Below are 56,407 nucleotides of genomic sequence, written 5' to 3' on the forward strand. Positions count from 1 at the left end.
TCAGCTTCCCGGTCCCGCCGACGTCCGGAAAACGGCAACATCTGCAACGTTGATTTGTCCGGCCCACATAACAAGCAGTCCTGTTGTCTTATTAAAATTGGATCGAAGTCGATGGTTAACTCGTGCGCTTGACGTGGGGGTCCCAGAGGGTGGCTGCGACGGGTCATGAGCCGCAATACTATGATCGAGCGCAAGATTTCTGCTTAAACCCTGAAAGGCCGACATGCCGGTCAATTCACGCGGGTCAACGGATTTGGTAAGTCGATTGCCTTCGCGCGCTCGGTGGCCAGCGTCACTTGCAGCGCTGACAACGCGCGCTCAAGCTTGGCGACCTGCGAATGCAGTTCGCGCGTGGCGCTGAAGCTCTTGCCATCAGAAGTCGGGAAAACCATACAACCCGAATGCGGGACGATATACGGGACGAACAACACGCCGGTACCGGGGACCATAATAGCCGCCATATCCGCCGCCGTAATATGCGGGAGCATAGCCGTAGCTTTGATACGCCGGAGCGTACCCGCCGTAATAAGCAGGGCCATATCCGCCGCCATAGTACCCGTACCCCGGCCCGCCATAGTAACCGTAACCGGGGCCGTACGCGTAGGCGCTCGACGCTATGCCACCGATCACCGCGCCAGCAATGAGTCCGCCAGCGAGACCGGGACCCCAGCCTCCCCAACCCCCTCGCCACGCATGGGCTGGCGATGGAGCCAAGGCCGCGACACCGATAGTTGCAGCGGTCGTGAACGCCATGACTGCTTTTTTCATGTCCGGGGCCTCCTCTTGCTGAACTCAGAAACTCACAGGGACGGCAAGGGTTTCGCGAGCACCGTCTGCGGAAAGGCCTTCCGTACAATTTAATCAAAAAGTAAGAACTTATCTACGCACTAGGTGTGCTCCCCAGGCGGGGTTTGCCATGCCGATGGCACGGGCCGGGGTGCATTCGGGGCCACGAACTACGTCGTGCATAAGGCCGGTGCTGGCCAGGGGTTCCGAAGATTAACAGCAAGCGGCGCTAATGACTGGTCAGGGTCAAAAGCGGGCGTCAGCCTATCCGTGGGGCGGCGTCCGGCTTCCCTCAGACAGCAGACGTCGCGACGGCTCTCGTGGTGTTCACCTTGGGGCCAAGGGGAGACATTTCGAGGCGACCCATTGCCTGCTATAATTCTGGCTTCATACGGCACCGTGACCACGAGTAGTCCCATAGGGGTGCTAACCCTTTTAGGAGACAACAATGGACGATTCGAATTCGGTGATCGTCCGCAAGGCCTACGAAGACTTTGCGGTAGGAAACATTCCTTCGGTATTCGCGGCTTTCGAAGCGGGCATCACGTGGCACGTTCCCGGTCATAGTCCGCTATCAGGCGACTATATCGGCCATGACCAGGTTGGAGGCTTCTTTCGACGCACGATGGAGCTTTCGGGAGGCGCATTCAGCATCGATGTGCACAATGTGCTAGCTGAAGACGATCTCGTTGTGGCCTTGGTTACCGTGAAGGCAGAACGAAACGGGCTGTCCGCTTCGTTTCCGGAGATCCACGTCTGGCGGATGAAGAACGGAAAGGCGACCGACTTTCGCGAGTATCAAGGCGATGAGCAGCGGGAGGATCGATTCTGGTCTTGATCGCTCGCGCTTAAGAACTCGCTTCAATATTGATCGACGCCGTAGACGCGGCAAGCGCGGAGCCGCAGCCGGATTGAAGCGAGCACTACAATCCCGGCGATCTCGCCGCCCAGGCCTTGGTGGCCTGGCAGCTTTCCATCGCTCGGGCGTAGGCAGGCTGTGCCGTCGTGCGGGCGAGATAGTCCCGCTCGGTCGAACCGGGGACGTAGTTGCCAGTTCGCAGGCCGAGCAGGAGGGCGTAGCTGACCGAGATATCGGCAGCAGTGAATCGGTCACCGGCGAGATAGGGGCAATCCGCGAGGCGGCGGATAACCAACCCCAGCCGGCTCTCGAAGGTCTCGAATGCCCAGCAGGTAACCCGGGCATTTCGCTCGGCTTCGGGCGCCAGTTGGCGACCGACAAGGACGGCGTTCATCGGCCCGGCGAGCCCGGCCTCGCCCAAGTGGAGAAATTGCAGATAGGAAGCGAAGGCGGGATCGTCCGGGGCGACGGCAAGCGAAGCTGAGCCGTGGCGGGCGAGCAGGTACTGGAGAATCGCGATCGATTCGACCATGATCGTCTCGCCGTCCCGCAGTGCGGGAATGAAGCCGGCGGGGTTGATCGCAAGGAAATCGCGATCAATCTCGGCTGCCAGCAGGTCGACCGGGCGCAGCCGATAAGCCAACCCCAGTTCCTCGAGCAGCCAGACGACACGGAAGCCACGACCTTCGCCATAGACGGTGAGCATGGTTGAGCGTTCCTGGATTTGGGCTAGACATGGCAGCGCAATAACGGACTTCGCCGGACGCCTCGAACGTCAATCCAATGGAACGTTCAGGCTGGTGCCTTTGGTGATAATGCCACCACGGTTGCCGATCTCGATCGAACCATAGCGCTGCTTGAAGCAATCGGGCAGCGGGCGGTCGCCTTCCATGCTGAGCCAAAGGCGCAACAGATGACGCTTCTGGCTTGCATCGGGCCAATCGCGGAACCCGGTCCGATCGTGCAACAAGGCATGATTGTAGACAAACTGCATGTCACCCGGCTGAAGCCGCATGCCAAAATGCAGCGCGGGGTCATTTGCGAGTGCATCGAACAGATCGAGCGCCTCGACGTGAGCTGGCGTCAGTCTTGGCGCGTCGGGAAAGCGCTGCGCACTATCGATGTACTGGCGCTGATAGAAGCCGGTCAGGAACCCTGCATGCCAATTCAGCACCGGGATTTCGAGATATGGCTTTTCGTTCTCCGGCACCTCGCCGCGCCGGTCCGTCGCGATGGGATCGAACAAGAGGGCGGCGAGGTCGGGACGCCTGTCGAACATCTCGTTGTAGATGGTCGACGTACTGACAAGGAGAGAGTCTCCTCCCTCCATCGCCTCGCGAATGCATAACAGGCCAACAACGTCGGACGAGTCCGTGTGGAATGTTTGTCGTTCCGACGTTTGATAGATGCGGGTATTCGGGTCCCTCGCATCGGCGCCGATGTCACGGACGTGACCGAGAATGTGACCTGCTGCATTCTGCGACCGCGCCGATCCGAGATGCGCGCCTACCCCGCAAAAGATCGTCGCGGCAAACGCCTGGCTGTATTTTGCCACAGGCAAGCCGCGGATGACTTCGAAACCCAGGCCAGCCAGCAGCTTCGTCTTGAGCTGTTCCAGGTGCGCACCGAAGCGGGGAAGCGGAAAGCTCTCCTTGGTGATGTCGGCGATTTTCGTGGTCCGGCCAAGATAGGATTCAGCCGCGCTCTCGAGCTCCGCGATCTCGCTGGCGCCAAGCGATATCAACCATCGATCAGGATTGGCCTCCATCGCGGCGCCGAGCCAGGCCGACGGGATGTCGATCTTCCCCGGAGGGCGATTGATCCCGCTGGGCATCGAGACCACATTCATGTCGTTGGCTCCTGGGAAGATTGGCCGTCAGAAAAGACGTCGGACCATCGACCGTAGTGTGCCGACCGCTTGCTGGCAACTTGGCCAGGCCAAATGCACTGCCTCGCGACGCGCACTCTCGTGGAGAGACGATATTTTGTCGGCGGTTGAACTGGATCGTACCGCGATCCGGGTCAGATTGAAAAGCGACAGCCAACTGGACGTTTTTTCCGTCTACCCGCCATCAGCTGACATGATGGCCCTGGTCCGGCAGCTCATTTCGGAGCCCTCGGCCAGATGCAGCTTGTCGCTTTCGAGGCTCCGGGCGCGGTATCGGCCTCGAGAGCCTGATGCTAGATTTCCTGGGTTAGACCGGACAGGAGGACGACATGCCCGATAGCGTCTACAAAGTCATAGAACTGGTCGGTACCAGCAGCGACTCGTGGGAGAAGGCGGCCGCCAATGCGGTCGAGCAAGCTGCAAAATCGCTCCGAGACCTTCGCGTCGCGGAGGTCGTCAAGCTCGATATGCAACTGGATGAGAAGGGAAAAGTTGAGGCCTATCGCGCCAAGCTCAACGTATCGTTCAAATTCGAGGGCACCTGAGCCTGAAGCACCTCGCCCCGCTTGCGGGGCGAGGATGGCTCATCGGAACGAGGCGCGCGCTGCGCGGTCCGCCGAACAGCGCGGTGTGAGCCATCTCGGAAGTAGGCCCTAGTCTGACCGCGACCGATATGCTTTGATGCGTGGGGGCGTGTAACGCGTGGTGACCTCATGTACATGGTCATTCGCAAGTACACCAAGGTCCGTTCGGTGGCGGACGCTGCCCGCCGCGCCAAGAGCGGCGTCGGCGAGATCCTGAGGCAATCGCCCGGATTCAGATCTTACCATGTGGTGGATGCGGGCGACGGCGTGGGTATCGCCGTGATGATCCTTGAGGACCGCGAAAGCGCCAACGCAGCGAACGCCAAGATACTGGCGTTTGTTCAAGCAAGTCTACCTGACCTCGACCTTGGAGTTCCCGAAATCTTCGCCGGCGAGGTTTTGGTGAACATGGAGCCTGACGGGTCCTCGGGCACAAGGTAGCCACGTCACCAGTTGCCTGGCGGGTGCCTCCGCTGCCGATGCGGCCAACCGGACCCCCGTCGCGTTTGCGGCGATCGCGCCGCCCCTGAGCATCTGCATGTCGTCAACCAGGAACGCGCGACTGCGCGTTCCTTTCGAGGAGTAGCAACAACATGAAGCAACACACCACCGAAGCCCTTTGCACCTCAGCGATCGGCTGGACATCGCTCGTGCTTATGGGCACCGCGATGCCGCCAAGAGATCCCGACGAAGACGACGAGGACGAAGACGAAGACGACGAAGAGGAAGATGACTCTGACGAACCGGCGGTCGTGCGCGAGCCGGACGAAGACTAGACTAGCGCATGTTCGCCGGTTGGCTTTATAATGTCTCCCATGGGCTGGGACGCGAAAGACATAGCGCTTCTCAAGAGGCTCTGGTCCGCAGGACACAGCGCGGCGGAGATTGCGCGCCGTCTCGGGTGCAGTCGTAACGCGGTCTGCGGCATGCTGACCCGTCATGGCCTGAAGCGCGGCCGCAAGCCGCCTACAGCAAGGCCCAAGATAAGGCCGCCCCCGAAGCTGATGTCATCGGCAGCCTGCACCAATCGAGTCGCAAAGAAGGTGTCGCGGAACACAGCCGACCGGCGGGAGCCCAAGGAATTCAGCAAGCAGCAGCTTTACGCCATTCTAGCTGAGGCGGTCAGAAACACTGGCTAGGAGCTGGCCACGACCGTCGTCGCGCTCCCTTAAGGTGCCGGGCCCAGCTACGTCCAAGCGTCCTGCTTCGTCTCTTCGTCCCGCTCCCCGCATGAAACGCAACCTTGCCCGTCAGCCTGGCGGGGCCATGCTGTCAGGTGCGAAATCCGTCGGCAGGCCGTCGATGCTCTTCATATTCTTCAGACGCCAGTATTTTCGCAAATTGTCGAGGCCCTGCGCCGTCCAATAGCGCACGAGGCTGCCGCGCTCCTGCTTGTAGTCGAACAGTGGCACGCCCATGCCGCACGAGGTCTGCACGAGGTCGACCGAGAGACGCACGATCTGGCGGGCGCCGGCAACTTCCTCGAAGTTCGGAACGAGATCGGCGTACTCCGGCGTGCCGCGCATCAGCGATCGGCCCTGGCCATAGAGCCGCAGGATCATCGGAGGCCCCTCGAAGGCGCAAAACATGATGGTGAGCCGCTTGTCATCCGAGGCCATCAGATGCGCGCGGGTCTCGCTGCCGCTGCCGGTGCAATCGAGGTAGGCGACGTCGGTCGCTCCAAGCACCCGGAATGAGGACAGGCCCTTGGGCGAGACGTTGATGCGTCCTTTCGGCGGGGCGCTGGCGACGAAGAAGATTTTTTGTCGCTCGATGAAAGCCCTGTGCTCCGGCTCGATCCCAGCGAATTGCTTGCCCATGCCCGGTCATCCTTTGCGCAGTGAAGAAGTCGAGACAAAAATAGCTCGTCCTGGGTACCGGTTTAAGAACACATGTTATACTGGTATAAAGACCACCATGAAACGACAAGACCCCATCGCTCCAGCGCTCTCGCTCAGCGCGTTCCTGCGGGCGCTGCGGGAGCGCCAGTCTCCGGCGGAATTCGGTCTCGCCACAGGACCACGACGGCGGACGCCGGGCCTGCGGCGCGAGGAGGTCGCCCAGCTCTGCGGATTGAGCGCCACCTGGTACACCTGGATCGAGCAGGGGCGCGACGTGTCGGTCTCTGCCTCGACACTCGCGCGCCTCGCCCGCGGATTGCGCCTGTCGCGCGCCGAACGCAGCTACCTGTTCGAAGTTGCCGGCAAGCGCGATCCCGAGCGGCCGGACAGCAGGGATGATCCGCCCGAGGACGTGCTGGCCTGCGTCGATGCGATCGATGGTCCCGCCTACATCCTCGATCGCAGCTGGGGCGCGCGGCGCTGGAACGCGAAAGCCTCCCGCCTGTTCGCGGGCTGGCTCGATGCCGACGGCGAGAAGAACCTGCTGCGCTACATCTTCCTCAGGCCCGAGGCCCGGACTCTCATCCTCGACTGGACCTCGCGCGTGCATCGCGTCGTCGCAGAATTCCGCGCAGCAGTGACGGGCTACTCCGACGATCCGGAGATCCGCCGGCTCGTCGACGAACTGAGAATTGCAAGCTCCGACTTCGCACAATGCTGGGAGACCCAGGGCGTTTTGGCGCGCGAAGGCGGCGAACGTGCGTTCGATCATCCGACCATGGGGCTGCTGCACTATCAGCAGGTGTCGCTGTCGCTCGCGGGCTGGCCCGATTATCGGCTGACGATGCTGCTCGCTACACCGGCTATGCGCGAGCGGTGACGGATCATCCGAACCCGCCGCTGTTGGAACGAGGGGGTGAAGCGGTCGCTCAATGTCACACGCCGTCCCGCGGGGAATAGCCGCGACGCGTCAGCTCTGGGCCAATTGGTGGCTGTCGCAGCAAGGGCGCTTCGATCACCCCCCGCGAGCAAAATTCATTCGGGCAATCCCGCTTTCCGAAGGCCCTCAATCAACAGCTTCGCATGTGACTGCCCGCCCCGCGCGATCCACGTCGATATCGTGAAGGCGGGATCGGTTTCGAGAACACGCGCGGCCGCGTCACGGGCTTCGGTCTTGCGTCCGACATGAGCGAAAGCGGACGCAAGACAGCGGTAGGCCGACGAATAGGACGGGTTTTGACGCCGGGCTTTATTGCCCGCCGCGATGGCCTCGTCAAAGCGGCCAAGCTCGATCAACGCCATTCCTATCCCCGCGAGAATGACGTGTCGCGCCGGATCCAACGGGTTCATGCGCATGGCATGTTCAAAGCTCCGGATCGCCTCCTCGGGCCGGCCCGCAAATCGACAGACATGGCCCTTGCAGCTCAGCGTATGGAATGAATAGGGGTTGAGCGCGACCGCACGATTCGCCATCTCGATTTCATTCTCACTGACGCCATCCACGAATGACGAGATCACGGCAGCCCATGCCAACGTATTGGGGTCGTTGTCATCAACGCTCAGCGCCAAGCGAACAAGTCGAACCGCTTCCTTGCGCTCGAACAGAGGGTCGGCAGCAAAGCCCCAAGCGACTCTGATCAGGTAGCAGTCGGCCGCAAGTGCCGCAGCAAGGCCGAAGCTAGGATCGAGTTGCAAAGCATGACCTGCAAGCGTTATGGCTTCGAGTAGCCCCTCGCGGGTCATCGAGCGGAAGTGCTGGACGGCCCGGAGATAGAGATCATAGGCGGTCAGATTTTCCGGTCTCTGCCGCGTTGCCAATACAATCCTCGCTTGAAACAATTTGGGCTGAATGGCCGAAACGACGGCGGCGGTTACCTCATCCTGGAGCGCGAAAACGTCCGTCAGATCACGCTCGAAACTGTCCGCCCAGATGTGCGCGCCCGTCACAGCGTCAACCAATTGGCTCGTGATGCGAACTTTCCCGAGCGCTTTGCGTACGGAGCCCTCAAGGACGTAGTGCACGCCGAGCCTCCGTCCGACCTCTTTGATATCGACAGCCTTCCCTTTGAAGGTGAAGCTCGAATTGCGTGCGATGACGAACAGCGATCTGAATCGTGAGAGCGCCGTGGTGATCTCCTCGACCATTCCGTCCGCGAAATACTCCTGCTCGGGATCGTCACTCATGTTCAGGAACGGCAATACGGCGATAGAAGGCTTGTCCGGGAGCGCGGGAGCGCCCGCGGACGCATCGCCCGCGTCTCGACCGTCGGCTTCTCGCGCCTCACGCACTTGTCCGACGAAACGGAATCCCTTGCGCGGCAACGTCCTGATCAGGCGCTGTTCCTCGCCGGAATCGCGGATTGCGCTTCGGGCGGCATTCAGCCGGGTTGTCAGTGCTGCATCCGAAACGCTGCGCCCATTCCAAATATGATTGATGAGGTCGTCCTTGCTGACGACGCGCTCCCTGTTGCGGATCAGATAGTCGAGCAGATCGAAAACCTGCGGCGTGACGGCAACGACGTCTTCCCCGCGATGCAGCTCGCGCCGGTCGGTGTCGAACACGTACTCCTCAAAGAGATAGCGCAAGATGCGAATCCCGTCGGATGAGAACGCCCATGATCGGGGAACGCCTGGGCTTCGCCGGACCCCGCAAGATTAAGCTAGCGGTAAGGAAAATGTAAGCGGCCGGTCAAGAGTGCCTGCCGATCTTACGGCACTCTCCTGCAGGTGGAAAAACCCTCTCCTGGGAGAGATCGCGATGACCGCAGAGCTCGGCACCACGTGGCTGGAACGGACATCCGTATCGAGCCGGCATGTCTTCAGCTTCATCTGGAGATGTTGGAACGCCCTTCAGGAAGGCCGCCAACGGCGAAAATTGACCGCCGCCTTGTCCGACCTGAGCGACGGAGAACTGATGGATATTGGCATGACGCGCGGCGAGATCGACTACGTCGCCTCGCACCGGGATACCGACCCGCGAGGCATCCGGTCCGGCGAATGGCTGCGACAGCTGCCGACGGTGGACGGCCAGATTGGACCTGCCAGCGTCTACGCCGGGTCATAGACGCCTGAGGGCGACTTCCGGCTTGTGCCCGGGTCGACGTCTACCATTCAGGCCGGGGCTACGCGACGAGCTGCCGCGCCGCCGCCGAGATCATCACCAGCCCGCCGGTGATCACGGCGACGTCGAGGATCGCGGCGTGGATGTGCACCGGCATCCGCTCGACGAAGGCCTTTGCCAGGAACGCGCCGGGGATCGCGATGCCGCCGATCAGCAGCGCGAAGGCGAGCACCTGCGCCGTCACCGCGCCGGCAAGGCCGAACACGGCGATCTTGATGAGGCCGGTGCCGAGCGAGATCATCGCGTCGGTCGCGATCACGGCGGCGCCTTCGAGGCCGGCGGCCATCAGGAGCGAGAGCAGGATTACGCCAGAGCCGGAGGTGCCGCCGACCAGCACGCCGTAGCCGACCGAGCCGGCGGCAAGGCCGGTGTCGCCGATCCTGACCTCGCGGCGACGGAGCATGCGACGCAGCGGCACGCTCAGCATCAGCATGGCGCCGATCACGATCGCAGCGCCGGCATTGGTGAGGCGCGTGTAGCCGTAGGCGCCGAGCGCGGTCGTCAGCGCGGCGCAGGCGAGCACGATCAGCGCGCGGCGGCGATCGGCATGGCGGACATAGGCAACAGCGCGGCTCGCATTGGTCAGGATCGCGGAGATCGCGATGATCGGCACCACCGGCTCGGCGCCGACCAGCGGCACCAGCACCAGCGGCATTAGGGCGCCGGTGCCGTAGCCGGCGAGACCACCGATGATCGAAGCAAACAACGCCATCAACGCGACCAGCAAGAGCTGTGGGATCGAGATGTCGGCGAAGCCTGAGACGATGGTCAATTTTTCTCATCGCGGCTGACGCGTGCCGCAGCTTGATCGGCGATGGAAGCGAGTACGGCCTCCTCTAGTGGAAAATCGGCCGCAAGCCAAGCGTCCTCGGCGAGTGTCAACACATGTCCGACTTCACATTTTCTCAAGCAGGCGGCCGCCGGATGGAGCAGAGCGATCGGTCGCTCCGAGTGCGTCAAAACCGGAAGTTCATCCCCATACGAACGATGTCGTAAGCGTTGCTGAACTTGACATTGACGAAGCCATTGCCGGTCGCCGGGCTCTGCACTGTCAGCTTCACGTTCTGGTGGCCGAGGTCGATGTGCAGGTATTCGGCCTTGATCGTGACGTTCGGGAGCACCGCATATTCAAGGCCGCCACCGGCTGTCCAGCCGACCGAGGTCTGTGACGAGGAGCCGGCGAAGCAGGTCGTGAAGCCGGGACAGATAATCTTTGTGACGAATCCGGCGTCGACGGTCCCGCCCAACGGACCAATGATCGAGATGGCAGCCTGTCCCTTCGTTCCACCATAGGCGAGGCCGCCTGTGCCGAAAGCGAGGAAGCGGTCGCTCAACAAGTAGCCGATCCGGCCGCGCAGGGTGCCGAACCAGTCAAGTTGATGGGAAGAGGCGGCCGAGAGAGGAGTGCCGCCGGTCGAGGGTTCCTCGAAAAGCGCGCGGCCTTTCACATTTGCGTATTGCAGATCGGCCTCGAAACCAGTGACCCAACTGCGATCAATCTGCCAGTTGTAGCCGAACTGCCCACCGCCCGTGAAGCCAGACCCGCGCAGAGATTGCCGATAGGCCGGATGGTTCACGGCCGTTTCTTCGGTCGCCTGCAAAGAAGCTATCGCCAGCGTGTCGGTAAACACGGTGCCTGCGCCGATCAGCGGATCTGCAGCAACATCGCCGGTGTAAGCCGCGCTTTTGTCTTGCCAACCGTAGCCGGCATTCACGCCATTGTACCATCCGGTCCAGCTATAGAGAGGGGCCGGCTTGGCCTTCACCGGCAGGTCGGCAGCCGACGCCGACGACAGCATCATGCCTGAAGCGACAACAGCGGCCACGATCAATCTTCTCATGTTTAGAAATTCCCAACAGGTCCGTCGTTCGGAAAGACTACCGAGCCGCGCTTGGGTCGTCTTGTCCGCGAAGGTGCTGGGCTTGATCGAAACGGTACGGAGCCAGGATCGCGGGCGAATGTGATTTCGGCGCAACGGTCGGTAGCCGAAGTCTTGATCTATCCGGCACTGAACTTGACCTGAGATGCACGGCGGTCCGCTTTTGCATCACATCGGTGGACAGGTGGATGGATGCCTTTCACGCGGCCTCATGATACCAATGGAACCGGCGCGCGAGGATCATGGACGGATATGCCAAAGGTAGAATTTTCATCGGACCAGCTTCCATCCCACTTGAATGACAAGGCCCGATTCCGCCTGTGGCACGAGATATGGATGGAACAACTCGGCAAGGCCGACATGAAGCACGCCGAGGACAAGCCATTCTATACCGCGTCGAAGAATGTCCTTTTTGGCGAATTGAGCGTCGGCCGGTTTGCCACGACGACGGGACACTACGTGCGCACGCGCAAGCACGTGACCAATGATCGCGACGACATTTTTGTCGGTTTTTATCGCAGCCCCCAGCCGCAATTATGGACTGTGGGAAACCAGGAGCTTGAGCTGAAGCCGGGAAGCGTCGTCGCCTACAACATCGCCCAACCGGTCTCGAGCTTTACGAACGGCCTCACGGCGTGGAATTTGGCATCCATACCTCGTGCGCAAATTCTGAAACTTGTTCCGCATGCCGATCATCGTTCGGCAATGTTGCTCGACCCAGCGAATCCCGCGGTACGGCATCTCGAGCGCACCATCAATTTTCTCCTCGAAGCCGATGAAGTCCACGAAGACCCGGAGTTGACGCGGCGCGCCAAGGCCATGCTCGGAGACTTGATCGTGTTGGCGCTCGGCGCGCGCGGGGAAGTCGCGGAGATCGCGGCGGAACGCGGCTTGCGCGCCGCGCGGCAGCGCGAACTGATTGCAATCATTGAGAAGCGCTTCGCCGAGCCGTCTCTGTCGATCACGACCATCGCGGATGCTCTTAATCTGTCGCGCCGCTATGTGAGCGATTTGCTGCTCGAAAGCGGCGCCACATTCTCCGAGCGCGTACTTGAATTGCGCTTGCAGAAGGCGCGGGCAATGCTGTCGGACGTTCGCTACGACCACACGAAGGTGAGTGACATCGCCTTTGCCTGCGGCTTCAATGAAGTGACTTACTTCAATCGCCGCTTCCGCGATCACTTCGGCTGCTCACCGACGCAATATCGAATGGGAACGAACCACAGCGATCCATGATTGGGTTTGCAGTCGGGTATCACTGCGCCGGTTTCGCCAAGCTGACAAACAACGCCATCAACCCGACCAGCAATAGCCGAAGGATCGAGATGTCCGCGAAGCCTGAGACGATGGTCACGATGTCCCGTCGCGGCTGACGCGCGCCGCAGCTTGATCGGCGATGGCAGCGAGCGCGGCTTCCTCCAGGGGAAAATCCGCCGCAAGCCAAGCGTCCTCGGCGAGCGTCAGCACATGTCCGAGCGCGGGCCCTTCGGCAAGACCACGCGCGATGAAATCGGCTGCCTTCAGCGGAAATTTCGGCGCGGTCCAGCGCTGCGGCAGCTCGGCGAGCGCACGCCAGCGCGACGAGCCGGTATCGCCGCCGTCCCGCGCCCAGGCCAGGAGCACGCGATCGAGATAGCGCTCCGCGCCGAGCCGGTAGAGCAGCCGCCGCGCATTGGCCTCGTCCTTGTTGGCGAAGCGCCACCAGCGATGCCCCATCGAATCCAGCGCCTTTGCTTCGGCATTGGAGAGCCGCAGGCGCGTGGCGACGCGCTTGGCATCCTCGGTCACGGCAACCGTCAGCGCGGCGAGGCGCCGCGTGCTGCTGGCGGGAAGAGCGAGCTCGCGCTCGAGCGCGATCATCGCCGACAGCGGGCCGGTATAGGCGACGCCGCCGATCAGCGCCTCGGACAAGCCGCCCTCGGTCATCGCCAGCGCGGCGGCGGATGCGCCAGATGCCACCAGCAGCTTCAGCATCTCCATGCGCACCCGCTCGGCCGACAGGCTGGCAAGGCCTGCGCGTCCGCGGATGCAGGCGAGATAGCCGTCGCGGTCGGGCTCGCCGGCGCCGAAGGCGGCGTGGATGCGGAAGAAGCGCAGGATGCGCAAGAAATCCTCGGCGATGCGCTGGTCGGGATCGCCGATGAAGCGCACACGCCGCGCTTTGATATCGGCGATGCCGCCGACATGGTCGTAGACGACGCCGCTCGCATCGACCGACAGCCCGTTCATCGTGAAGTCGCGCCGCTCGGCGTCCTTCACCCAGTCGCGGCCGAACGCGACCTTGGCCTTGCGGCCGAAGGTCTCTGTGTCCTCGCGCAGCGTCGTGACCTCGTAAGGGTGCCCGTCGATGACAAGGGTGACGGTGCCGTGGTCGACGCCGGTCGGCACGCTCTTGATGCCGGCGGCCTTGGCGCGGCGGATCACCTCGTCCGGGAGCGCCGTGGTCGCGATGTCGATGTCGCCGGGCACGAGGCCGAGCAGCGCGTTGCGCACGGCGCCGCCGACCACGCGCGCCTCCTCGCCGTCGGCGTTGAGCAGCTTCAGGACGCGCGCGGTGCCACCGGAGGTCAGCCAGGGTGCTTGCGCAAGTAACGGCTCCGCGCTCATCGGCCCGCTCCTATCGTTCCACGCCCGGCACGAGCTTGCCGTTCTCGATATGGGCGGGCGTGTAGGTCGAATCCGGCGCCGCGCCGGAGAAATGCGCGAGCCCGACCAGGCCCGCGATCACCAGCACCAGTGCCGCCAGGACGAGGCGCGCGACCACCGTGACCGGCCAGGACGATTGCACGAACAGGCCGGAGCGGGTGGCGGCCAGGAACAGCGCATAGACGGCAAAGGGGATGAGGAAGATTCCGATCTCGGTCAGAACCGTCCGGATCATGATGAATAGATCCGCTCATACAGCACACGCAGCATTCCGGCCGTCGCACCCCAGATGTAGCGTTCCGCGAACGGCATCGCGTAATAGAACCGCTCCATGCCGCGGAATTCCTTGCTGTGCACCTGGTGGTTCGCCGGGTCCATCAGGAAGGATAGCGGCACCTCGAAGGCGTCATCAACCTCGGAATGGTTGATGGTGAGCTCGAAGCCGGGCCGCACTTTGGCGACCGTCGGCAGGATGCGGAAGCCGAAGGCGGTGCCGTAGAGATCGAGATAGCCGATCGGCTCGACGAAGTCCCTGGACAGCCCGACCTCCTCCTCGGCCTCGCGCAGCGCCGCATCGAGCGGCGAGGAATCGATCGCGTCGATCTTGCCGCCGGGAAAGGCGATCTGGCCGGCATGGTCGTTGAGATGGGCCGAGCGCTGCGTCAGCAAAATGGTCGGCTCGGGACGGTCCACCACCGCGATCAGGACCGCTGCGGGGCGCACCGGCTGCTCGCGCGCGATGATCTCCAGCATCTTGTCGGTGCCGGGATCGCCCGAAGCGGGAATGATGTTGGGATCGTAGAGGCCGGGCGGCACGTCGAAGCCGAGCCTTGCCCGCGAGCGGGCGAAGAAATCCGCCGCGCCGATCGCGACGGGCTCACCTCTGGGGATAGGCTTGTTCAAAGCGCGGCCCTCACCTGCTCCGCGTCGGCCATGGCGAAGAATTCGCCGGCCGACTCGACGCCGAACATCGGCTGGCCATCGACCATCCGCTCCTCGCCCATGTCAACCAGATCGTAATAGAGCGCGCGGGTCACCTTGGCCCAGAGGTCGGCGCGGACATGCAAGTAGGGCGTCAGCCCGCCGTCCTCGGCCTGCTCGAAGCGCAGCCGGTGCGCGGCATCGCATGTGACCCAGTCGTCGACATTGGTGCGGAAGCTCAGCACGCGATGGTTGTCCTCCCCGCTCTTCAGCATCTCGACCGCCATGAACGGCGCGTCGTCGACACGGATGCCGACCTTCTCCACCGGCGTGACCAGGAAATGCTTGTCGCCCTCGCGCTTGAGGATGGTCGAGAACAGGCGGACCAGCGCGTGACGGCCGATTGGCGTCCCCATGTAGAACCAAGTACCATCGGAAGCGATTCGAATGTCGAGATCGCCGCAAAACGGCGGATTCCACAGATGCACCGGCGGCAGGCCCTTTTTGGCGCCTTCGGCACTAGCAGCACTTTTGGCGGCGGCAGTCAGCCCCTCAAGACCGCGATCGGCGCTCTGCCCTTGGTTCGCCATGGTTTGCCCTGACTTTGTCACTTGGCACGAATGTCGTTTGGCACGATTGGTGCAGGTCTACGTTGTAGTCCGGCGCTCGGTTCCACCCCGGATTAGTCCGGTGTGGAGGTCGCCACTTCGTGATGCCGTACATAACCCGAAGCCGATAAGGTGGGGATAGGTTAATTCAACGAATACATGGCCTTCCTGCAAGTCTAGCATAGGGCCCATGATCCAGCCGACGTGTTGATGTGACGACGCAAGCAAGCCGAATGGCCGGCTGAAGGAGCGAGCGAATGGCGGAGAGTGTCGAGAAACTCGAGGACGGGATCGTCCGTTCGGCCGAGCAGGTGTCGAGCCAGATTCGCGCGGCGAAGGAGGCGATCGGCTCCGTCATCTTCGGCCAGGATCGCGTCGTCGAGAACACCCTGGTGACGATCCTCTCCGGCGGCCATGCGCTCCTGATCGGCGTGCCGGGCCTTGCCAAGACCAAGCTGGTCGAGACGCTCGGCGTCACGCTCGGTCTCGATGCCAAGCGCATCCAGTTCACGCCCGACCTGATGCCGTCGGACATTCTCGGCGCCGAGGTGCTGGACGAGAGCACCGCCGGCAGGCGCGCCTTCCGCTTCATCGCAGGTCCCGTGTTCGCCCAGCTCCTGATGGCCGACGAGATCAACCGCGCGAGCCCCCGCACGCAGTCGGCGCTGCTGCAGGCGATGCAGGAGCAGCACATCACGGTGGCCGGCGCGCGCCACGACCTGCCAAAACCCTTCCACGTGCTCGCGACGCAAAACCCGCTGGAGCAGGAAGGCACCTATCCGCTGCCGGAAGCTCAGCTCGACCGCTTCCTGATGGAGATCGACGTCGACTATCCCGATCGCGACGCCGAGCGCCGCATCCTGTTCGAGACGACAGGCGCGGAAGAGACGCTGGCGAAGGGCTCGATGAGCGCGGATGCGCTGATCACCGCGCAGCGGCTGGTGCGCCGCCTGCCGGTCGGCGATTCCGTGGTGGAGGCGATCCTGTCGCTGGTGCGCTCGGCCCGTCCCGGCGCCGAGAGTGGCGAAGCCGGCAAGTTCATCGCCTGGGGCCCCGGCCCGCGCGCCAGCCAATCCCTGATGCTCGCCGTGCGCGCCCGCGCGCTGATCGACGGCCGTCTCGCGCCTTCGGTCGACGACGTGCTCGACCTCGCCGAGCCCGTGCTGAAGCACCGCATGGCCTTGACGTTCCAGGCGCGCGCCGAAGGACGCACGATTCCGGACGTGATCAGGCAACTCAAGACACGGATCGGTTGATGGCAGCAGAGACGGGGCACACAGCAAAGGAGATCATCGCGATCCGACGTGCCGATGGCGAAAGCCGCACGCTCGCCGCTTCGCTGCCGCGCCTGGTGCTGGAAGCCCGCCGCATCGCCGCCAACGTCATCCACGGCCTGCATGGCCGCCGCCGCGCCGGCTCCGGCGAGAATTTCTGGCAATACCGCCGCTTCGTCTCCGGCGAGCCGGCGCAGAACGTCGACTGGCGGCGTTCGGCGCGTGACGACCATCTCTATGTCCGCGAGCTCGAATGGGAAGCCTCGCACACGGTCTGGATCTGGCCCGACCGCTCGCCCTCGATGGCGTTCGCCTCGAAGACCGCGCGCGAATCCAAGCTCGAGCGCACGCTGATCGTCGCCTTCGCGCTGGCCGAGCTGCTGGTGTCGGGGGGCGAGCGCGTCGGCATTCCCGGCTTGATGGCGCCGACCGCGAGCCGCAGCGTGATCGACAAGATGGCGCAGGCGATGCTGCATGACGATGCCGACCGCCTCAGCCTGCCGCCGTCCTTCGTGCCGGCGGCGCTGGCCGAGATCATCGTGCTGTCGGATTTCTGGTCGCCGATCTCCGAGATCAAGACGACGCTCGCAGGCCTCTCCGGCTCCGGCGCGCATGGCACCATGGTGCAGGTCGTCGATCCCGCCGAGGAGTCGTTCCCCTATTCCGGCCGCATCGAGTTCGTCGAGCCCGAAGGCTTCGGCGTGATCACCGCCGGCCGCGCCGAGAGCTGGGCGCAGGATTACACCGCGCGCCTCGCGATGCACCGCGACCAGATCCGCGCCGAGACCAGCAAGCTCGACTGGCTGTTCACGACCCATGCGACCGACCGCTCCGCGGCCGAGCTGTTGCTGTTCCTGCATGCCGGCATGCAGGTGAGCAAGTCGGGCGTCCGCACCACCACCATCAAGGCGGGGCCGGCCGCATGATGGGACTGCCGCTCGCCTTCACCGAACCGCTGCTCCTGATCGGCCTCGTCAGCCTGCCGGTGCTGTGGTGGCTCCTGCGCGTGATGCCGCCGCGGCCGCGCCGCATCGAGTTTCCGCCGACGCGCCTGTTGTTCGACATCGCACCGCGCGAAGAGACGCCGTCGCGGACGCCGTGGTGGCTGACCGCGCTGCGGCTCCTGGCTGCGGCGCTCGTCATCTTCGCCGCCGCCGGCCCGATCTGGAATCCGCAGACCGGACTTGCCGGCAGCAAGGCGCCGCTGATGATCATGTTCGACGACGGCTGGAGCGCGGCCTCGAACTGGGACATCCGGATCAGGGCCGCCGACGAGCTGATCGCCAATGCCGACAACGACCGCCGCGCCATTGCGCTGGTGCCGCTCTCGGAGCCGAACCGCGACATCACGCTGATGCCGGCGGGCGCGGCGCGCGTCGCGCTGCGCCAGCTCGCGCCAAAGCCCTATTCGATCGACCGCGTCGAAACCCTGACCGCGATCGACCGTTTCCTGAAGGCGACCGGCGACTGCGAGATCGCCTGGCTGTCGGACGGCGTTGACACCGGCCGCGGCGAGGAATTCGTGACGGGCCTCGGCAAGACCATCGGCGATCGCAGCCTGACCATCTTCGAAGGTGGCACCTCCGCCCCGCTGGCACTGGTCGCGGCCGAGAACGCCGCGGCGAAGATGACGGTGAAGGTGCTGCGCACCGACAGCGGCATTGCGGTCGGCACCGTGCGCGCCCTGGACCAGAAGGCCTCGCCGATCGGCGAAGCGCGCTTCTCGTTCGGCCCGCAGGACAAGGAGACCGACGCCGCGTTCGACCTGCCGGTCGAGCTGCGCAACGACATCACCCGGCTCGAGATTTCGGGCGAGCGCTCCGCCGGCGCGGTGCAGCTGCTCGACAAGCGCTGGCGCCGCCGCGCCATCGGCATCGTCTCGGGCTCGACCAGCGAGACCGCGCAGCCACTGCTGGCGCCGACCTTCTACCTCACCCGCGCGCTGGCGCCGTTCGCCGACGTGCGTCTCGCCGACAAGGGCTCGCCGCAGCAGGGCATCACGCAGTTCCTCGACCAGAAGCTGCCGATGATCATCCTCGCCGATGTCGGCACCATCGCCCCTGAGCTGCGCGAGCGCCTCAATGCCTGGATCGACGGAGGCGGCGTGCTGGTGCGGTTCGCAGGTCCCCGCTTGGCGCAGGCCGAGGACGATCTCGTGCCGGTCAAGCTGCGCAAGGGCGGCCGCACGCTCGGCGGCAGCCTGACCTGGGAGAAGCCGCAGCATCTCGCCTCCTTCGCCGCCGACGGCCCGTTCGCCGGCGTCGTCGTGCCGAAGGACGTCACCGTGAGCCGGCAGGTGCTGGCCGAGCCTGACGCCGTGCTCGCCACCAAGAGCTGGGCCTCGCTGGAAGATGGCACGCCGCTCGTCACCGGCGAGCATCGCGGCAAGGGCCTCGTCAGCCTGTTTCACGTCAGCGCCGACATGCGCTGGTCGGATCTGCCGATGTCGGGCACCTTCGTCGAAATGCTGAGGCGCGTCGTCGACATGTCCGGCTACACCACCAAGCCCGGCGCCGGCGTTGCCAGCGAGGCCACCACCGAGACGGTGGCGCCGCTTCACATCCTTGACGGTTTTGGCGCCTTCGGCCCGCCGCCGGCGACCGCGAAGCCGCTGCCGGCTGACTATCGCGACCGCGCCACACCCGATCATCCGCCCGGCTTCTATGGTCCGGCAGAAGGACCGCTCGCCGTGAACACGCTTGCTAGCGCCGACCGCATCGCCGCCCTGAACACCGCGAGCCTGCGCGCCCGGCACGCCACCTACACCAATGCCGAGCCGCGCGACTTGCGCGGCTGGCTGCTGTCGACGGCGCTGGCGCTGTTCCTGATCGACGCCATCATCGTCGCGGTGCTCGGCGGCGGCCTCGCCGCACTGCTGCGTCGCCGCGCCGCGACCGCAACGATCGTGCTTGGCCTCGTGCTTGCAGGCCTCGCATCGTTCTCGCCGACGCCGTCGCGCGCCGATAGCGCGTCCGACGATTTCGCGATGAAGGCGACCTCGCAGACCCGCCTCGCCTATGTCGTCACCGGCAATGCCGACGTCGATTCCATCGTCAAGGCCGGCATGTCCGGACTGACGCTTTTCCTGGCGCAGCGCACGGCGCTCGAGGCCGGCGATCCCGTCGGCGTCGATCCCGCGCGCGACGAGCTCGCCTTCTTCCCGCTGATCTACTGGCCGATCGTGCCCGGCGCGCCCAAGCCGCCGCAGGACGCCATCAACAAGATCGATGCCTACATGAAGCAGGGCGGCACCGTGCTGTTCGACACCCGCGACGCCATCGAGGCCGCGCCCGGTGACAGCGGCGCATCGCAGACCCCGGCGATGCGGACGCTGCGCGAGATCCTGTCGTCGCTCGACGTCCCCGAGCTCGAGCCGGTGCCGCGCGAGCACGTGCTGACCAAGACCTTCTACCTGCTGCGCGACTTCCCCGGCCGCTTCAGCACCGGCCAGACCTGGGTCGAGACCCTGCCGCGCGAAGAGGATGACGAGAGCGCGCAGCGGCCGGCGCGCGGCGGCGACGGCGTCTCGCCGATCATCATCACCTCGAACGATCTCGCCGGCGCCTGGGCGGTGCGGCCCGACGGCCAGGCCATGCTCCCCGTGGTCGGGGGCGACCCCCGCCAGCGCGAATTCGCCTACCGCGCCGGCGCCAACATCGTGATGTACACGCTGACCGGCAACTACAAGGCCGACCAGGTGCACGCACCGGCCCTGATCGAACGATTGGGGCAATAGGATCGATATGAATTACGGCATCGCCTTCACGCCGCTTGTTCCCACGATCGTGCTGTGGATCGCGCTCGCTGCGATCGTTGTCATCGCGCTTCTGCTGCTGGTGGCGCGTGCGCGCGGCGCGGCCGTGCGCGTCGCGGCGCTGGCACTGTTCCTGCTGGCGCTCGCCAATCCTTCCTTCACCCGCGAGGACCGCGATCCCCTCACCTCGGTCGCGGCCATCGTCGTCGACAAGAGCCCGAGCCAGAATTTCGGCAACCGCAATCGCGAGGCAGCCCAGGCGCAGGAGGCGCTGGTCGACGGCCTGAAGAAGATCAAGGGACTCGAGGTCCGCGTCGTCGACGCCGGACAGGCGGACGGCGAGACCGACGGCACGCGGCTGTTCGGCGCCCTCGCTTCGGCCCTGTCGGACGTGCCGGTCGACCGTGTCGCCGGTGCGTTCCTGATCACCGACGGCCGCGTCCACGACATTCCCGCTAGCGCCGCCGCGCTCGGCTTCCAGGCACCCGTGCACGCGCTGATCACGGGGCAGAAGGACGAGCGCGACCGTCGCATCGCGATCACGGCAGCGCCGCGCTTCGGCATCGTCGGCCAGAGCCAGACCATCACCTACCGCCTCGACGACCAGGGCGTCTCCGGCGAGCGCGCCAAGGTCACGGTTCGCCGCGACGGCGAAACCATCAACGAGCGCACGCTCTCGAGCGGCCAGACCGCCAGCGTCGACGTCGACATCAAGCATGCCGGCCCGAACATCGTCGAGATCGAGGCCTCGCCGCTGGAGCGCGAGCTCACGCCGGTGAACAACCGCGCCGTCGTCGCCATCGACGGCGTGCGCGACAAGCTGCGCGTGCTCTTGGTCTCGGGCGAGCCGCATTCCGGCGAGCGCACCTGGCGCAATTTGCTCAAGTCCGACGCCAGCGTCGACCTCGTGCACTTCACAATTCTAAGGCCGCCGGAGAAGCAGGACGGCACGCCGATCAACGAATTGTCGCTGATCGCGTTTCCGACCCGCGAGCTGTTCCAGCAGAAGATCAACGAATTCCAGCTGATCATCTTCGACCGCTACGCCCGCCAGGGCGTGCTGCCGATCGCCTATTTCGACAATATCGCGCGCTATGTGCGCAGCGGCGGCGCGGTGCTGGTCTCGGCCGGCCCCGACTACGCCTCGAACACCAGCATCTGGCGCACGCCGCTGGATTCGGTACTGCCGGCCGAGCCCGTCGGCGTGACCGAAAAGCCGTTCTATGCGCATCTCTCCGACATCGGCAAACGCCATCCCGTCACGCGCGGGCTGGAAGGCTCGGCCAGCGAGCCGCCACATTGGAGCCGCTTCTTCCGCACCGTCGACACCCGCAACGCCGTCAACCCGCCTGTCATGACGGGCGTCGACGGCAAGCCGCTGTTGTTCCTGTCGCGCTTCGGCGAGGGCCGCGTCGCGCTACTGCTCTCCGACCATATCTGGCTGTGGGCGCGCGGCTATGAAGGCGGCGGCCCGCATCTCGATCTGCTCAGGCGGATGTCGCACTGGCTGATGAAGCAGCCCGATCTCGACGAAGAGGCGCTGCGCCTCCAGGTGCAGGGCAAGGATCTCATCGTGGTGCGCCAGACCATGGCAGACAGCGTTCCGCCAGTCAGCGTGACCTCGCCGTCGGGCGTGTCACGCGACCTGACGCTGAGCGCCGGCGATCCCGGCGAGTGGCGCGCCAGCCTTCCGGCCAATGAGCTCGGCCTGTGGCAGGCGACCGACGGTACGCTGAAGGCGCTGATCAATGTCGGCCCGACCAATCCGAAGGAGTTTTCGGAAGTCACCTCGACCACCGAGACGTTGAAGCCACTGACGCAGTCGACCGGCGGCAACGCCGTGCGCGTCGTCGACGGCAACAGCGTCGAGCTGCCGCGCATCGTGCCGTCGCGCTCGGCGAGCGTCTTCGCCGGCGACGGCTGGATGGGCGTGCGGATGCGCGACGCCAGCGTCGTGAAGGGCGTCGGCGTGCTGCCGATCTTCGCCGGCCTGATCGGCCTGTTGCTGCTGCTCGGCGCGTTTGCGGCGACCTGGGTGCGCGAGGGGCGGTGATTTCCTAACGTTTGATTGGATCCCGCCTAGCGCCGCGACGCCGGTGCGTTCCCTCCCCCCTTGTGGGGGAGGGCTAGGGAGAGGGGTGGCCCAGCAAATGGTGACGGTTGTTGGCGATGCATCCCGTGTGGGTGCGCGACGGAAAGAGTCCCCGTGTGGTACCCCTCTCCCTGCCCCTCCCCCGCACGGGGGGAGGGAACGGAGAGAGCAACGCTGTTGGCCCAACTCGACTCGAGCTCATCTCATCCCACTTGAGTTGCCCGAACGACACATCGGATCTGCGGCCTGCGTGCGCGGCTCCGCTCACCGTTGACATCCGCTCACCGATCCTGCGATGTTACATTATAACATCGCGACCACCCGAAATCGTCGGCTCGCGATGCGGGGTGCCGTCTGCAGATGAAGTGGTTCCGGTCGAATATCAGGCGCGGCGCCCGGCTCGCGTTGTTCGCGATGCTGGTGCAGCTCGGGCTCACCTTCGGCCACAGCCATTGGTTTGCGCAGGCCGCGCCGCTCGCGGCGACCTCGCTCCAGCAGACCGACAGCGACAAGGCTCTCGCTTCGAGCGACCGCACTGCTGTCCAGAAGCAATCGCCTGGAAGCCCCGACCGCGAGCCGCCGGGCGAGGACAATTGCGCGATCTGCGCCGTGGTCGCGATGGCGGGCACCGTCGTGTTCGCGACGCCGCCTCTGTTGCAACTGCCGCAGGCGACCGAGCTGCTCTACCGCACCTTGGACGCCGAATTCATCCATCTGGAATCGGCCCGCACGGCGTTCCAGCCGCGCGCCCCTCCCGCGTCCTGACTTCCAACATCGCTTGATCACGCCCGGGCTCGCCGCGTCACCAGCGCGGACGATCGCTGCGGGAACCGTTGAAGTCGAATTCCGTCGCGCCGCGACGGCAGGCCGCCTCCGATCAGCACACAACCACGCGGACGGCGCCTGACTGGAATCAGGACCATGTCATTTGAATTGCGACGCGCGCAGCGCCTCGGCGGAGCGAGCCTGCTCCTGCTTGGTGCCGCCGCCACCCCGGCGCTGGCTCAGGACAAGCCGGTGGCCACCGAGCTTCCGTCCGTCACCGTGACGGCCCCGAGCCCCATCGTGCGCAGAGCGGTGGTGCCGTCCCGCACCCCCGGCCGCGCCACGCGAACCGCGCGGGTGCGAAGCCGTGAACGCACGGCCGAGGCCGCGTCGGCGGCGCCGCAAACCGCCGCGCCCCAGCAGGGCGTGCTGCCCATCGTGACCAACCAGTTCGCCACCGTCACCGTGGTGCCGAGCGAGGAGATCCGCCGCGAGGGCGGCGGCCAGCTCGGCGACTTGCTGTTCTCCAAGCCGGGTATCACCGGCTCGAGCTTTGCGCCCGGGGCCTCCAGCCGGCCGATCATCAGGGGTCTCGACGTCAACCGTGTCGGCATCGTCGAGAACGGCACCAATGGAGGCGGCGCCTCCGATCTCGGCGAGGACCACTTCGTCCCGATCGATCCGCTCGCGACCAACCAGGTCGAGGTTGTGCGCGGGCCGGCCGCGCTGCGCTACGGCTCGACCTCGATCGGCGGCGTCGTCAGCGCCACCAACAACCGGATTCCGGATGCGCTGCCCTCCTGCGCTCCTTCGTTCCAGACCTACGGCCTGCCGATCAAGGCGCCGCTCGCGACCGCCGAGACCTCGCCCTGCGTCACCGCCGAGACCCGCACCGCCTTCAGCTCGGTCGATCGCGGCGTCGAAAGCGGCGTGCTGCTGGACACCGGCGGCGGCAATTTTGCCTTCCATGCCGATGCCTACGGCCGCACCACCACGGACTACGGCATTCCGAGCTATCCCTACCTGGCCGACCAGACGCGCATCATTACCAACGGCCGCCAGCCCAACTCGGCGACGCGGTCGGACGGCGCCTCGATCGGCGGCTCCTACTTCTTCCAGGGCGGCTATATCGGCGCGGCGATCACGCAGAACGACTCGCTCTACTACATCCCCGGTATCGACGGCGCCGACCACAACACGCGGATCGACGGTCACCAGACCAAGATCAACGTCAAGGGCGAGTACCGGCCCGATGCCGCCGCGATCGACACCATCCGCTTCTGGGCTGGCGCCACGGATTATCGACACAACGAGATCGGCCTTGCCGACCCCGCCGATCCCAACACCGACGGTGTGCGGCAGACCTTCACCAACAAGGAGCAGGAGATCCGCACCGAGGTGCAGTTGATGCCGTTCAACGCGCGCTTCGCCGAAGTGACGACGGCGCTGGGCTTCCAGGTCGGTCATCAGGAGCTGACGGCACCGAGCCCCGACAATCCCGGCACGCTGTTCAACGGCCTGTGGGACCCCAACAACAACACCCGCGTTGCTGCTTACGCCTTCAACGAGTTCAAGTTCACGGACGCGACGCGGGCCCAGATCGCCGGCCGCATCGAGCACGTCGAGCTGCACGGCACCACGCCGAATTTCCCGGCCGACTACCTGCCCGACGGCACACCGCAGGTGCCGATCGCGCGCAATCCCTCCTACACGCCGAAGAGCGGCAGCATCGGCCTGTTGCAGGACCTGCCGGGCGGCATGGTCGGCAGCATCACCGCGCAATATGTCGAGCGCGCGCCGAAGCCGGCCGAGTTGTTCTCGCGCGGCGCCCATGACGCGACGGCGACCTTCGACATCGGCAATCCGAACCTGAAGATCGAGACCGCGAAGTCGGTCGAGGTCGGCGTGCGCAAGGCGACGGGGCCGCTCCGCTTCGAAGCGACGGTCTACTACACGCATTTCGACAATTTCATTTTTCGCCGCCTCACCGGCGTGATGTGCGACGACGACTTTGCCTCGTGCGGCACGCCCGGCGCCGAGCTGAACCAGGCGGTGTATTCGCAACGCAATGCCAATTTCCGCGGCGGCGAATTCCAGTCGCAGCTCGATGTCGGCGCGTTCCAGGGCGGCATCTGGGGCATCGAGAACCAGCTCGACGTGGTCCGCGCCACCTTCACCGACGGCACAAACGTGCCACGCATTCCGCCCTTGCGGATGGGCGGCGGCGTGTTCTGGCGCGACGACAACTGGCTGATGCGCGTCAACCTGTTGCACGCCTTCGCGCAGGACAACGTCGCCGCGGTCGCGGAGACGCCGACGCCGGGCTACAACCTGCTGAGGGCCGAGGTGAGCTACAAGACCAAGCTCGCCCCCAACTGGTTCGGTGCGCGCGAGATGATGGCGGGCATCACCGGCAACAATCTCCTCAACGAGAGTATCCGCAACTCGGTGTCCTACACCAAGGACCAGGTCCTGATGCCCGGCATCGGCGTGCGAGCGTTCGCGAACTTCAAGTTCTGAAGCATGATCCGGAAAATCGCGCAGCGGTCTTCCGGATAGATCATGCGCAAACAACAACCTGAAGCGCGATGATGATTCATCCTGATCTCGCGGACCTTGTCGTCCTTGCGCTTCTTTCGCAACCCTCGTGCGACGTCCGCTCACCGCTCCGGTCGGTCAGCCGCCGTTTGGCTTACACGTGAAGATCATTGTCGTGACCGGAGCGCTACGTCACCGAAGAGGCTCGACCTTGGCGGCCATGTCGGGCGCGCGACTCACCCGATAGCTCGCGTTGCTGCATCTGAGCACCCAGACACCATGATCGGGCCGTGAACGTCTGGCATCCTTGGTCGCGCCGAGCGCCTTGTCGCAGACAAATCCCTGAGAGCGGATTTGCGTCGCGAGCATGCCTTGCACTGTCTCTCCGGCAGCCTGCCCTACCGCTCCGCCGGGAGCCAAGCCGGCGATCAGCACAAGGACCGAAAGGCACGATAAAGGACGAGGTTTCATGGGCTTCTCCCACCGCGACATCGAGTGAATTTTGCCGGAGGGAAGCCGGCAGGCTTCCCTCCGCTAGCGCGCGCCTATTGCCCGACGCATTCCTGGATGAACTTGATGCGGTCGACCACACCGAGATCCTTGCCGCCGAATTTCTGCAGAGGTGGCGGAAGCTGGTTGCCGGGAATGGTGATGGTCGCGGCAGGTGAGCCGGGTGGCGGCTCAGCTTGTCCGGCCTGTTGTGCGAATGCCGGCGCCGACAATGCAATGGACAGCGAAAATGCGACGAGATGGAAGGATCGGATGCTGCTCATTGCAATTCCTCCCTTCAAATGAAACTCCATCATTCTCCGGCAAGCAGAAAAGGGGCTTGATATGGATCAACAGAACAAAATGGCGGATCGCAAACGGAGATATGTCTCCGCGCGGCGGAACCTCGCCACATGAGAACAACGAGGTGTCACCTTTAAAATCCCGGATCACGTGTCAGCCCCGCCGGTATGATAGCTGTTGCTCGTCTGCTACCTCTGATTGCCGAGTATTCCCGTTCATAGGGATGGCGATAGTCTGCCAGGTCGCCCGGGGTTATATGATCAGCCCCGTATCAGGCGCTCCCATTGAGCGAAGCTCGTGGTTCGGGAGGGGTCATCATGCGAATGACGGCGCGAGGCGCGCTGGCAGCATTTTCTGCGCCCGTCGATATTGATCTAAATCAACCTCTTTCACGCGATGCCGTGGCCCTCTTCCCAGGACGTGATTTGATTGCAGGAGAATTCATATGTTCTCAAATGCATCGTACGTCCTCATTCTTGCTGTTGCCGCTCTCGCAATGACGGACACCGCACCTGCGGGAACGGCAGCTCCCGGTCATGTTTCACCGCAGAAACCGATCGGCACGACCAGACCCAAGGTGCCAGCCCTCGATGCCCCTTGGACCGCACGCGGGTTTGTGTTGCGACAGGATCTGTTCGATCGCGCCGCTCCCAACAATCTCAGGTCGGACTGGCCGGCCCCTCCGGCGCAGCCGGGACAGTTTTAGAGATGGAGAGCTAGATCTAAGCGGTCCTTTGCTCGCTTGGATTGCTGGCAAGCCATTCGTTGCTGCCATCTCCGATCGCGTCCACGAACTGAAGGTCGAAACGCTGACTATTCAATCGGCGACATGCTGATCCAGTTCGACAACGGCACAATCTGGCAACGCGACATCTCTCCGTTCCCGCCTCCGCTGGGGCGACGACGATAAAGATCGACCCGCACCGCTAACCCCGCGCCTTGCTCCAGTCCGGCACGACCGTCCCCGACACGCCTTCGAACGCACCTTCAACCAGCTCGTACACCAGGACGCGGGCGGCATCGACCGGGCCCGGCATGATGACGCGGCCCTTGGGGACCTGCTTGAAGCCGACGCGGCTGTAATAGGCCTCGTCGCCGACCAGCAGCACGATGGCGTGGCCCTTCTCCCTCGCATCCTTCAGGGCACGCTCCATCAACTGACGGCCGATGCCGCGGTCGCGGAACGGAGGCTCGACGGTGAGCGGCCCAAGCATCAGCGCGTTGGTCTCGCCGATCAGGATCGGCAATTGCCTGACCGAGCCGACCAGCAGCGTGCCAATGCGCGCAGTGAAGGAGACGTCGAGCAGATGGTCGACATGCTCGCGGATGCGGTAGGCGCTGAGCACGAAGCGGCCGGGGCCGAAGGTGCGCTCGTGCAGACGCTCGATCGCCTGGGCATCGCCAGCGGCTTCGGGAAGGATGGTGAGCGAGAGATCGGTCATGTCAACCCGGGCAGATAGCACCTGAAAGCGTCAAGGTCCAATAGAGTTGCAGCGGGCTCACGCGCCGGTCGCCGGCACGAGCCGGCCCTGCCCGGCATGCTTTGGCGATTGCATCAATCCTGCAAAGCACACGCTCCACATCGAGAGCAAAGTGACCGGAACCACGTAGTAGGGCGTGAAGATTGGATGGCTCAAGAAGAAGGCGAGGTTGATCAGAAGATTGCCGACGACAAGGAGCGCGACGTGGCGCGCTCCGGCCTCACCTACTCGCAGCAGCCATGCAGTCGATCCGACCCCGAGCAGGATCAACCCGAATTGCAGGTCATGCAGATACTGACTCATGATCTCGAGGTTGAATTCCGGGGCGAGAGCGTCATCGGACCCGTAAGTCGTCGTAAACGGGCTACCGGCATTGATCGCGTTGGCAATCAAGGTAGGCGTCAGGCCGACGACATAAGCGGCGCTGAAAGCCACCCCGCGCAGGAATGTCGGGCCGGTCCGCAAGCGGAGAAACGTGAAGCCCAGGTAAAGGACGTAACCCGCGACCAGGAACAGGTTTGGTAACCTGAAATTCACCGATAGACCAAGCAGGAGACCGACCAGGGCGACCAGCAAGATTTCATGCTTGTCCCTGGTCAGCCACAGCGCAGTCAGATAGCCCGAAGCGGCGCAGATCGCCATCGTCGGAGCCAAGGAATAGCTGGCCTTGGTCGGATTGATCATCATGTAGATCGCGAGAGCGCCAAACACGCCCGCCCCCAGCACTTCCGACGGGGACCGCGCCATGAAAATGCCGAGCAGGGCAAAACCGCACACGATCAGGCCAGCAGCGACATAGAGTGGGACCACTTGATGTCCCTCTTGAAATAGCGAGAGCAGGAATCCGGTGCCGGGCGGATATTGCAGCACATATTTGCCGCTCTTCGCCGGCGGATGACACGGCGCAAGCCGGCCCTCGGGGAAGCCGATCTCTATCAGTTTCCGCGCGAGGAAGCGATCCTCATCGCGCGCTAAGTCCGTGTCAAACCCACCGATACCGTGTAGCTGAAACAGATGCGCCTGGCGCAGATAGCAGATGTCGTCGTAGACGCCGCGGGCTTCGGTCCAATGCGACATCGTGCTGACATTGCTGACGAGGATTGCCAGGCAGACCAGTCCGAGGACGAGTTTGAGTATTTTCATTGCGTTCCGTCGAATCCGCCGAGCGCGACGTTGGCTGAGGAGTGCTTGATTGACATAAGGCCGGCCAGAAAGCCGGTGAAAATGAGCTGCGCGCCGACCGTTATCGCCGTCGTGGAGAGGGCCACCATCCCTAGCAGACCAGACACATCGAGCGATCCAAAATGGACTTCGCCCCACCTCACCACCGCCGTGACCAGGCCGGCTATTCCGGCCAAAAAGATGGCCGCGCCCCCGAAAACCAAGCGTTCAAGCGTAAACGCCTCGATGATGCGGCCATAGCGTGGAGACGGAGGAAGAAGGTTCAAATCCTCCGCGAAGCCACGCGCAATCGTCGCAAAGCAAACGCCCTGAATACCCACGATCAGACAGGTGCACGCGACGAGCATGGTCCGGATCTCGAAGCTGATTCCGGCAATTCGAATCGGGCCCAAGAAGAGCAGGCCGCTCAGCACAGTCCCTGCCGCAACAAGCGACGCACCCGGGTAGAAGAACAGCCATCTCGGCGAATACAGCAACAGAAACCTGAGGTGACGCCAGCCATCGCGCCACGTCCTCAGGTGTGGAGGACGAGATCGGCCATCCTTCGACAGCGTGGTCGGCACTTCCGATATTTTCAGTCCGACGAGCGTGGCACGAACAACCATCTCGCTCGCAAACTCCATTCCGGTGGTGCGCAGGTCCAGTTTCGCAATTGAACCCCTGGAAAAGCCCCGGATGCCACAATGAAAATCACGCAGAGGCGTGCGGAAGAACAGACGGCCCAACCAGCTCAAGACGGGGTTTCCGAGATAGCGATGCAGGAAGGGCATAGCGCCGGCTTCGATGCCACCGCGAAACCTGTTTCCCATCACCAGATCGTCACCGGCCCGCAGGCGTTTTAGGAATGCATCGAGGCGTTCGAAATTGTAACTGTCGTCAGCGTCTCCCATCACGATGTAGCGGCCACGGGCTGCCGCGATACCAGCGCGGAGTGCTGCGCCGTAGCCACGCATGGGGACGTCGATCACACGAGCGCCGCCGGCCTCAGCGATATGCTGCGAATTATCCGTGCTGCCATTATCCGCAATCAAAACCTCGCCCGCGATCTGGGCCCGACCAAGAAACGTCTGCGCCTTGGCAATGCAGACTGCCAGCGTTTCCGCCTCCTTGAGGCAAGGCATCAAAATTGTCAGTTCGAGCTCAGGCATGGTCACCGACGGAATGCCCCCGACTTGCCTTACGCTTTTCGAAGCAGGTTCGGCCATATCCATCAATTCAACCAATTTCGCTCGCGTGAATGCAGAAAGACAGACCGTTACTGCGCAACCGCGCGGTTGCGCAAGCCATTCAGACTTCCCAGCCGCCGGCCGAGGTTAATTCCGGGAATTTCGATCAGCCTGTAGCACGCCAGTGCAGGCACGGCTGCCGCGAGAACAGTCAGCACTGACAAGGTCGTCGCCGCTATCCAGGGGTTCAGGCCCCCAAACCATCCTGCGCCCAGAGCTATCATGGGCCCGACCGTGAGCATATGCAGCAAATAGAAGCTATAGGATATCCGACCGTAGAAACGCACCAGTGGCCAATCGAGCGGTTTCATCATGGGTTGATGCGGCCATTGCGAAATCGCCAACACGAGCAAAGCTCCGCCGATGCAGTCCATCAAGATCATCAAACCGGCGTCTTGCTTGAGAATGCCCGCCAGAAGGAACAGCGCTATGCCGAGGACGGGAATCCAAACCGACATCCTCAGAGAAACGGAGCGGGCGATCTTCGGTCCCTCGAAATGAACGAGAATGCCTGCAAGAAAGGCATAAAGCGGCGCCAAATTCGCGCCAATGAGATCGCGATATTGGCCCACGAACGACAGGCCAAACAGAACGGCGGCAACGGCGAGAAGAGGCGTCCTGCCGTGTTTCCTGTATGCTCGGACAGACATGAAGATCAGTGGAGTCGCGGCAATCTCAACCGTCAGTGACCACATCACGCCATTGATGCCGCTCTTGATGAGAAGCATGTTGAGCAAGACGTTGAGTGGCGCAAAGGAAGCCTCAAAGCCAACATAGAATCCAAAACGTTCATGAAGGAACGTGAGCAGACCGACGACCGCTATGGACGCCGGCAAGAGACGAAAGGCTCTGTTCCTCGCGAATGAAACGAAGGTAGTGGAATCGGCCCTGTCCAGGCTTCGGGCGAGAACAAATCCGCTGATGACGAAGAAAACGACGACGCAGCCAAGACCGTTGGCGAAGGCGAAATAGAGTCGCGAAGACCCCGAGGCCGGGTATTGCAGGTACATGCCGCCGCAATGGTAGACGGCGACCAGAACGGCAGCCACACCGCGAAGAGATTCAAGTCTCGGGATGAAGTTGCTTTGCCCCATGCGGCATTCTTCCTAGCACACCAGGCCCGCGAGAAAAGGAGGTTCCTTCCGCCTCATCGCGGCTTTGCGTTGAAATCTCACCGCCACGTCGTGATCGGCGGCCTGCCGTCCAGCACTTCGGCAAGCCGCAGCCGCGTGCCGGGCGTGGTCCCCTCGGGCAGTGCCGAGATCGCGAAGAAACCGCATTCGGCGATCTCGCGATTGGGCTCGGGCAGACGCTCCTGCCTGAACTGCCTGACGACATACACCGCGACATGGTCGCGGCGTGAGATGTGGCTGTTGAGGAAGATGCCGTGCAGCACGGCCTCTCCGGTGAGGTCGATGTCCCCCTCCTCCTTGAGTTCGCGCCGCATCGCCTGCTCCATGGTCTCGCCGTAGTCGACGCCGCCGCCGGGTAGATACCAGCCGCTGACATAGCTGTGCCTGACCAGGAACACCCTGTTCTCGGCGTCCAGCACCACGGCGCGGACGCCGAGAGTCATGCCACGGACGAACAGGAAATAGGTGTGGAAGACGTGCCGCAGCAGCGGCTCGAATTTCCGTCGCATCCGGTCGAGAGGTTCTCCCATCAGGCTTCCTTGATGCTCCGCTTCAGGATTTGCTTGTCAGGCTTTGCTTGTCACAGGCATGGCTTGCGCGCTGCCCGCGACCTTGCCATTACAGCGGACGAATAGCGAGGCAATCGCGCGCCATGGCCCCCTTCACGCTCGCCCATCTGTCCGACCCGCATCTGCCGCCATTGCCGAAGCCGCGGCTGGTCGAACTCGCGGGCAAGCGCGTGCTCGGTTACGTCAACTGGACGCGCAACCGCCACAAATACCAGCGCCGCGAGGTGCTCGACGCCATCGTCGCCGACATGCAGGCGCAGGCCCCCGACCATATCGCGGTGACGGGAGATCTCGTCAACCTCGCGCTGGAAGCGGAGTTCGCGCCGGCGCGCGCCTGGCTCGACGGTGTCGGGCCGCCCGACCGCGTCACCACGATTCCCGGCAATCACGACGCCTATGTCCGCGCCACCTTTCATCGCTTCGGCGAGACCTTTGCGCCCTATCTTGCGGGCGACGACGGCCGCATCGGCTTTCCGAGCGTGCGCCGGCGCGGACCACTCGCGCTGATCAGCCTGTCGACGGCGGTGCCGACTTTGCCGTTGATGGCGACCGGCACGCTTGGCCGCGATCAGCTCGCCGCGCTCGCAGCGGTGCTCGAACAACTCGCGGCCGAGGACATCTTTCGCGTGCTCCTGGTGCATCATCCCCTGAAGTCGGTCGCACGCCAGAAGCGGATGACCGATTCCGCCGAGCTGCTCGCGCTCGTGAGGCGCCACGGCGTCGAGCTGATCCTGCACGGGCACGACCACATTCATTCGACGATGTGGTTCGAGGGGCCCAACGGCAACATTCCCGCGCTCGGCGTGCCCTCGGCCTCCGCGCTCGCGCACGGGCGCTATCCGGCGGCGGCGTATAATCTCTTCACGATCGAGAAGGACAATGCCGGCTGGCGCTGCGAGCAGACGGTGCGGGGCCTCGGGGCTGGGTTTCAGATCCAGCAGGTCAAGCATGCAAGGTTGATCTAGCACTCCGTCATTCCGGGGCATGCGAAGCATGAGCCCGGAATCCATCGGGCGGCAGCGCATGCGGATCAATGGGCTCGCGCTACGCGCGCCCCGGAATGACGGCGGAGGAAAATTCACCAGCTCCGCAGGGCCGCCACTACGGCGAGGCCGAACAGCGCGGCTGCGCCGAGGATGAAGCCGAGCACGAACGGCCAGACGCGCGAGCGGCGCCGCGGCTTCTCCGCGGCCTCGGGCACCGGCTCGGGCGGGACCACCATCGCGCGCTCGCGCTCGATCATGCGGCGGGCGACGTAGTCGGTCACGGCGTCCACGATGACAGCCGTGTCGTGCGATTCGGCGAGCACGATGCGGCCGAAGCGGGTGTCCTGGACGAAGCGGTACTGCCGCTTGTCGCGCCCCATCATGATGTGCGCGACCACGTCGATCCAGAGCCTCGGCGTCTCGCCCTGGCTGATGCCGCGGTCGAACAGGTCGATCTGGTCAGGCACCTGCGCGAACAGCGGGTCGAGCGCGTCGTTGAGGATCTCCAGCCGCGCCACTTCGGCGTCGCGGAGGTCGACGACGACCCCGGTCCGGTCGGCGGCCTCGATCCGTGCGCGCAGCAGCGCATCGCGCAGCCGCACCGGGCGCGGCTGGCTGGGATGGGTCACGCTGGTCTCGGGCTCTGACATTGTCGGCCTCGTCCTGGATTGCTGACGTTAACCTATCAGTAACCAAACCGTCCGCAAAGGGTCCACAATTCCAGATACTTACGGTGCCCACAGGCACCTCGCCTGTGCCAAAAACAGACGATCCCACCCAGGCAGAGCCTGGATGGGACCATCCGTCCTTGGACGTCTTCTTAATTCAGCTCGGCGGCCGGGCCCCTAAAGCGCGATGAGATCAGGATGAATCGTCATCGCGTTTTAGCTTGTTGTTTGCGCATGATCTTTTCGGAAAACCGCTACGCACTTTTCCGGATCATGCTTTAGGCCGAAACGCGCGAGGGCTCTTCCACGATCGAGAAGCGGACGCCGGCCTTGTGGCGGCTCTCTTCCGAGACCTCGCGCCAGCAGTCCTCGGCTTCCTTGCGGGTCTTGAAGGGGCCTTTGACCTGGGCCGAACCTTCCACCAGCTTGTGGAAGTTCATCGAGCCGAACTCGCCGCCGATCACCCAGAAATTGCTGCCTGTGGTCATTGTCAGTCTCCTCTCGAAGCGCGTGGTGCGTTAGCCGAACTGGTTCATCGTGTTGTGAGCGCCGCCCGCCTTGAGGGCAGCTTCACCCGCGAAGTATTCCTTGTGGTCGTCGCCGATGTCGGAGCCGGCCATGTTCTGGTGCTTCACGCAGGCGATGCCCTGACGGATCTCGGCGCGCTGGACGTTCTTGACGTAGCCCAGCATGCCCTGCTCGCCGAAATACTCGCGGGCGAGGTTGTCGGTCGAGAGCGCGGCCGTGTGGTAGGTCGGCAGCGTGATCAGGTGGTGGAAGATGCCGGCGCGCTTGGCCGAATCCGCCTGGAAGGTGCGGATGCGCTCGTCGGCTTCCTTCGCCAGCGGCGTGTCGTCGTACTCCGCCTTCATCAGCTCGGCACGATTGTACTTGCTGACGTCCTGGCCCGCTTCCTTCATCGCGTCGTAGACCTGCCAACGGAAGTTGAGGGTCCAGTTGAACGACGGCGAGTTGTTGTAGGCGAGCTTGGCGTTCGGCACGACCTTGCGGATGCGGTCGACCATGCTGGCGATCTGCTCGATATGCGGCTTCTCGGTCTCGATCCAGAGCAGGTCGGCGCCGTTCTGGAGCGAAGTGATGCAATCGAGCACGCAGCGGTCGGCACCGGTGCCGGGCCGGAACTGGTAGAGGTTGGAGGGCAGCCGCTTCGGACGCATCATCTTGCCGTTGCGGTTGATGATGACGTCGCCGTTGCGGGCGTTCTCAGCGGTGATTTCCTCGCAATCGAGGAAGCTGTTGTACTGGTCGCCGATGTCACCGGGCTTATGGCTGACGGCGATCTGCTGCGTCAGGCCGGCGCCGAGCGAGTCGGTGCGGGTCACGACGATGCCGTCTTCGACGCCGAGTTCGAGGAAGGCGTGGCGGCAGGCGCGGATCTTGGCGAGGAAGACGTCATGCGGCACGGTGACCTTGCCGTCCTGGTGGCCGCACTGCTTCTCGTCGGAAACCTGGTTCTCGATCTGGAGCGCGCAGGCGCCCGCCTCGATCATCTTCTTGGCGAGCAGATAGGTCGCCTCAGCGTTGCCAAAGCCGGCATCGATGTCGGCGATGACGGGCACGACGTGGGTCTGGAAGTTGTCGATCTTCTCGATCAGCTCCTTCTCGCGGGTCTTGTCGCCTTCCTTGCGCGCCTTGTCGAGCAGGCGGAAGATGTCGTTGAGCTCGCGCGAATCCGCCTGACGCAGGAAGGTGTAGAGCTCCTCGATCAGCGCCGGCACCGAGGTCTTCTCGTGCATCGACTGGTCGGGCAGCGGGCCGAACTCGGAGCGCAGCGCCGCGATCATCCAGCCGGAGAGGTACAGATAGGTGCGATCGGTCTTGCCGCCGAAATGCTTCTTGACCGAGATCAGCTTCTGCTGGGCGATGAAGCCGTGCCAGCAGCCCAGCGACTGGGTGTACTTGGTCGGATCCTTGTCATAGGCCGCCATGTCGGCGCGCATCAGCGCCGCGGTGTAGCGGGCGACGTCGAGGCCGGTCTTGAAGCGGTTCTGCAGGCGCATGCGCGCGACGGCCTCGGCCGTCACCCCGTTCCAGGTCGGCTTGGTCTGAAGCAGCGCCTGGGCTGCCTCGATCTCGCTCTGATAGGACGCCGGACGCTCAAGGGCGCTAATGCCGCGGGGCTGGTAATTCATGTGCCTGATCCTTCTCGATGATGACGGAGCCTTCGGCTTCGCCATCGACATTTTTGACAGTGCATTGCGAAATGCGTGTCATGAGCTAAACGCCAGAAAGAGAAGTTCGTATAGAGGCCTTGTATTTGAATGGTGATGTCATGTAACATCGGAACATGTAATAGATGTTATTTTGTAAATTTTGTAAATATAGGTCAGCAAGACTGTCGTTCACGCACGGAGATCTGAGAAATGCCCGCCGAATCCGGGAAGAAACTGTTCGTCGGGCCACGTTTTCGGAGGATCCGGCAGCAATTGGGGCTGTCGCAGACCCAGATCGCCGAGGGGCTCGGGATCTCGCCGAGCTACGTCAACCTGATCGAGCGCAACCAGCGCCCGGTGACGGCGCAGATCCTGCTGCGGCTGGCCGAGACCTATGACCTCGATTTGCGCGACCTCGCCACCGCCGACGAGGACCGCTTCTTCGCCGAGCTCAACGAGATCTTCTCCGATCCGTTGTTCCGCCAGATCGACGTGCCCAAGCAGGAGCTGCGCGACCTCGCCGAGCTCTGCCCCGGCGTCACCCATGCGCTGCAGCGGCTCTATGCCGCCTACACCGAGGCGCGCCAGGGCGAGACGCTGGCGGCCGCGCAGATGGCCGACCGCGACGTCGGCACGCGCTTCGAGGCCAATCCGGTCGAGCGCGTGCGCGAGCTGATCGAGGCCAACCGCAATTATTTTCCGGAGCTGGAGCAGGCCGCGGAGACCCTGCGCGACGAATTGAACGTGCCGGCCGAAGGACTCTATGCCGCGCTCACCGCGCGCCTGCGTGAAAAGCACTCGATCCAGACCCGCATCATGCCTGTCGACGTGATGCGCGAGACGCTGCGCCGTTTCGACCGCCATCGCCGTCAGCTGCTCATCTCCGAGCTGGTCGACCCGCCCGGCCGTGCGTTCCAGCTCGCCTTCCAGCTCGGGCTTGGCGAATGCGCGCAAGCCCTCGAGACCATCATCGGCCGTGCCGGCCCGCTCGACGACGCGCCGCGACGGCTGTTCCGCATCACCCTCGGCAATTACTTTGCAGCCGCTGTCATGATGCCCTACCCGGCCTTCCTCGCTGCGGCCGAAGCGCTCAACTACGACATCCACGTGCTGGCGCAGCGGTTCAATTCCGGTTTCGAGCAGGTCTGCCATCGCCTCACCACGCTGCAGCGGCCGAACGCGCGCGGCATTCCGTTCTTCCTGTTGCGCGTCGACAATGCCGGCAACGTCTCCAAGCGTTTTTCGTCGGGCACGTTCCCGTTCTCGAAGTTCGGGGGCACCTGTCCGTTGTGGAACGTGCACTCGACCTTCGACACGCCGGATCGTCTGCTCAAGCAGGTGATCGAGCTTCCCGACGGCACGCGCTATTTCTCGATCGCGCAGATGGTGCGACGGCCGGTGGCGCCGCATCCGCTGCCGCAGCCGCGCTTTGCCATCGGCCTCGGCTGCGAGATCCGCCACGCCGCGCGCCTCACTTACGCCGCCGGCCTGGACCTCGAGAAGACCGAGGGCACACCGATCGGCGTCAATTGCCGCCTCTGCGAGCGCGAGAACTGCGCCCAGCGCGCCGAGCCGCCGATCACGCGCACGCTGATCCTGGACGAGACGACGAGACGAGTGTCGAGTTTCGCGTTCTCGAATGCGCGGGAGTTGTGAGGGCAGGAATCGCGCGGGCACTGCTTCGCGTTTGGCGGAAGGCATCCGCTACACCCACCGCTGTCATCGCCCGCGAAGGCGGGCGATCCAGTACGCCGCAGCGGCTGTGATTGAACCGAGACGCCGCGGAGTACTGGATGCCCCGCCTTCGCGGGGCATGACAGTGGAAAATGAGGCGTGACTGACCCGCCTCACGCCAGCGTATGCACGATCACCGGCCCGGCGGCGGCACTCGCATGACCCGCCAGCAGCGGAGCCAGATCCTTCTCGATCCAGGCGATGGCGCGCTTGTTCGCTTCCTCGGCCTGCTCGAACTTGTCGAAGATCGAGATCGCGGTGACCGTGTCGTCGCCGGCATAGACGACGTAATAGGCACGGAAACCGTCGACGTCGCTGATGATCGGAACGGCGCCGTCCTTGATGCGGCGCGCCAGCTCTTCCGCGCTCCCGCTTTTCGCCTTGGCCTGACGGATGGCGGCATACATGGCATCCTCCCTTCCGGCTGTCTGAATCTTGGTGCTGTTCAACCTACACCCGATAGCCGATTCCGTCATCCTGAGGATGACGGCGATGGGCTAGCGCTCGCGGCGTTGGCCTTGGTTAACCCGGCCCTAACCCATCCCCGCGATCTGCAACCAGCGGTTAAGCACGCCTCAACATCGGTGCCTTAGTGTTGCCCCACTCACTTTTCGCAAACAACGGTGGCCTATCCTGCCGGGCGAAGTGACATCAGGGGGTTCATCATGCGCATTGCGTTGCTGCTGACCGCAACCATTGTCGGCGCGCTTTTCACCAATCCGTCCCATGCCGGCTCGCTCGATGCCGCTGGCGCAGCTGCGCCGCTGCCGCCGGGCTTCCAGAGCTATCGCGGCTACATGTTCGACCTCACCGAGAATTCCGAGCGCAAGGATGTCGACAAGCTCACCGAGAATGTGAAGCAGCAGATCGACGTCGTCGAAGCATCCGGCCTGTCGCCGCGCGTGTTGCGCTTCTTCCGCACCGTCCCGATCGTCGCGAGCGAGCTCGCTTGCCTCGACGAAGGCGCCGCGACCGCCTGCTACGGCCGCGTCACCCCGGACATCCAGCGCAGCGCACCGCGCACGCTGACGGTGTGGGACCATGACAAGCAGCGGTGGACCAATCCCAATGCCGTCGACCTCGCGGTCGATTCGGGCCTCGGCGTCATAATGCTTCGGCCGGACTTGATGCGCTACGAGAAGGAGGCCGTGCTGCTGCACGAGCTGCTGCACGCCTATCACGCCCGGCTGCTGCCGGACGGCTACGCCAACAAGGGCGTGATCCTCTATTATGCGCTGGCCAAGACCAAGGACCTCCTGCCCAAGGAATCCTATGCGATGAAGAATCCCATGGAGTTCTTCGCCGTGACCGGCAGCATCTTCCTGGCGGGAAAAAGCGAATTCCACGACCCGAAGTCGCGCGAGGCGCTCAAGGAGAAGATGCCGGACTATTACAAATATCTGGTCGGCGTGTTCGGCTTCGACCCCGATCCGGCAGCCTCGAGCGGCCCGGTCGCCTCGCTGAAATAAGGCGCCTGCCCAAGACAGCCCAAAAGCCGCGCCAACAGCGCGGCTTTTTGTTTTGCTAACCGGAAGCTGCGGATGACGCCCGGGTAGGAATTGCCAAGGTGGGGCCTGATCTGCATAGTCCCGCCCGCATCGATACCTGTTTTTCAAGAGGATAGAACAACATGGCGGACGCCGACCTGGATGTCGTGATCCGGCAACTGGCCAGACAGCTGCATACGGGCCTGATGACCCGCGCCAAGGAGCGGCGGGATCGCTACAACGGCCTCGCGGCCAAGGCCAAGGGCAAGGAGACCGGCGAGCGCTTCAAGATGATGGCCAAGGCCACCATGGAGCAGGCCACCGCCGCCGCCAGGCGCCTGCAGATGTCCGCCGACAACGTCGCCGACAGCTACGCAAGGTCGATGCGCCTCGCCGCCAGCACACCGGTTGCGGTGAAGGCGGAGAAGCCGAAGGAAGACAAGCCGGCGAAGAAGGCCAAGGCAAAAAAGGCGAAAGCCAAGAAGGCGAAGTAGGCGCGCTTTCTTCCTTCTCCCCTTGCGGGAGAAGGTGGCGCGAAGCGCCGGATGAGGGGTTCTTTCCGCTCGCAAGACTGTTCGTGAGGATGGAGACCCCTCACCCGGCTTCGCTTGCAGCGAAGCCACCCTCTCCCACAAGGGGAGAGGGTGCAGCGGCGAATGCCGCTTTAGGTAACTCCTACCTTCTTGGCGCCGACACCTGGGCCGGCTCGGCGCTCGCGAGCTCGGCGAGCTTGGCGCGCGCGGCCTCGCGGGTGCGGGCGTCCTTGCCAGCGGGCAGCGCCACCGCGGCCTCGAAATCGGCGCGGGCGTCGTCGGCCTGGCCGCGGGCGAGGAAGGCAAGGCCCCGGTCGAGGCGGGCCTGCGCATCCGACGGGTCGAGGCGGATCGCCGTGTTGTAGCTCAGGATAGCGCGGTCGAGATCGCCGGTCGCAGCGAGCGCCAGGGCGCGCTGGTGATAGGGCGCGGCGAGCTTGGGATCATGCGCGATCGCCTCGTCATAATCGTCAATGGCGAGCGCGAGGTCGCCGTTCTGCCGGCGCGCCAGCGCGCGGTCGCGATAGAGCGCGGCGCGGTTGGGATTGAGGTGGATCGCCTCGTCGAAATCGGCAATCGCCCGGCGGAAGTCGCCATGGCGCAGCGCAATCCGACCGCGCCCCTCATAGGCAAAGGCGATCAGCGAGCCGCGCAGCGGTGAGAAGCCGATCACGGCCGAGCAGATGTCGGAATCGTCCTCGTCGCCGCAATTGACGACCATGTGCGTGGACAGCCCGATGAGCACGCAAAGGACGATCAGCAATGGTACGGCAGTTCTGGTCATCTTCGACCGTGACCGGCGGCAGGCCGGCCACGCATCCCCTTTCGAAGGAAATCTCTCGCCTGCGTGTTAACACCGGACGGGGCCATCCTGTGTGCGCCAGGTCACAAAGCCAGGCGCAATTCCCGACCGGTTCCATCAGCCCCAGGGGCCACGAGAAGGGCCACGAGAAGGCCCGCGCGAGGACGATTGGCCCCAGGGTCCCTGCGGCGGATAATTCTCGTTGGCGCCGACCGAGGGCGCCGCATGTGCGCCGAGCTGAGCCGCAAGCCGCTGGAGCGCCGCGATGCGGTTCTGCGTCGAGGGATGAGTGGCGAACAGATTGTCCACGCCGTGGCCCGACAGCGGATTGATGATGAACATGTGCGCGGTCGCGGGATTGCGCTCGGCCTCGAAATTCGGGACCTGATGCGCCGCCCCCTCGATCTTCACCAGCGCCGAGGCTAGCCACATCGGCTGCCCGGCGATGCGCGCGCCGAGATCGTCGGCGGCGTATTCGCGCGTGCGGCTGATCGCCATCTGCACCAGCATCGCGCCGAGCGGCGCCAGGATCATCATCAGGATCGAGCCGACGATGCCGGGGCCGCTGTTGTTGTCGCGGTGGCCGCCGAAGAACATGCCGAACTGCGCCAGCATGGAGATCGCGCCGGCGATGGTGGCAGTGATCGTCATCAGCAACGTGTCGTGGTTCTTGATATGCGCAAGCTCGTGCGCGATCACGCCGGCGAGCTCCTCGCGGCTGAGCTGGTTCATCAGTCCGACGGTGACGGCGACGGCGGCATTTTCCGGATTGCGGCCGGTCGCGAACGCATTGGGCTGCGGCTGATCCATCACGAACACACGCGGCATCGGCAATCCGGCGCGGCCGGCAAGCTCGGCGACGAGGCCGACCAGTTCCGGCGCGCTGGTGCGGTCGACCTGATGGGCCCCGTACATCGAGAGCACCATGCGGTCGGAGTTCCAGTAGGTGAAGAGATTGGTCGCAGCCGCGATGACGAGCGCAATCATGGCGCCCGAAGCACCGCCGATCAGATAGCCCACGCCCACGAACAGGGCGGTGAGGCCTGCGAGCAGCATTGCGGTACGAAGATAGTTCATGGCCGTCTCCCAAACCGGCCGCGGGCGGGCCTTCGGCCGGCATCTTCGAAGTATGAATGCGGTCGGCCACCGCAAGGTTCGTGCGTCGCCGGGCCGCAGATTCATGGATGCGCGGTCAGCCTTTCCTGCCTCGCTAAAGCTTGACCGGGATTCGCGCAAAAACGCGCCCGGGAGCTTAGCGACCTGGAAAGTGCAGCGTGGGCTTAATGCACGGTAACCGGGCACGCTGCGCCGGCCTCGCGCATTGACCGGTTCCGTTGGCTCCCGTCAGCAAGGTGACCGTCATGATGGACCGCTCGCGCGCCGCTTCCGTCGACCCCGCACCCTCCCCTCAAGACACGAAGACTGACGCGAAAGGATTACAGGAGGCGCTGCAAGAACAGGTGTTCGCCAATGACGAGGTGGGCCATGGGCCCGAAGCGCAGACCGCGCCCGAATCCGGGCGGCGCTGGCCGCATCTGCGACGCGGCGGCAAGATCGCGATCGGACTTGCGATCATCGCCGTGTTTGGCTGGCTGCCGCTGCGCGCGATCTGGGAATATTCGAGCGTCGAGGCTGTGCTGAATTCGCGCCTCGTCACCCTGCGCACGCCGATCGGTGGCCGCGTCGCAGCCGCCCAGCGCATCACCGATCAAGCCAGGCTGGACGCCGGAACCGTGGTCCTGCGCGTCGTGAATTCGCGTGGCGACCGCACCCGCCTCGACGATCTCCGGCGGCAGAAATCTCGCCTGGAGAACGAGCGGCCGAGCCTTGCCGCCAAGCTCGCCTCCGCGCAGGCGGCACAGAAGGATCTGGCACGGCAGGCCGCGCAATTCCGCGACGGACGGGTGCTCCAGCTCGAAGCCCGCATCGCCGAGATCCAGACCTCGATCGAAGCGGCCGCGGCGCGGCGCGACGAGGCCAGCGCCGCGGTCGAGCGCGCCTCGTCGCTGGCCAAATCCGGCAATGTCTCGACCGTCGAGCTGGCCCGGCTGACGCGCGAGCTCTCGGTGTCGCAGCAGACCGAGCTCGGCGCGCGCAAGCGGCTGGATGCCGCCAAGGTCGAGCTTGCCGCGGCACAGAACGGCTCGTTCCTCGGCGACAGCTACAACGACCGCCCGAGCTCGGTGCAGCGCGAGGAGGAGATGCGCCAGCGCGCCAGCGACCTCGAGGCCGATCTCGCACGCACCGACACCGAGATTGCCTGGCTCGCCAACGAGATCATCATCGAGGAGGTCCGCTTCGCCGATCTCTCCGAGGCCAACATCACGACGCCTGTTGCAGGCCGCGTCTGGGAGATGATGACCTCGCCCGGCGAGGACGTGCAGGCCGGACAGCCGCTGCTCAAGGTGCTCGATTGCAGCACCGCCGTCATCACCGCCAATGTCACCGAGAACGTCTACAACCGCCTGCAGCTCGGAGACCACGCCACGTTCGAGCCGAACGACGGCGGCGCGCCGATCTCGGGCACGGTGGTCAATCTGACCGGGGCCGCGGGCGCGCCCGCCAATCTCGCGATCAATCCGGACGCGCTGAGCAAGGAGCCTTACCGCGTGACCGTTGCGCTTGCCGATGCCGCCGCCCACGGCTGCACGGTGGGACGCACCGGCCGTGTCGTGTTTGCCGGCCGCGAAGGCGCATCGTGACGATGGCGCTGACGCCCGGCCTGATCGCGCTCGGCGCCTTCATGGCGATCGTGCCGCTGCTGAGGCGCGACAGCACGATGGCCCGCTCGTTCCTGGCCGTGGTGTCGCTGGCGCTGCTGCTTCGTTATCTCCATTGGCGCGTGACTTCGACCCTGCCTCCGCCACGCCTGACGGCAGATGCAATGACCGGCTATCCCTTCATGCTGCTGGAGGCCGCCTCACTGGTTGCGGTTGCGCTGTCGCTGCTGTTCCTCAGCCGCACGCGCGACCGCACCAGGGCGGCCAGGATCGACGGCCGCGCCAGCGATCCGCGCGCGCCGCTGATCGACGTGTTCATCTGCACCTACAACGAAGAGCGATCGATCCTCGAGCGCACGATCATCGGCGCCACCGGCATGGAGTACGGCCATTATCGCGTCTGGGTGCTCGACGACGGAAGGCGGCCCTGGCTGCGGCGGCTCGCCGGCGAGCTCGGCTGCCATTACCTGACGCGGCCCGACAACCGCCACGCCAAGGCCGGCAACATCAACCATGCGCTCAAGCATGTCGGCGCGCTGCCGGAGCCGCCGCAATTCGTGGCCATCCTCGATGCGGATTTCGTACCGCGGCCGGACTTCCTGGCCCGAACCATCTCGCTGATGGACGACTCCTCGGTCGGCGTGGTGCAGACGCCGCAGCATTTCATCAATTCCGATCCGATCCAGACCAATCTCGCCGCGACCGACGTCTGGCCCGACGAGCAGCGCTACTTCTTCGACATCCTGATGCCGGCCAAGGACGCCTGGGGCGTCGCCTTCTGCTGCGGCACGTCTTCTCTGATCCGCTACGCCGGGCTGGTGCAGATCGGCGGCTTCCCGACCGACTCCGTCACGGAGGACTATCTCGTCACCCTGCGCCTGAAGGAAATCGGCCTCACCACGGTCTATCTCAACGAACGGCTGACGATCGGGCTCGCACCGGAGGGGCTGAAGGAATACATCACCCAGCGCGCCCGCTGGTGTCTCGGCTTCATGCAGATCGTCCGCGGCCGCAGCGGACCGCTTTCACGAATGTCAAAACTCTCCTTCATCGATCGCCTCTCGCTGGTCGACGCCTTCATGAGCTGGGCCGCGGTTTACACCTCGAAGGTCGCGGGTCTCGTCGTGCCCTGGCTGTTCCTGCTGTTCGGCATCAAGGCGGTACAGGCCGACCTCACCGAGCTGCTCCGCTTCTTCCTGCCGTTCTACGTCTGGCACGGACTCAGCATGGCCTGGCTGTCGCAGGGACGTTCGCTCGCGATGATGACCGACGTCTCGCAACTGATCGCCGCGCCCGCGGTGCTGAAGGCGGTGGCGGCCGGCCTGCTGAAGCCGCAGGGGCACAAATTCAAGGTCACCGCGAAAGGCGGCGACCGCGACAACAGGTTCGTCGAATGGCCGCTGCTGCGAATTTACGGCACTGCGCTCCTCATCACCCTCGCGGCCATCGCCTACGCTTTCATCCTGCATCTGCGCGGCGAGAGCATCGCCTATGGCGGGCTGGCGCTGGCCTGGAGTCTCTACAACGCATTCATCCTCACCGTGGTCTGCTTCGTCTGCATCGAGCAGCCGCGCAAGCGCAAGGCGGAACGCTTTCACCGCAACGAACCCGTGCTGCTGCGCCAGGACGGCAAGTCGCATCTGGCGCGGCTTGCCGACATTTCCATCACCGGCGCCCGGCTGATCGATCCCGATCCACCGCGTCCCGGCAGCTCGATCGCGTGCCAGATCTATGGCCGCTCGATCGCGGCCATCGTGGTGCGGCGGACGGCGGACGGTTTTGCGGTTCGCTTCGAGGAGGGCATGGATACGCGTGTGCACGCGATCCGGGCGTTCTATGCCGGCGAATATGTGCGCCCCTACCGGGGCGTGCGGGCGCTCCCGGTCGGCAAGGCACTCTTGATGCGACTGTTTGGCTAGCTCGCATTCCGCGTCCCGGCGTGGCATGGAAAGGATGGCCTGAGGCCGTCACTTCACCTAGACTTCGGGCGAATCCTCGTCCGTCCTTCCCTGCCGGAACCCTTATGGTCCAGACCCGATTTCTGATCGCGGCCGTCGCGCTCCTCGCTTGCTCCGCCACCGCCTCCGCCCAGTTCGTACCTCCGCCCGCAAGGCCTGCGGCGCCCAAGGCCGCCGCGCCCTCGCCGCGCGCGGCCTCGTGCCACAACGGGGCGAGCTTCGATCGCTTCCTTGCAGAGGTGAAGCAACAGGCGGTCGCCGCCGGCGTGTCGCAGCGGACGATCGCGGAGGCCTCGCCCTACCTCGTCTACGACCAGGGCATCGTCAACCGCGACCGCGGCCAGCGCGTGTTCGGCCAGCTCTTCACCGAATTTGCCGGCCGCATGGCCGCGCCCTATCGCATGCAGAACGGCCAGCAGCACATCAAGCAATACGCCGCGGCATTCGCGCGTGCCGAGAAGGAATACGGCGTGCCGCCGGCGGTGATCGCTGCGTTCTGGGGCCTGGAGAGCGACTTCGGCGCCAACATGGGCAATCTGCCGACGCTGAAATCGCTGGTGTCGCTGGCCTATGACTGCCGCCGCTCGGAGATGTTCGTGAACGAGACCATCGCCGCGCTGAAGATCATCGACCGCGGCGATCTTACGCCCGACGAGATGATCGGCTCCTGGGCCGGCGAGCTCGGGCAGACGCAGTTCCTGCCGGTGCATTACGTCAACTACGCCGTCGACTATGACGGCGACGGACGGCGCGATCTGTTGCGCTCGGGCCCCGACGTGATCGGCTCGACCGCGAACTACATCGCCAACGGCCTGAAGTGGCGGCGCGGCGAGCCGTGGCTGGAGGAGATCAAGGTGCCGCAGAATCTGCCGTGGGAGCAGACCGATCTCACCGTGCAGCAGCCGCGCTCGAAATGGGCGCAGCTTGGCGTCACCTATCCCGACGGACGGCCGCTGCCGAACGACAATCTCGCAGCCTCAGTGCTGCTGCCGATGGGACGCTTTGGCCCGGCCTTCATGGCCTATGCGAATTTCGCGGCCTACACCGAGTGGAACAACTCGCTGATCTATTCGACCACCGCGGGCTATCTCGCCTCGCGCATCGCCGGTGCCGCGCCGATGCGAAAACCCGCCCAGCCAGTCGCGCAGCTGCCGTTCAACGAGCTCAAGCAATTGCAGCAGCTTCTGGTCCAGGCCGGCTTCAATGTCGGCAAGGTCGACGGCGTGCTGGGCCAGCAGAGCCGCGCCGCGGTGAAGGCGATGCAGATCAAATACGGCCTGCCGGCGGATTCCTGGCCGACCGCCGAGCTGCTGGCGCGGATGCGCGGCGGCACGGCACAGGCGCAGCCGGCGGGAGTGGTGCGGTAAGCCGACCACTGTCATGCCCCGCGAAGGCGGGGCATCCAGTACGCCGCGGCCTCTCGGCTCAATCACAGTGGCCGCGGCGTACTGGATCGCCCGCCTTCGCGGGCGATGACACTGAGTTTGTGGCCAATAGAATTTTCGCACCGCACAAGCTACTTCGACAATTGTATTATTCCATGAGACTCCCATGTGAGTGACTCAGGTTTTCTCCTGAGATTTCCCACCATCGAAGCGAGCATCACATGTCCTTCTACGACGCCGTCGTCCCCGCCTATCTGCAAATGCTGAACAGCCTCATGGGCCTGCTCACCAAGGCCGAGGCACATTGCGCGGCCAAAAAGATCGATCCGAGCGTGCTGCTCGGCTCCCGCCTCTTCCCGGACATGCTGCCGCTGTCGAAGCAAATCCAGCTCGTCAGCGATTTCGCCACCAAGGGCTGCGCGCGACTGACCCACAGCGAGGTGCCCTCCAATCCCGACACCGAAAAGACCTTCGAAGAACTGAAGCAGCGGCTGGCGAAAACCATCGCCTATGTGAAGTCGTTCAAGCCCGAGCAGTTCGAGGGCGCCGAGGCCAAGGACGTCACCTTCCCGAGCGGGCCCGATAAGACCACGACCCTGAAGGGCCAGCAGTTCCTGAGCGCGTTCTCGCTGCCGAACTTCTATTTCCACTGCGCGACCGCCCACGGAATCCTGCGTCACAACGGTGTCGAGATCGGCAAGCGCGATTTCATGGGTTTGAACTGATTGGGCTTGACCTGATTTGCGCAATCGCACGGCCGCGGCAGCGGGATTCTGCTGTCGTGGCCGAAATTGCACATGAATTATGCTACGCGAGGCCCCGCGCGTAGCTCGCCTGCACTTTCCGAATGGCTCCTCCCTTGCGCGGGTTATCGCAATGCACAAGTGTTGCTGACCTCTCACCGCCTGGAAGCAATCCCATGAGTCGTTCGACCAAATTGTTTGAGACCTACAAGCTCGGCCCGATCACGCTGGCCAACCGTTTCGTCATGGCGCCGCTGACGCGCAACCGCGCTGTTCCCGGCACGTTCGTACCCGGCGCGCTCGCCGCCGATTATTACAGCCAGCGCGCCTCCGCGGGCCTGCTGATCACCGAGGCGAGCCAGGTCTCGCAACAGGGCCAGGGCTACCAGGACACTCCCGGCATCTACTCCAAGGAGCAGGTCGCGGGATGGCGCAAAGTCACCGACAAGGTGCATGAGCGCGGCGGCAAGATCTTCATCCAGCTCTGGCATGTCGGCCGCATCTCGCATGTCGATCTTCAGGCGAATGGCGCAGCCCCCGTGGCGCCGAGCGCGATCCGCGCCAAGGGCAAGACCTTCGTGAACGGCGGCTTTGCCGACGTGTCCGAGCCGCGCGCGCTCGAGCTTTCCGAGATTCCGGGCATCATCGACGACTTCAAGCGCGCCACGAAGAATGCGATCGAGGCCGGCTTCGACGGCGTCGAGATCCACGGCGCCAACGGCTATCTGCTCGAGCAGTTCGCCAAGGACGGCGCCAACAAGCGCACCGATGCTTACGGTGGTTCGATCGAGAACCGCGCGCGGTTGATGCTGGAAGTCTCCAAGGCCGTCGCGACTGAAGCCGGCGCCGATCGCACCGGCATCCGCATCTCGCCGGTGACGCCGGCCAACGACATCTCGGACTCGAACCCGCAGGCCCTGTACGACCATATCGTCGACGGCCTCAGCGCGCTGAAGCTCGTCTATCTCCACGTCGTCGAGGGCGCCACCGGCGGGCCGCGCGACGTCGCCCCGTTCGACTATGCATCCCTGCGCAAGCGCTTCTCCGGCGCCTACGTCGCCAACAACGGCTACGATTTCGATCTCGCCACCAAGGTGCTGGACGCGAACGCGGCCGACCTCATCGCCTTCGGCAAGCCCTTCATCTCCAACCCCGACCTGGTCGAGCGGTTGAAGCAGGGCGCGGCGCTGAACGACTGGGACAAGAACACGTTCTACGGCGGCGGCGCGAAGGGGTATACGGATTACCCGGCGCTGGCGGCAGCGAAGTAGAGCTGCCTCCTCTCCCTCTCCCCGCTTGCGGGGAGAGGGTTGGGGTGAGGGGAAGTCTCCGCAAGGACGGTGACAGTTGGACTCGCGGAGAGTCCCCTCACCCGTATCGCATCTGCGATGCGATACGGCCTCTCCCCGCAGGCGGGGAGAGGCGAAGAAAAGAAAAAGGCCGGGATCGCTCCCGGCCTTTTCTCTTGCCCAGAACCACCTCAGGCCGCGTAGCGGTTGAACTTCGATTTGGAGATCGAGGTCGCGGCGACGTGGACGTGCTGCGCCAGTTCGGCCTCGGCGCGCTCCTTGGTCCAGCGCGTCGTCGGCACCGAGATATTGATCGCGGCGACGGCGCGGCCGTGCTCGTCGATGATGGGGGCGGCGACCGAAATGTCACCCATCACGGTCTCGTTCATGATGACGGCGTAGCCGCGTTGAGCGGCGACGCGCACGCGCTCCAGCAGCGCCTTCGGATCGGTCACCGTGAAAGGTGTCAGCGGTTCGAGCGGCGTGCGTTCGAGCAGTGCAAGGCGCTCCTCTTCGGGCAACGCCGACAGGATTGCGGTACCCGACGCCGTGAAGAAGGTCGGCAGCCGGCTGCCGATCACGATGTCGATGTTGATCAGATGCGCGCCCGGAAAGCGCGCCACGAACACGACCTCGTGGCCGTCCAGCTCGTGCAGATTGGTCGTCTCGCCGAGATTGCGACTGATCTCGAGCAGATAGGGCGAGGCGCGATCGATCAGATCGTTGGCCTTGAGATAGCTGTGCGAGAACTGGAGCACCTTCGAGGTGAGGCCGTAATTGCGCGTGCCTTCGATCCGCTTGAGATAGCCGAGGGTCTCGAGCGTGTAGACCAGGCGCTGGGTGGCGCTGCGGTCAAGATCGGCGGCGCGCGCAATGTCGGCCAGTGTCATGTAGCGCTGCGGCCCGTCGAAGGCATGCAGGACCTGGAACGCCTTCTCGGTCGAGCCGACGAACAGGGACGAGCGCTGCTCGTCTGCCTTGTCCGTCGCCTTCGCCGCGGACTTCGTGCTGGCTTTGGCGGCCTTTGCCTTCGCAGGCCGGCCGCCGCCCGCGCGGCTGCTACGCGCCATGCTGCCATCCTCTCATGCGACGCCCTCCGAGATCGCCAGCTGCCGGCCGAGCTCGGCGCGGAGGGACGCGACCAGTGCCGGCGCCGGCTGCACCAGCGGCGCCAGCATGCGCGGCGCCTCGACACCGACCATGTCCATCACCGCCTTCATCGGCCCCGGATTGGTCTCGGCAAATGCCATGTTCATCAGCGGAATCAGGCCGCGATGCAGGCTCAACGCCTCCGCCGTCTTGCCCGCCGTCGCCGTTTCGAAGATCTGGCGCCAGGCGCGCGGCAACAAGCACGCGGTGACGATGATGCCGCCCTTGGCGCCCGCCGCCAAGTGCAGCGGGAACAGGCTGTCCTCGCCGCTCAGCACCGCAAAGCTCTCGTCGACTCCGGCCACGACCTGGAGGAAATGGTACATGTCGAGGTTGCAGGCCTTCATGCCGATGATGTTGGGATGCCTGGACAGCTCATGCAGGATCTTGGGCTCGATCGCGATCCGGGTGCGATAGGGAATCTCGTAGATCAGGACCGGCACCGGCGAAGCATCGGCATAACGCAGAAAATAGTCGCGAACGCCGGCCTGAGTCGGGTTGGTATAATATGGCGTAAGAACGAGGAGCCCGTCCACGCCTTCGGCTGCGAATTCACGGCCGGCCTGCAAGGCATCGTGGAAGCCGGTGTCGAGCACACCGGCGATGACCGGACCCTTGCCCGCCATCGCCTTCACCGAGAGGCCAGCCATCTTGATGCGCTCGGCGCGGGCGAGCGCGCCGTATTCGCCGGTGCCGCCGAGCGGCACCACGCCGTCGATGCCCTGCTTGTTGAGCCAGGCGAACATGGCCGAGACCGCGCCGGCATCGATGGTGTCGTCGGCCTTGACCGGGGTCGGAATGGCCGGGAACAGGCCGCGGAGGCGATTGGCAGTGAGCATGATGTGAACCTCTGGGTTGGGATGCGGGACGGCTATCTCGCGGCAGCACGCCGACGCAGGCGTTCGGCGACGAAGATGAGAAGCCCCATGAAAACGAACAGGCAGGTCGAGACGGCGGCGATCGCGGGCGAGACCTGAAGCGTCACCTCGTCCCAGAACTGCTTCGGCAACGTCGCGTTCAGGCCGCCGGTGGCAAACAGCGCGATGGTGAGCTCGTCGAACGAGGTCGCGAAGGCGAACAGGAACGACGACACCATGCCGGCCCCGAGGATCGGGAAGGTGACGTAGCGCAACGTTGCAAGCGGGCGCGCGCCGAGACTCTGCGCGGCATGGTCGAGCCGCGTGTCGTAATTGCGCAGCACGGCCATCATGGTCATGACCACATAGGGCACCGCGACGACGGTATGGCCGAGAATGAGGCCGAAGGCGCTGCCGACGAGGCCCATGCGCGCGAAGACGTAGAACAGGCCGACCGCGATGATCATGCGCGGCACGACGATCGGCGACAGGATGAAGGCGAGCCACGCCGCCTTGCCGGGAATGTCGCTGCGCACCAGCAGGAACGCGGCAGGCGTGCCGATCAACATGGCAAGCAGCCCAGTGGCGATTCCGACCAGCAACGAGCGCAACAGCGCCTGGGTCCAGACCGGCGAATTCAGCACCGTCTCGTACCAATGCAGGGTGAAGCCCTGCGGTGGCCAGTTGAGGCCGCCGGTGCCGAACGACAGCGGGATCATCAGAATGATCGGCGCGCTGATGACGAACAGCATGGTCCAGACGAAGGCCCGCAAGCCGAGGCCGGCTTGATCTGGATTGCGGTCGCGACGGCGTGACGGCAGCAGGCGGAGGATTCCGTCCGAGATCGCACCGAGCAGCGTCAGGAGCGCATCTCCCGCCCTCTGCGCCGGGGCGAACAAGCGCGACGGCGCCGCATTGCGCGGCGCGGATGCGCCGGTCATGGTCGACAGGCCGAGCAGCCGGTCATAGGCCGCAAAGACGATGAGGACCACGAGCAGCAGCAGCACCGAGATCGCGCCGGCAAAGCCCCAATTCATGGTCTGCTGGACCTGGTCGATGATGAGCTGCGTGATCATGGTCTCGCGGCGCCCGCCGAGCAGCGCCGGCACGATGAAGAAGCCGATCGCGGTGACGAACACCATGATCCCTGCCGCGGCGACGCCCGGCAGCGACAGCGGAAAATAGATCTTCCAGAACGCCATGCCCGGCCGTGCCCCGAGGGTTGCCGCCGCGCGCGGCAAGGTGCGATCGATGTTCTCCATCACGGAGAGCATGGTCAGAACGGCGAGCGGCAGCAGCGCGTTCACCATGCCGACGAGGACGCTGCCGAAATTGTAGAGCAGGCTCGCGGGACTGGAGATGATGCCGAGCGAGATCAGCGTCTTGTTGATGACGCCGTTGCGCCCGAGCAGCACGATCCAGGCGAAGGCGCGGACTAGGAAGCTGGTCCAGAACGACAGCAGCACCCAGAACAGAAGCGTTGTCTTGCGGTCCTTGCCGGCGACCGAGATCAGATAGGCGATCGGATAGCCCGTCGCGATGCAGACGAGCGTGGTGACCAGCGAGATCTTCAGGGTGATCAGCAGGACGTCGAGATAAACCGAGGAGGCAAAGAGCTGGCGATATTGGGCAAGCGTGAAGCCATTGTCGCCGTAGACGCTCAGCAGCAGCAACTGGCCGACGGGATAGACCAGGAACAGCACGAGCAGCAGGATGAGCGGCGCACCCATCGCAGCCCGCGTCCAGGCCAGCCTCCGCGATATCGTGCGCAGGGCGGCCAAGCTCAGATCCCCTTCCCGTCGCGGATGGCGACGGCGTCAACCGCATTCCATCCGAGCGACAGACGCTGTCCGATCTCATAGGGCGCCGACCCGCTGCGGGTCGGATGCGCTGCGACGAGCTGCGGCAGGCCCGCCGTCTCCGGGGCGATGTAGAGCCGCGTCAGGCTGCCGCTGATCATCACGTCCACGAGCCGGCCGCTGAGCTGGCCGCCGCCTGCCCCGCCGACCACGAGATTCTGCGGACGGACCATGACCTTGATCGGCTCGCCCGCGGCGAAACTGCTGCCATTGCCGACCGCGCGCGACGACGCCGCCTGCTCGGCGAGGACGATGTCGAGCCCGTCGCCGTCGACGCCGCGCACGGTGGCGCTGAGCAGATTGGACTCGCCGAGGAAGTCGGCAACGAACAGCGAGCGCGGCCGGAAGTAGAGATCCTGCGGCGTGCCGAGCTGCTCGATCGCACCCGCATTCATCAGGCAGATGCGATCCGACATGGTCATCGCCTCTTCCTGGTCGTGGGTGACGTAGACGATCGTGGTGCCGAGCTCGCGATGGATGCGCTTGATCTCGAGCTGCATCTGGTCGCGCAGCTTCTTGTCCAGCGCACCGAGCGGCTCGTCCATCAGAATGATCGCGGGGCGATAGACGATGCAGCGCGCCAGGGCGATGCGCTGCTGCTGACCACCGGACAGCTCGCGTGGATAGCGCTTTGCCACGTGCGGCAAGCGCACCGTCTCCAGCGCCTCAGCGGTGCGCCGGCGCGCTTCGGCGTCAGTGACCTTGCGCATCTTCAGGGGAAAGGCGATGTTGTCCTCGATCGTCATGTGAGGAAACAGCGCGTAGTTCTGGAAGACGACGCCGATATCGCGCTCATAGGCCGGGCTATGCGTGACGTCGGCGTCGTCGATCAGGATCCGTCCCTCGTCGGGATGGGCGAGGCCCGCGATCAGGCTGAGCAGCGTCGTCTTGCCCGAGCCGGACGGACCGAGCAGCGTGAGGAATTCGCCCCTCGCGACGTCGAGGTTGGTCGGCGCCAGCGCGACGAAGTCACCGTAGCGCTTGCACAACTCGTGAATGCGCAGGCTCGACGAGACCATGGGCCGCTCCGATCCCTTGACACCTCCCCTGCCGGTCAAGCCAGGATCCAGCTGTTGAAGCGCTCGATGACGGCGGCCTGGTTGTCGTACCAGAACTTCGCGTCGATCTTCAGACCAGCCTTGATGTTGTCAGGATAGGTCGGGCAGTTCTTCGCGACCTCGGGCTTGACGTAGTTGAAGGCCTCCGGCTGCGTCAGGCCGGCCGGGAAATATTCGACGAGCGCCGCTTGCCGCTTCGGATCGGAGGCGAACTTGATGAACTCGCGACAGGCATCGGCGTTCGGCGTGCCGGCGAGGATCGACCAATTGTCGGCACCCCAGATGCCCTGGTTCCAGACGATCTCGACGGGCGCACCGGCCGCCTGCGCGGACTGCGCGCGCGACACCCAGGTCGGAAGGAGGTCGATCTCACCAGAGGTCAGCATCTGCTCGACCTGCGCGCCGCTGGTCCACCACACGGCGACCTGCGACTTGATCTTGTCGAGCGAGGCAAAGGCCTTGTCGAGATTGCAGGGATAGACCTGCGCGGTCGGCGCGCCCGCGCCCATCAGCGCTTCCTCGATCGTGTCGAAGGGATGCTTGCGCACCGAACGGCGTCCGGGGAAATCCGCCACGTTCCAGAAATCGGCCCAGGATTGCGGCGCCTTGCGGCCCTTGAAGGCGTCGGTGCGATAGGCCAGCACGGTGGTGTAGACGTTGGTGGCAACGCCGTAGGGCGATGCGTATTCGGCCGGGATCGACTTGATGACGGGCTCGGCTTCGAGGCCGTGCTTCTCCAGATATTGCTTGGCGCCGGTGGTCAGGATCTGGATCGCGGGCCAGGAGATCTTGGCCATGTCCCAGGTGTAGTTCTTGGTGTCGACCATGGTCTTGATCTGGGCGACCGGCTCGGCATTGGCCTGCACGCCGACGACCTCGATGCCCGTCGCCTCGGTGAAGGGCCGGTAGTACACGGCACCGTAGGCCTTGGTGTAGATGCCGCCGTCGTCGCGCACGACGATGCGCTTGCCTGCGGCGCGGGACGGCGACCAGACGGAGGGCGCGGCGAGCGCGACGGCGCCAGCCCCTGCGCCCAGCAGCAGGCGGCGGCGGGAGGTGATGATCTTCGGTGCGTTGGTCATGTCAGTCCCCTCTCTACGATGTTGTATTGGTCGGTGAAGCGGCGGCCGCCTCAGCCGCCGATGGCGGCGGCAGAACGCGGCCGGGATTGAACAGACCAGACGGGTCGAACGCCTGTTTCACCGCCCGCATCAAGGCGAGCTCGACCGGCGGCTTGTAGCGGGTCATCTCGCCGGTCAGCGTGCGCCCGACGCCGTGCTCGGCGCTGAAGGTGCCGCGCAGCGAGCTTGCGACGTCGTTCATGGCGCGGCGGATCCGCTGTGCAGTCTCGTCGCGCTCCGGCAGCGCGTCCCATTCGGCAAAGCTGAAGAAGGGAATGAAATGAATGTTGCCGTCGCCCATATGGCCGACGATGATGAACGGCAGATCCGGCACGATCGCGCGCACGGCCGCCATCGCCTGGTCGATGAAATCAGGCACGGTCGAGACCGGCACCGCGGTGTCCGACGTCAGGCCGACTCCGGCCTTCTTGTTGGCTTCCGACACGCTGTGACGCACCAGCCACATCGCCTTGCGCTGCGCCTCGCTGGTGGCGACGACGCCGTCGCTGACCAGCCCGGCCTCTAACGCCTGTTCGAGCACCGCCTGCATCGTCGCCGCGAGCGCGGCTGCATCGCCGGTGTCGGAGAGCTCGACCAGAACGTGCCAGGTGTTGATCTCTGCGACCGGGCAGCGCCGGCCCGGCACTTGCTCCAGCACCAGCTCGATCTGCTTCGCGTTCATCAGCTCGAAGGCGGAGAGCCGTGAATTGCAGGCGGCCTGAAACAGGCCGAGCACATTGAGCGCCGCTTGCGGACTGTCGACCGCGAGCCAGGCGACGGCCTCCGCCGTCGGCAGCGGATGCAGTTTCAGTACCGCGCCGGTGATGATGCCGAGCGTCCCCTCCGAGCCGATGAAGAGATGCTTGAGGTCGTAGCCGGTGTTGTTCTTGCGCAGCGCGTAAAGGCCATCCCAGATCGATCCGTCCGGCAGCACGACCTCGAGCCCGAGCACGTTGTCGCGCGTGTTGCCGTAGCGAAGCACGCCGGTGCCGCCAGCATTGGTGCCGATGTTACCGCCGATCTGGCACGAGCCTTCGGCGCCGAGGCTGACAGGATAGAGCCGGCCGGCGGCAGCCGCGCTCTCCTGGATGGTCGCCAGCACGCAGCCGGCATCGACCACCATGGTGTTGTTGACGGGATCGAGCGAGCGGATCCGGCGCATGCGCGTCAGCGCGACGATGACCGGCGGCTTGCCCTGCCCCGACGGCGTCGCGCCGCCACAGAGGCTGGTGTTGCCGCCCTGCGGCAGCACCGGCGTTTGGTGCGCGACGCAGAGACGAACGATGGCCGCGACCTGCTCGGTGGTCGAGGGCAGCACGGCACAGAGCGCCGGTGCTTGAAACCGGCCGCGCCAATCCTCGGTCAGGCCCGCGAGGTCCTCCTCGCGAGTTAGCACGGCCGTGTCGCCCAGCAACTGTCTGAACGCCTCGATCAATGCCATCACAGCCTCCCGGAACGGGCCGACGTTGGCCCGGTGCCCAGAAGTAATCGACATACGATTACTTCAATCGCATTATGCTAACTATGAATTCGGCGTGACAGGGAGTCAAGCGGGGGGGGCGCGCGATCGGTTGCCTGCAGGCGGAGACGTGCCTTAGCACCACCGCTGTCATGCCCCGCGAAGGCGAGGCATCCAGTACTCCGTGACGTCGGTGATTGAATCGAGAGGCCGCGGCGGACGGGATTCCCCGCCTTCGCGGGAATGACAGCGAGCGTGCGGATCGCGCGCGCCATAAACTCGTCATTGCGTGCGCAGCGGAGCGCGCCAAAAGAAAAAGGCCGGGATTGCTCCCGGCCTTTCGTGTTTGATGGATGGCCGGGTCAAGCCCGGCCATGACGTCTACGACGTCACTTCGCTTCCGCGCGCTTCGGGGGCTGCGCCGGCCACGACTTGATCAGCGTGTCGTAGTCGACGGTCTCGCCCTTCGGCTTCTCGTTGGCGAG

General features: G+C 64.5%; 54 protein-coding genes (1 of these 54 cut by a window edge). 23 read left to right on the plus strand and 31 right to left on the minus strand.

What is annotated here, in order from left to right; genetic code table 11:
- Positions 1-230: 230 nt before the first annotated feature.
- On the minus strand, positions 231-539 hold the full coding sequence (locus QA642_RS37085) for a hypothetical protein (protein ID WP_283081318.1): 309 nt from the start codon (positions 537-539) through the stop codon (positions 231-233).
- Positions 540-1,234: 695 nt separating this feature from the next.
- Between QA642_RS37085 and QA642_RS37090 the strand changes: the two genes are divergently transcribed.
- Positions 1,235-1,624 carry a nuclear transport factor 2 family protein gene (locus QA642_RS37090; RefSeq protein ID WP_283081319.1) on the plus strand — a complete coding sequence of 130 codons (390 nt, stop codon included), beginning with the start codon at positions 1,235-1,237 and terminating at the stop codon, positions 1,622-1,624.
- Between the two features lie 85 nt (positions 1,625-1,709).
- Here the strand turns inward: QA642_RS37090 and QA642_RS37095 are convergent, their stop codons facing one another.
- Both QA642_RS37095 and QA642_RS37100 read right to left on the minus strand, forming a co-directional pair.
- Positions 1,710-2,351 carry a glutathione S-transferase family protein gene (locus tag QA642_RS37095; protein WP_283081320.1) on the minus strand — a complete coding sequence of 214 codons (642 nt, stop codon included), beginning with the start codon at positions 2,349-2,351 and terminating at the stop codon, positions 1,710-1,712.
- A 69-nt stretch (positions 2,352-2,420) separates the two neighbouring features.
- Positions 2,421-3,494 (minus strand): TauD/TfdA family dioxygenase, encoded by a 1,074-nt coding sequence (locus QA642_RS37100; RefSeq protein ID WP_342733398.1) that lies wholly within the window; start codon positions 3,492-3,494, stop codon positions 2,421-2,423.
- A 368-nt stretch (positions 3,495-3,862) separates the two neighbouring features.
- Here QA642_RS37100 and QA642_RS37105 point away from each other — a divergent pair, with 368 nt between their 5' ends.
- The 4 genes from QA642_RS37105 to QA642_RS37120 all read left to right on the plus strand — a co-directional run bounded on the left by QA642_RS37105 (position 3,863) and on the right by QA642_RS37120 (position 5,256).
- On the plus strand, positions 3,863-4,078 hold the full coding sequence (locus QA642_RS37105) for a dodecin domain-containing protein (protein WP_283081322.1): 216 nt from the start codon (positions 3,863-3,865) through the stop codon (positions 4,076-4,078).
- 168 nt (positions 4,079-4,246) lie between these two features.
- Complete coding sequence (locus QA642_RS37110; RefSeq protein ID WP_283081323.1) at positions 4,247-4,558, plus strand: hypothetical protein; 312 nt, start codon at positions 4,247-4,249, stop codon at positions 4,556-4,558.
- 152 nt (positions 4,559-4,710) lie between these two features.
- Positions 4,711-4,893 (plus strand): hypothetical protein, encoded by a 183-nt coding sequence (locus tag QA642_RS37115; RefSeq protein WP_283081324.1) that lies wholly within the window; start codon positions 4,711-4,713, stop codon positions 4,891-4,893.
- Between the two features lie 39 nt (positions 4,894-4,932).
- A complete protein-coding gene (locus QA642_RS37120) occupies positions 4,933-5,256 on the plus strand; it encodes a GcrA family cell cycle regulator (RefSeq protein WP_283081325.1) in 324 nt (107 codons plus the stop codon).
- A gap of 111 nt (positions 5,257-5,367) precedes the next feature.
- Here the strand turns inward: QA642_RS37120 and QA642_RS37125 are convergent, their stop codons facing one another.
- Entirely contained in the window at positions 5,368-5,937 is a 570-nt protein-coding gene (locus QA642_RS37125; RefSeq protein WP_283081326.1) for a pyridoxamine 5'-phosphate oxidase family protein, read from the minus strand.
- Between the two features lie 97 nt (positions 5,938-6,034).
- Between QA642_RS37125 and QA642_RS37130 the strand changes: the two genes are divergently transcribed.
- The gene (locus QA642_RS37130; protein WP_283081327.1) at positions 6,035-6,838 is read left to right on the plus strand and encodes a helix-turn-helix transcriptional regulator; all 804 of its coding nucleotides are present in this window, start codon (positions 6,035-6,037) and stop codon (positions 6,836-6,838) included.
- Between the two features lie 155 nt (positions 6,839-6,993).
- Here QA642_RS37130 and QA642_RS37135 read toward each other — a convergent pair whose 3' ends face one another.
- Positions 6,994-8,544, minus strand: coding sequence for a winged helix-turn-helix domain-containing tetratricopeptide repeat protein (locus QA642_RS37135; RefSeq protein WP_283081328.1), 1,551 nt, complete (start codon positions 8,542-8,544; stop codon positions 6,994-6,996).
- Positions 8,545-8,716: 172 nt separating this feature from the next.
- Here QA642_RS37135 and QA642_RS37140 point away from each other — a divergent pair, with 172 nt between their 5' ends.
- On the plus strand, positions 8,717-9,022 hold the full coding sequence (locus tag QA642_RS37140; RefSeq protein ID WP_283081329.1) for a DUF1127 domain-containing protein: 306 nt from the start codon (positions 8,717-8,719) through the stop codon (positions 9,020-9,022).
- 58 nt (positions 9,023-9,080) lie between these two features.
- On the opposite strand, the gene QA642_RS37145 is transcribed toward QA642_RS37140, so the two are convergent.
- Both QA642_RS37145 and QA642_RS37150 read right to left on the minus strand, forming a co-directional pair.
- A complete protein-coding gene (locus QA642_RS37145; RefSeq protein ID WP_283081330.1) occupies positions 9,081-9,851 on the minus strand; it encodes a sulfite exporter TauE/SafE family protein in 771 nt (256 codons plus the stop codon).
- A 184-nt stretch (positions 9,852-10,035) separates the two neighbouring features.
- Positions 10,036-10,920 carry an outer membrane beta-barrel protein gene (locus tag QA642_RS37150; RefSeq protein WP_283081331.1) on the minus strand — a complete coding sequence of 295 codons (885 nt, stop codon included), beginning with the start codon at positions 10,918-10,920 and terminating at the stop codon, positions 10,036-10,038.
- A 375-nt stretch (positions 10,921-11,295) separates the two neighbouring features.
- Between QA642_RS37150 and QA642_RS37155 the strand changes: the two genes are divergently transcribed.
- Positions 11,296-12,195 carry an AraC family transcriptional regulator gene (locus QA642_RS37155; protein ID WP_349253807.1) on the plus strand — a complete coding sequence of 300 codons (900 nt, stop codon included), beginning with the start codon at positions 11,296-11,298 and terminating at the stop codon, positions 12,193-12,195.
- Positions 12,196-12,309: 114 nt separating this feature from the next.
- Here the strand turns inward: QA642_RS37155 and QA642_RS37160 are convergent, their stop codons facing one another.
- The 4 genes from QA642_RS37160 to QA642_RS37175 are packed head-to-tail and all read right to left on the minus strand — an operon-like array spanning position 12,310 to position 15,116.
- Positions 12,310-13,566, minus strand: a complete 1,257-nt coding sequence (locus tag QA642_RS37160; protein ID WP_283081333.1) for a CCA tRNA nucleotidyltransferase — start codon at positions 13,564-13,566, stop codon at positions 12,310-12,312.
- 10 nt (positions 13,567-13,576) lie between these two features.
- Complete coding sequence (locus QA642_RS37165; RefSeq protein WP_283081334.1) at positions 13,577-13,840, minus strand: DUF6111 family protein; 264 nt, start codon at positions 13,838-13,840, stop codon at positions 13,577-13,579.
- On the minus strand, positions 13,837-14,508 hold the full coding sequence (locus tag QA642_RS37170; RefSeq protein WP_283081335.1) for a CoA pyrophosphatase: 672 nt from the start codon (positions 14,506-14,508) through the stop codon (positions 13,837-13,839). Before QA642_RS37170 ends, QA642_RS37165 begins: the two co-directional genes overlap by 4 nt.
- Entirely contained in the window at positions 14,505-15,116 is a 612-nt protein-coding gene (locus QA642_RS37175; RefSeq protein ID WP_027564342.1) for a DUF1285 domain-containing protein, read from the minus strand. The genes QA642_RS37170 and QA642_RS37175 overlap by 4 nt, the downstream gene beginning before the upstream one ends.
- Positions 15,117-15,391: 275 nt before the next feature.
- On the opposite strand from QA642_RS37175, the gene QA642_RS37180 reads away from it, so the two are divergent.
- From QA642_RS37180 to QA642_RS37205, 6 genes are all read left to right on the plus strand, one after another.
- Positions 15,392-16,390 (plus strand): MoxR family ATPase, encoded by a 999-nt coding sequence (locus QA642_RS37180; protein ID WP_283081336.1) that lies wholly within the window; start codon positions 15,392-15,394, stop codon positions 16,388-16,390.
- Positions 16,390-17,334, plus strand: coding sequence for a DUF58 domain-containing protein (locus QA642_RS37185; RefSeq protein ID WP_283081337.1), 945 nt, complete (start codon positions 16,390-16,392; stop codon positions 17,332-17,334). Before QA642_RS37180 ends, QA642_RS37185 begins: the two co-directional genes overlap by 1 nt.
- Positions 17,331-20,144, plus strand: coding sequence for a DUF4159 domain-containing protein (locus tag QA642_RS37190; RefSeq protein ID WP_283081338.1), 2,814 nt, complete (start codon positions 17,331-17,333; stop codon positions 20,142-20,144). Before QA642_RS37185 ends, QA642_RS37190 begins: the two co-directional genes overlap by 4 nt.
- Positions 20,145-20,151: 7 nt before the next feature.
- Complete coding sequence (locus tag QA642_RS37195) at positions 20,152-22,215, plus strand: hypothetical protein (RefSeq protein ID WP_283081339.1); 2,064 nt, start codon at positions 20,152-20,154, stop codon at positions 22,213-22,215.
- A gap of 399 nt (positions 22,216-22,614) precedes the next feature.
- Complete coding sequence (locus tag QA642_RS37200) at positions 22,615-23,019, plus strand: DUF2946 domain-containing protein (protein WP_283081340.1); 405 nt, start codon at positions 22,615-22,617, stop codon at positions 23,017-23,019.
- Positions 23,020-23,175: 156 nt separating this feature from the next.
- Positions 23,176-25,539 (plus strand): TonB-dependent receptor, encoded by a 2,364-nt coding sequence (locus QA642_RS37205; protein ID WP_283081341.1) that lies wholly within the window; start codon positions 23,176-23,178, stop codon positions 25,537-25,539.
- Positions 25,540-25,749: 210 nt separating this feature from the next.
- On the opposite strand, the gene QA642_RS37210 is transcribed toward QA642_RS37205, so the two are convergent.
- The 7 genes from QA642_RS37210 to QA642_RS37240 all read right to left on the minus strand — a co-directional run bounded on the left by QA642_RS37210 (position 25,750) and on the right by QA642_RS37240 (position 31,901).
- Positions 25,750-26,028 carry a hypothetical protein gene (locus QA642_RS37210; RefSeq protein WP_283081342.1) on the minus strand — a complete coding sequence of 93 codons (279 nt, stop codon included), beginning with the start codon at positions 26,026-26,028 and terminating at the stop codon, positions 25,750-25,752.
- Positions 26,029-26,102: 74 nt separating this feature from the next.
- Complete coding sequence (locus QA642_RS37215) at positions 26,103-26,330, minus strand: hypothetical protein (protein WP_283081343.1); 228 nt, start codon at positions 26,328-26,330, stop codon at positions 26,103-26,105.
- Positions 26,331-27,275: 945 nt separating this feature from the next.
- Positions 27,276-27,791 (minus strand): N-acetyltransferase, encoded by a 516-nt coding sequence (locus QA642_RS37220; RefSeq protein ID WP_283081344.1) that lies wholly within the window; start codon positions 27,789-27,791, stop codon positions 27,276-27,278.
- 57 nt (positions 27,792-27,848) lie between these two features.
- Positions 27,849-28,973 carry a hypothetical protein gene (locus QA642_RS37225; protein WP_283081345.1) on the minus strand — a complete coding sequence of 375 codons (1,125 nt, stop codon included), beginning with the start codon at positions 28,971-28,973 and terminating at the stop codon, positions 27,849-27,851.
- Entirely contained in the window at positions 28,970-30,235 is a 1,266-nt protein-coding gene (locus QA642_RS37230; RefSeq protein WP_283081346.1) for a glycosyltransferase family 2 protein, read from the minus strand. Before QA642_RS37230 ends, QA642_RS37225 begins: the two co-directional genes overlap by 4 nt.
- A gap of 32 nt (positions 30,236-30,267) precedes the next feature.
- Positions 30,268-31,332, minus strand: coding sequence for an acyltransferase (locus QA642_RS37235; protein ID WP_283081347.1), 1,065 nt, complete (start codon positions 31,330-31,332; stop codon positions 30,268-30,270).
- A 77-nt stretch (positions 31,333-31,409) separates the two neighbouring features.
- Complete coding sequence (locus tag QA642_RS37240; protein WP_283081348.1) at positions 31,410-31,901, minus strand: NUDIX domain-containing protein; 492 nt, start codon at positions 31,899-31,901, stop codon at positions 31,410-31,412.
- 122 nt (positions 31,902-32,023) lie between these two features.
- Here QA642_RS37240 and QA642_RS37245 point away from each other — a divergent pair, with 122 nt between their 5' ends.
- The gene (locus tag QA642_RS37245; protein WP_283081349.1) at positions 32,024-32,905 is read left to right on the plus strand and encodes a metallophosphoesterase; all 882 of its coding nucleotides are present in this window, start codon (positions 32,024-32,026) and stop codon (positions 32,903-32,905) included.
- 113 nt (positions 32,906-33,018) lie between these two features.
- Here the strand turns inward: QA642_RS37245 and QA642_RS37250 are convergent, their stop codons facing one another.
- The 3 genes from QA642_RS37250 to QA642_RS37260 all read right to left on the minus strand — a co-directional run bounded on the left by QA642_RS37250 (position 33,019) and on the right by QA642_RS37260 (position 35,747).
- The gene (locus QA642_RS37250; protein WP_283081350.1) at positions 33,019-33,576 is read right to left on the minus strand and encodes a hypothetical protein; all 558 of its coding nucleotides are present in this window, start codon (positions 33,574-33,576) and stop codon (positions 33,019-33,021) included.
- Between the two features lie 296 nt (positions 33,577-33,872).
- The gene (locus tag QA642_RS37255; protein WP_018648868.1) at positions 33,873-34,082 is read right to left on the minus strand and encodes a hypothetical protein; all 210 of its coding nucleotides are present in this window, start codon (positions 34,080-34,082) and stop codon (positions 33,873-33,875) included.
- Between the two features lie 30 nt (positions 34,083-34,112).
- Positions 34,113-35,747 (minus strand): isocitrate lyase, encoded by a 1,635-nt coding sequence (locus QA642_RS37260; protein WP_027564329.1) that lies wholly within the window; start codon positions 35,745-35,747, stop codon positions 34,113-34,115.
- Between the two features lie 231 nt (positions 35,748-35,978).
- On the opposite strand from QA642_RS37260, the gene QA642_RS37265 reads away from it, so the two are divergent.
- Positions 35,979-37,424 carry a short-chain fatty acyl-CoA regulator family protein gene (locus QA642_RS37265; RefSeq protein WP_283081351.1) on the plus strand — a complete coding sequence of 482 codons (1,446 nt, stop codon included), beginning with the start codon at positions 35,979-35,981 and terminating at the stop codon, positions 37,422-37,424.
- Between the two features lie 191 nt (positions 37,425-37,615).
- Here the strand turns inward: QA642_RS37265 and QA642_RS37270 are convergent, their stop codons facing one another.
- A complete protein-coding gene (locus QA642_RS37270) occupies positions 37,616-37,909 on the minus strand; it encodes an antibiotic biosynthesis monooxygenase (protein ID WP_283081352.1) in 294 nt (97 codons plus the stop codon).
- A 258-nt stretch (positions 37,910-38,167) separates the two neighbouring features.
- Here QA642_RS37270 and QA642_RS37275 point away from each other — a divergent pair, with 258 nt between their 5' ends.
- Both QA642_RS37275 and QA642_RS37280 read left to right on the plus strand, forming a co-directional pair.
- The gene (locus QA642_RS37275) at positions 38,168-38,971 is read left to right on the plus strand and encodes a hypothetical protein (protein ID WP_283081353.1); all 804 of its coding nucleotides are present in this window, start codon (positions 38,168-38,170) and stop codon (positions 38,969-38,971) included.
- Positions 38,972-39,132: 161 nt separating this feature from the next.
- Entirely contained in the window at positions 39,133-39,483 is a 351-nt protein-coding gene (locus QA642_RS37280; RefSeq protein WP_283081354.1) for a hypothetical protein, read from the plus strand.
- A gap of 181 nt (positions 39,484-39,664) precedes the next feature.
- On the opposite strand, the gene QA642_RS37285 is transcribed toward QA642_RS37280, so the two are convergent.
- On the minus strand, positions 39,665-40,306 hold the full coding sequence (locus tag QA642_RS37285; RefSeq protein WP_283081355.1) for a tetratricopeptide repeat protein: 642 nt from the start codon (positions 40,304-40,306) through the stop codon (positions 39,665-39,667).
- 135 nt (positions 40,307-40,441) lie between these two features.
- On the minus strand, positions 40,442-41,401 hold the full coding sequence (htpX, locus tag QA642_RS37290) for a zinc metalloprotease HtpX (RefSeq protein ID WP_283081356.1): 960 nt from the start codon (positions 41,399-41,401) through the stop codon (positions 40,442-40,444).
- Between the two features lie 284 nt (positions 41,402-41,685).
- Between htpX and QA642_RS37295 the strand changes: the two genes are divergently transcribed.
- From QA642_RS37295 to QA642_RS37315, 5 genes are all read left to right on the plus strand, one after another.
- Positions 41,686-43,026 carry an HlyD family secretion protein gene (locus QA642_RS37295; protein WP_283081357.1) on the plus strand — a complete coding sequence of 447 codons (1,341 nt, stop codon included), beginning with the start codon at positions 41,686-41,688 and terminating at the stop codon, positions 43,024-43,026.
- Positions 43,023-44,963 (plus strand): glycosyltransferase, encoded by a 1,941-nt coding sequence (locus QA642_RS37300; RefSeq protein ID WP_283081358.1) that lies wholly within the window; start codon positions 43,023-43,025, stop codon positions 44,961-44,963. The genes QA642_RS37295 and QA642_RS37300 overlap by 4 nt, the downstream gene beginning before the upstream one ends.
- Before the next feature lie 104 nt (positions 44,964-45,067).
- Positions 45,068-46,369, plus strand: coding sequence for a lytic murein transglycosylase (locus tag QA642_RS37305; protein ID WP_283081359.1), 1,302 nt, complete (start codon positions 45,068-45,070; stop codon positions 46,367-46,369).
- Positions 46,370-46,608: 239 nt separating this feature from the next.
- Entirely contained in the window at positions 46,609-47,112 is a 504-nt protein-coding gene (locus tag QA642_RS37310; protein ID WP_283081360.1) for a DUF1993 domain-containing protein, read from the plus strand.
- A 194-nt stretch (positions 47,113-47,306) separates the two neighbouring features.
- Positions 47,307-48,401, plus strand: coding sequence for an alkene reductase (locus QA642_RS37315; RefSeq protein ID WP_283081361.1), 1,095 nt, complete (start codon positions 47,307-47,309; stop codon positions 48,399-48,401).
- Positions 48,402-48,610: 209 nt separating this feature from the next.
- On the opposite strand, the gene QA642_RS37320 is transcribed toward QA642_RS37315, so the two are convergent.
- From QA642_RS37320 to QA642_RS37350, 7 genes are all read right to left on the minus strand, one after another.
- On the minus strand, positions 48,611-49,489 hold the full coding sequence (locus QA642_RS37320; protein WP_283081362.1) for an IclR family transcriptional regulator C-terminal domain-containing protein: 879 nt from the start codon (positions 49,487-49,489) through the stop codon (positions 48,611-48,613).
- Positions 49,490-49,501: 12 nt separating this feature from the next.
- On the minus strand, positions 49,502-50,407 hold the full coding sequence (dapA, locus tag QA642_RS37325; RefSeq protein WP_283081363.1) for a 4-hydroxy-tetrahydrodipicolinate synthase: 906 nt from the start codon (positions 50,405-50,407) through the stop codon (positions 49,502-49,504).
- Positions 50,408-50,439: 32 nt separating this feature from the next.
- Entirely contained in the window at positions 50,440-52,206 is a 1,767-nt protein-coding gene (locus QA642_RS37330) for an ABC transporter permease subunit (protein ID WP_283081364.1), read from the minus strand.
- 2 nt (positions 52,207-52,208) lie between these two features.
- Complete coding sequence (locus QA642_RS37335; RefSeq protein ID WP_283081365.1) at positions 52,209-53,303, minus strand: ABC transporter ATP-binding protein; 1,095 nt, start codon at positions 53,301-53,303, stop codon at positions 52,209-52,211.
- 35 nt (positions 53,304-53,338) lie between these two features.
- A complete protein-coding gene (locus QA642_RS37340; RefSeq protein ID WP_283081366.1) occupies positions 53,339-54,424 on the minus strand; it encodes an ABC transporter substrate-binding protein in 1,086 nt (361 codons plus the stop codon).
- A 13-nt stretch (positions 54,425-54,437) separates the two neighbouring features.
- Positions 54,438-55,904 (minus strand): FAD-binding oxidoreductase, encoded by a 1,467-nt coding sequence (locus tag QA642_RS37345; protein ID WP_283081367.1) that lies wholly within the window; start codon positions 55,902-55,904, stop codon positions 54,438-54,440.
- A gap of 407 nt (positions 55,905-56,311) precedes the next feature.
- Positions 56,312-56,407, minus strand: partial view of an ABC transporter substrate-binding protein gene (locus QA642_RS37350; RefSeq protein WP_283087060.1) — the end only. Its footprint extends 1,647 nt past the window's final position; the window shows 96 of its 1,743 coding nt (coding positions 1,648-1,743); the start codon falls outside the window, past its right edge; the stop codon is at positions 56,312-56,314.

This window comes from Bradyrhizobium sp. CB2312, from assembly GCF_029714425.1.
GTDB lineage: Bacteria > Pseudomonadota > Alphaproteobacteria > Rhizobiales > Xanthobacteraceae > Bradyrhizobium.

Coding starts and splice junctions, on each gene's coding strand:
- QA642_RS37085 (WP_283081318.1), bottom strand. CDS start 539: ATGGCCCTGCTTATTACGGCGGGTACGCTCCGGCGTATCAAAGCTACG.
- QA642_RS37090 (WP_283081319.1), top strand. CDS start 1,235: ATGGACGATTCGAATTCGGTGATCGTCCGCAAGGCCTACGAAGACTTT.
- QA642_RS37095 (WP_283081320.1), bottom strand. CDS start 2,351: ATGCTCACCGTCTATGGCGAAGGTCGTGGCTTCCGTGTCGTCTGGCTG.
- QA642_RS37100 (WP_342733398.1), bottom strand. CDS start 3,494: ATGAATGTGGTCTCGATGCCCAGCGGGATCAATCGCCCTCCGGGGAAG.
- QA642_RS37105 (WP_283081322.1), top strand. CDS start 3,863: ATGCCCGATAGCGTCTACAAAGTCATAGAACTGGTCGGTACCAGCAGC.
- QA642_RS37110 (WP_283081323.1), top strand. CDS start 4,247: ATGTACATGGTCATTCGCAAGTACACCAAGGTCCGTTCGGTGGCGGAC.
- QA642_RS37115 (WP_283081324.1), top strand. CDS start 4,711: ATGAAGCAACACACCACCGAAGCCCTTTGCACCTCAGCGATCGGCTGG.
- QA642_RS37120 (WP_283081325.1), top strand. CDS start 4,933: ATGGGCTGGGACGCGAAAGACATAGCGCTTCTCAAGAGGCTCTGGTCC.
- QA642_RS37125 (WP_283081326.1), bottom strand. CDS start 5,937: ATGGGCAAGCAATTCGCTGGGATCGAGCCGGAGCACAGGGCTTTCATC.
- QA642_RS37130 (WP_283081327.1), top strand. CDS start 6,035: ATGAAACGACAAGACCCCATCGCTCCAGCGCTCTCGCTCAGCGCGTTC.
- QA642_RS37140 (WP_283081329.1), top strand. CDS start 8,717: ATGACCGCAGAGCTCGGCACCACGTGGCTGGAACGGACATCCGTATCG.
- QA642_RS37150 (WP_283081331.1), bottom strand. CDS start 10,920: ATGAGAAGATTGATCGTGGCCGCTGTTGTCGCTTCAGGCATGATGCTG.
- QA642_RS37155 (WP_349253807.1), top strand. CDS start 11,296: ATGGAACAACTCGGCAAGGCCGACATGAAGCACGCCGAGGACAAGCCA.
- QA642_RS37160 (WP_283081333.1), bottom strand. CDS start 13,566: ATGAGCGCGGAGCCGTTACTTGCGCAAGCACCCTGGCTGACCTCCGGT.
- QA642_RS37165 (WP_283081334.1), bottom strand. CDS start 13,840: ATGATCCGGACGGTTCTGACCGAGATCGGAATCTTCCTCATCCCCTTT.
- QA642_RS37175 (WP_027564342.1), bottom strand. CDS start 15,116: ATGGCGAACCAAGGGCAGAGCGCCGATCGCGGTCTTGAGGGGCTGACT.
- QA642_RS37180 (WP_283081336.1), top strand. CDS start 15,392: ATGGCGGAGAGTGTCGAGAAACTCGAGGACGGGATCGTCCGTTCGGCC.
- QA642_RS37185 (WP_283081337.1), top strand. CDS start 16,390: ATGGCAGCAGAGACGGGGCACACAGCAAAGGAGATCATCGCGATCCGA.
- QA642_RS37190 (WP_283081338.1), top strand. CDS start 17,331: ATGATGGGACTGCCGCTCGCCTTCACCGAACCGCTGCTCCTGATCGGC.
- QA642_RS37195 (WP_283081339.1), top strand. CDS start 20,152: ATGAATTACGGCATCGCCTTCACGCCGCTTGTTCCCACGATCGTGCTG.
- QA642_RS37200 (WP_283081340.1), top strand. CDS start 22,615: ATGAAGTGGTTCCGGTCGAATATCAGGCGCGGCGCCCGGCTCGCGTTG.
- QA642_RS37205 (WP_283081341.1), top strand. CDS start 23,176: ATGTCATTTGAATTGCGACGCGCGCAGCGCCTCGGCGGAGCGAGCCTG.
- QA642_RS37210 (WP_283081342.1), bottom strand. CDS start 26,028: ATGAAACCTCGTCCTTTATCGTGCCTTTCGGTCCTTGTGCTGATCGCC.
- QA642_RS37215 (WP_283081343.1), bottom strand. CDS start 26,330: ATGAGCAGCATCCGATCCTTCCATCTCGTCGCATTTTCGCTGTCCATT.
- QA642_RS37220 (WP_283081344.1), bottom strand. CDS start 27,791: ATGACCGATCTCTCGCTCACCATCCTTCCCGAAGCCGCTGGCGATGCC.
- QA642_RS37225 (WP_283081345.1), bottom strand. CDS start 28,973: ATGAAAATACTCAAACTCGTCCTCGGACTGGTCTGCCTGGCAATCCTC.
- QA642_RS37235 (WP_283081347.1), bottom strand. CDS start 31,332: ATGGGGCAAAGCAACTTCATCCCGAGACTTGAATCTCTTCGCGGTGTG.
- QA642_RS37240 (WP_283081348.1), bottom strand. CDS start 31,901: ATGGGAGAACCTCTCGACCGGATGCGACGGAAATTCGAGCCGCTGCTG.
- QA642_RS37245 (WP_283081349.1), top strand. CDS start 32,024: ATGGCCCCCTTCACGCTCGCCCATCTGTCCGACCCGCATCTGCCGCCA.
- QA642_RS37250 (WP_283081350.1), bottom strand. CDS start 33,576: ATGTCAGAGCCCGAGACCAGCGTGACCCATCCCAGCCAGCCGCGCCCG.
- QA642_RS37255 (WP_018648868.1), bottom strand. CDS start 34,082: ATGACCACAGGCAGCAATTTCTGGGTGATCGGCGGCGAGTTCGGCTCG.
- QA642_RS37260 (WP_027564329.1), bottom strand. CDS start 35,747: ATGAATTACCAGCCCCGCGGCATTAGCGCCCTTGAGCGTCCGGCGTCC.
- QA642_RS37265 (WP_283081351.1), top strand. CDS start 35,979: ATGCCCGCCGAATCCGGGAAGAAACTGTTCGTCGGGCCACGTTTTCGG.
- QA642_RS37270 (WP_283081352.1), bottom strand. CDS start 37,909: ATGTATGCCGCCATCCGTCAGGCCAAGGCGAAAAGCGGGAGCGCGGAA.
- QA642_RS37275 (WP_283081353.1), top strand. CDS start 38,168: ATGCGCATTGCGTTGCTGCTGACCGCAACCATTGTCGGCGCGCTTTTC.
- QA642_RS37280 (WP_283081354.1), top strand. CDS start 39,133: ATGGCGGACGCCGACCTGGATGTCGTGATCCGGCAACTGGCCAGACAG.
- QA642_RS37285 (WP_283081355.1), bottom strand. CDS start 40,306: ATGACCAGAACTGCCGTACCATTGCTGATCGTCCTTTGCGTGCTCATC.
- htpX (WP_283081356.1), bottom strand. CDS start 41,401: ATGAACTATCTTCGTACCGCAATGCTGCTCGCAGGCCTCACCGCCCTG.
- QA642_RS37295 (WP_283081357.1), top strand. CDS start 41,686: ATGATGGACCGCTCGCGCGCCGCTTCCGTCGACCCCGCACCCTCCCCT.
- QA642_RS37305 (WP_283081359.1), top strand. CDS start 45,068: ATGGTCCAGACCCGATTTCTGATCGCGGCCGTCGCGCTCCTCGCTTGC.
- QA642_RS37310 (WP_283081360.1), top strand. CDS start 46,609: ATGTCCTTCTACGACGCCGTCGTCCCCGCCTATCTGCAAATGCTGAAC.
- QA642_RS37315 (WP_283081361.1), top strand. CDS start 47,307: ATGAGTCGTTCGACCAAATTGTTTGAGACCTACAAGCTCGGCCCGATC.
- QA642_RS37320 (WP_283081362.1), bottom strand. CDS start 49,489: ATGGCGCGTAGCAGCCGCGCGGGCGGCGGCCGGCCTGCGAAGGCAAAG.
- dapA (WP_283081363.1), bottom strand. CDS start 50,407: ATGCTCACTGCCAATCGCCTCCGCGGCCTGTTCCCGGCCATTCCGACC.
- QA642_RS37335 (WP_283081365.1), bottom strand. CDS start 53,303: ATGGTCTCGTCGAGCCTGCGCATTCACGAGTTGTGCAAGCGCTACGGT.
- QA642_RS37340 (WP_283081366.1), bottom strand. CDS start 54,424: ATGACCAACGCACCGAAGATCATCACCTCCCGCCGCCGCCTGCTGCTG.
- QA642_RS37345 (WP_283081367.1), bottom strand. CDS start 55,904: ATGGCATTGATCGAGGCGTTCAGACAGTTGCTGGGCGACACGGCCGTG.